Annotated in this window: 54 protein-coding genes and 1 pseudogene (2 of these 55 only partly in view); 37 read left to right on the top strand and 18 right to left on the bottom strand. The window is 66.6% G+C overall.

Going from position 1 to position 55,108, the window contains the following annotated elements; all coding sequences use genetic code 11:
* On the bottom strand, window positions 1-439 hold the 5' portion of the coding sequence (locus tag AvAM_RS23230; RefSeq protein WP_137749274.1) for a TIGR03915 family putative DNA repair protein. 437 nt of this gene lie to the left of the window's left edge; 439 of the gene's 876 nt are visible here — the first part of the coding sequence; it begins with the start codon at window positions 437-439; its stop codon lies off the left edge, out of view.
* A gap of 15 nt (window positions 440-454) precedes the next feature.
* Entirely contained in the window at window positions 455-1,738 is a 1,284-nt protein-coding gene (locus tag AvAM_RS23225; RefSeq protein WP_137749273.1) for a putative DNA modification/repair radical SAM protein, read from the bottom strand.
* A 222-nt stretch (window positions 1,739-1,960) separates the two neighbouring features.
* Between AvAM_RS23225 and AvAM_RS23220 the strand changes: the two genes are divergently transcribed.
* Both AvAM_RS23220 and AvAM_RS23215 read left to right on the top strand, forming a co-directional pair.
* Complete coding sequence (locus AvAM_RS23220) at window positions 1,961-2,830, top strand: AraC family transcriptional regulator (protein ID WP_137749272.1); 870 nt, start codon at window positions 1,961-1,963, stop codon at window positions 2,828-2,830.
* 101 nt (window positions 2,831-2,931) lie between these two features.
* Window positions 2,932-3,276, top strand: coding sequence for a VOC family protein (locus AvAM_RS23215; RefSeq protein WP_137749271.1), 345 nt, complete (start codon window positions 2,932-2,934; stop codon window positions 3,274-3,276).
* 46 nt (window positions 3,277-3,322) lie between these two features.
* Here AvAM_RS23215 and AvAM_RS23210 read toward each other — a convergent pair whose 3' ends face one another.
* The gene (locus AvAM_RS23210; protein ID WP_137749270.1) at window positions 3,323-4,168 is read right to left on the bottom strand and encodes a class III extradiol dioxygenase family protein; all 846 of its coding nucleotides are present in this window, start codon (window positions 4,166-4,168) and stop codon (window positions 3,323-3,325) included.
* A gap of 12 nt (window positions 4,169-4,180) precedes the next feature.
* Window positions 4,181-4,528, bottom strand: coding sequence for a protocatechuate 4,5-dioxygenase subunit alpha (locus AvAM_RS23205; protein ID WP_137749269.1), 348 nt, complete (start codon window positions 4,526-4,528; stop codon window positions 4,181-4,183).
* A gap of 58 nt (window positions 4,529-4,586) precedes the next feature.
* On the opposite strand from AvAM_RS23205, the gene AvAM_RS23200 reads away from it, so the two are divergent.
* On the top strand, window positions 4,587-5,528 hold the full coding sequence (locus tag AvAM_RS23200) for a LysR family transcriptional regulator (RefSeq protein WP_212742300.1): 942 nt from the start codon (window positions 4,587-4,589) through the stop codon (window positions 5,526-5,528).
* 6 nt (window positions 5,529-5,534) lie between these two features.
* Here AvAM_RS23200 and AvAM_RS25770 read toward each other — a convergent pair whose 3' ends face one another.
* A complete protein-coding gene (locus AvAM_RS25770; RefSeq protein ID WP_171012382.1) occupies window positions 5,535-5,699 on the bottom strand; it encodes a hypothetical protein in 165 nt (54 codons plus the stop codon).
* Between the two features lie 59 nt (window positions 5,700-5,758).
* A complete protein-coding gene (locus tag AvAM_RS23195; protein ID WP_137749268.1) occupies window positions 5,759-6,643 on the bottom strand; it encodes a gamma-glutamyl-gamma-aminobutyrate hydrolase family protein in 885 nt (294 codons plus the stop codon).
* 331 nt (window positions 6,644-6,974) lie between these two features.
* Between AvAM_RS23195 and AvAM_RS23190 the strand changes: the two genes are divergently transcribed.
* From AvAM_RS23190 to AvAM_RS23180, 3 genes are all read left to right on the top strand, one after another.
* Complete coding sequence (locus AvAM_RS23190) at window positions 6,975-10,541, top strand: TonB-dependent receptor domain-containing protein (RefSeq protein WP_137749267.1); 3,567 nt, start codon at window positions 6,975-6,977, stop codon at window positions 10,539-10,541.
* Window positions 10,513-12,525: a CHASE2 domain-containing protein gene (locus tag AvAM_RS23185; protein WP_137749266.1), complete on the top strand. Its 2,013-nt coding sequence runs from the start codon at window positions 10,513-10,515 to the stop codon at window positions 12,523-12,525. The genes AvAM_RS23190 and AvAM_RS23185 overlap by 29 nt, the downstream gene beginning before the upstream one ends.
* A gap of 99 nt (window positions 12,526-12,624) precedes the next feature.
* Entirely contained in the window at window positions 12,625-12,975 is a 351-nt protein-coding gene (locus tag AvAM_RS23180) for an HPF/RaiA family ribosome-associated protein (RefSeq protein ID WP_137749265.1), read from the top strand.
* A 119-nt stretch (window positions 12,976-13,094) separates the two neighbouring features.
* Here AvAM_RS23180 and AvAM_RS23175 read toward each other — a convergent pair whose 3' ends face one another.
* Together AvAM_RS23175 and AvAM_RS23170 are read right to left on the bottom strand one after the other, a co-directional pair.
* Window positions 13,095-14,060: a PDR/VanB family oxidoreductase gene (locus AvAM_RS23175; RefSeq protein ID WP_137749264.1), complete on the bottom strand. Its 966-nt coding sequence runs from the start codon at window positions 14,058-14,060 to the stop codon at window positions 13,095-13,097.
* The gene (locus AvAM_RS23170) at window positions 14,057-15,109 is read right to left on the bottom strand and encodes an aromatic ring-hydroxylating dioxygenase subunit alpha (RefSeq protein ID WP_137749263.1); all 1,053 of its coding nucleotides are present in this window, start codon (window positions 15,107-15,109) and stop codon (window positions 14,057-14,059) included. Before AvAM_RS23170 ends, AvAM_RS23175 begins: the two co-directional genes overlap by 4 nt.
* A 267-nt stretch (window positions 15,110-15,376) precedes the next feature.
* Here AvAM_RS23170 and AvAM_RS23165 point away from each other — a divergent pair, with 267 nt between their 5' ends.
* The 8 genes from AvAM_RS23165 to AvAM_RS23125 all read left to right on the top strand — a co-directional run bounded on the left by AvAM_RS23165 (window position 15,377) and on the right by AvAM_RS23125 (window position 23,293).
* A complete protein-coding gene (locus tag AvAM_RS23165) occupies window positions 15,377-16,153 on the top strand; it encodes a GntR family transcriptional regulator (RefSeq protein WP_137749262.1) in 777 nt (258 codons plus the stop codon).
* Between the two features lie 147 nt (window positions 16,154-16,300).
* Window positions 16,301-17,485 (top strand): ABC transporter substrate-binding protein, encoded by a 1,185-nt coding sequence (locus tag AvAM_RS23160; RefSeq protein WP_137749261.1) that lies wholly within the window; start codon window positions 16,301-16,303, stop codon window positions 17,483-17,485.
* 206 nt (window positions 17,486-17,691) lie between these two features.
* On the top strand, window positions 17,692-18,564 hold the full coding sequence (locus AvAM_RS23155; protein ID WP_124512446.1) for a branched-chain amino acid ABC transporter permease: 873 nt from the start codon (window positions 17,692-17,694) through the stop codon (window positions 18,562-18,564).
* 134 nt (window positions 18,565-18,698) lie between these two features.
* Window positions 18,699-19,670, top strand: a complete 972-nt coding sequence (locus AvAM_RS23150) for a branched-chain amino acid ABC transporter permease (RefSeq protein ID WP_137749260.1) — start codon at window positions 18,699-18,701, stop codon at window positions 19,668-19,670.
* Between the two features lie 166 nt (window positions 19,671-19,836).
* Window positions 19,837-20,610, top strand: a complete 774-nt coding sequence (locus tag AvAM_RS23140) for an ABC transporter ATP-binding protein (RefSeq protein ID WP_060984900.1) — start codon at window positions 19,837-19,839, stop codon at window positions 20,608-20,610.
* Window positions 20,603-21,334, top strand: a complete 732-nt coding sequence (locus AvAM_RS23135; protein WP_137749259.1) for an ABC transporter ATP-binding protein — start codon at window positions 20,603-20,605, stop codon at window positions 21,332-21,334. The genes AvAM_RS23140 and AvAM_RS23135 overlap by 8 nt, the downstream gene beginning before the upstream one ends.
* 8 nt (window positions 21,335-21,342) lie before the next feature.
* On the top strand, window positions 21,343-22,323 hold the full coding sequence (locus tag AvAM_RS23130; protein ID WP_137749258.1) for a tripartite tricarboxylate transporter substrate binding protein: 981 nt from the start codon (window positions 21,343-21,345) through the stop codon (window positions 22,321-22,323).
* Between the two features lie 52 nt (window positions 22,324-22,375).
* Complete coding sequence (locus AvAM_RS23125) at window positions 22,376-23,293, top strand: NAD(P)-dependent oxidoreductase (protein WP_137749257.1); 918 nt, start codon at window positions 22,376-22,378, stop codon at window positions 23,291-23,293.
* Window positions 23,294-23,417: 124 nt separating this feature from the next.
* Here AvAM_RS23125 and AvAM_RS23120 read toward each other — a convergent pair whose 3' ends face one another.
* The gene (locus tag AvAM_RS23120) at window positions 23,418-24,383 is read right to left on the bottom strand and encodes a LysR substrate-binding domain-containing protein (RefSeq protein ID WP_137749256.1); all 966 of its coding nucleotides are present in this window, start codon (window positions 24,381-24,383) and stop codon (window positions 23,418-23,420) included.
* 163 nt (window positions 24,384-24,546) lie between these two features.
* On the opposite strand from AvAM_RS23120, the gene AvAM_RS23115 reads away from it, so the two are divergent.
* The 8 genes from AvAM_RS23115 to AvAM_RS23080 all read left to right on the top strand — a co-directional run bounded on the left by AvAM_RS23115 (window position 24,547) and on the right by AvAM_RS23080 (window position 31,484).
* Window positions 24,547-25,239 (top strand): substrate-binding domain-containing protein, encoded by a 693-nt coding sequence (locus AvAM_RS23115; protein WP_137749255.1) that lies wholly within the window; start codon window positions 24,547-24,549, stop codon window positions 25,237-25,239.
* A 35-nt stretch (window positions 25,240-25,274) separates the two neighbouring features.
* Window positions 25,275-26,309: an amidohydrolase family protein gene (locus tag AvAM_RS23110; RefSeq protein ID WP_137749254.1), complete on the top strand. Its 1,035-nt coding sequence runs from the start codon at window positions 25,275-25,277 to the stop codon at window positions 26,307-26,309.
* Between the two features lie 137 nt (window positions 26,310-26,446).
* On the top strand, window positions 26,447-27,130 hold the full coding sequence (ligK, locus tag AvAM_RS23105; RefSeq protein WP_137749253.1) for a 4-carboxy-4-hydroxy-2-oxoadipate aldolase/oxaloacetate decarboxylase: 684 nt from the start codon (window positions 26,447-26,449) through the stop codon (window positions 27,128-27,130).
* Window positions 27,131-27,220: 90 nt separating this feature from the next.
* Window positions 27,221-28,228, top strand: coding sequence for a tripartite tricarboxylate transporter substrate binding protein (locus tag AvAM_RS23100; protein WP_137749252.1), 1,008 nt, complete (start codon window positions 27,221-27,223; stop codon window positions 28,226-28,228).
* 34 nt (window positions 28,229-28,262) lie between these two features.
* Window positions 28,263-29,192: an amidohydrolase family protein gene (locus AvAM_RS23095; RefSeq protein WP_137749251.1), complete on the top strand. Its 930-nt coding sequence runs from the start codon at window positions 28,263-28,265 to the stop codon at window positions 29,190-29,192.
* Between the two features lie 4 nt (window positions 29,193-29,196).
* Window positions 29,197-29,637, top strand: a complete 441-nt coding sequence (gene ligA, locus AvAM_RS23090) for a protocatechuate 4,5-dioxygenase subunit alpha (protein WP_137749250.1) — start codon at window positions 29,197-29,199, stop codon at window positions 29,635-29,637.
* A gap of 2 nt (window positions 29,638-29,639) precedes the next feature.
* Window positions 29,640-30,506 carry a class III extradiol dioxygenase subunit beta gene (locus AvAM_RS23085; RefSeq protein WP_137749249.1) on the top strand — a complete coding sequence of 289 codons (867 nt, stop codon included), beginning with the start codon at window positions 29,640-29,642 and terminating at the stop codon, window positions 30,504-30,506.
* Between the two features lie 24 nt (window positions 30,507-30,530).
* The gene (locus AvAM_RS23080; RefSeq protein ID WP_137749248.1) at window positions 30,531-31,484 is read left to right on the top strand and encodes a Gfo/Idh/MocA family oxidoreductase; all 954 of its coding nucleotides are present in this window, start codon (window positions 30,531-30,533) and stop codon (window positions 31,482-31,484) included.
* Window positions 31,485-31,563: 79 nt separating this feature from the next.
* On the opposite strand, the gene AvAM_RS23075 is transcribed toward AvAM_RS23080, so the two are convergent.
* The 3 genes from AvAM_RS23075 to AvAM_RS23065 all read right to left on the bottom strand — a co-directional run bounded on the left by AvAM_RS23075 (window position 31,564) and on the right by AvAM_RS23065 (window position 34,299).
* Window positions 31,564-32,163, bottom strand: coding sequence for an ATP-dependent Clp protease proteolytic subunit (locus AvAM_RS23075; RefSeq protein WP_137749247.1), 600 nt, complete (start codon window positions 32,161-32,163; stop codon window positions 31,564-31,566).
* Window positions 32,164-32,301: 138 nt separating this feature from the next.
* On the bottom strand, window positions 32,302-33,618 hold the full coding sequence (locus AvAM_RS23070) for a flavin-dependent oxidoreductase (RefSeq protein ID WP_137749246.1): 1,317 nt from the start codon (window positions 33,616-33,618) through the stop codon (window positions 32,302-32,304).
* Window positions 33,619-33,804: 186 nt separating this feature from the next.
* Complete coding sequence (locus AvAM_RS23065; protein ID WP_137749245.1) at window positions 33,805-34,299, bottom strand: ASCH domain-containing protein; 495 nt, start codon at window positions 34,297-34,299, stop codon at window positions 33,805-33,807.
* A gap of 172 nt (window positions 34,300-34,471) precedes the next feature.
* Here AvAM_RS23065 and AvAM_RS23060 point away from each other — a divergent pair, with 172 nt between their 5' ends.
* The 3 genes from AvAM_RS23060 (at window position 34,472) to AvAM_RS23050 (ending at window position 37,048) form a co-directional block, all read left to right on the top strand.
* On the top strand, window positions 34,472-35,290 hold the full coding sequence (locus tag AvAM_RS23060; protein ID WP_137749244.1) for an RNA polymerase sigma factor: 819 nt from the start codon (window positions 34,472-34,474) through the stop codon (window positions 35,288-35,290).
* Window positions 35,291-35,352: 62 nt separating this feature from the next.
* On the top strand, window positions 35,353-35,961 hold the full coding sequence (locus AvAM_RS23055; RefSeq protein ID WP_212742299.1) for a YdeI family protein: 609 nt from the start codon (window positions 35,353-35,355) through the stop codon (window positions 35,959-35,961).
* Between the two features lie 67 nt (window positions 35,962-36,028).
* Window positions 36,029-37,048: an aldo/keto reductase gene (locus AvAM_RS23050; RefSeq protein ID WP_137749243.1), complete on the top strand. Its 1,020-nt coding sequence runs from the start codon at window positions 36,029-36,031 to the stop codon at window positions 37,046-37,048.
* A 68-nt stretch (window positions 37,049-37,116) separates the two neighbouring features.
* Here the strand turns inward: AvAM_RS23050 and AvAM_RS23045 are convergent, their stop codons facing one another.
* Window positions 37,117-38,037, bottom strand: coding sequence for an OmpA family protein (locus tag AvAM_RS23045; RefSeq protein ID WP_137749242.1), 921 nt, complete (start codon window positions 38,035-38,037; stop codon window positions 37,117-37,119).
* A gap of 112 nt (window positions 38,038-38,149) precedes the next feature.
* Window positions 38,150-38,527 (bottom strand): DUF4398 domain-containing protein, encoded by a 378-nt coding sequence (locus tag AvAM_RS23040; RefSeq protein WP_137749241.1) that lies wholly within the window; start codon window positions 38,525-38,527, stop codon window positions 38,150-38,152.
* 374 nt (window positions 38,528-38,901) lie between these two features.
* Here AvAM_RS23040 and AvAM_RS23035 point away from each other — a divergent pair, with 374 nt between their 5' ends.
* Window positions 38,902-40,005, top strand: a complete 1,104-nt coding sequence (locus AvAM_RS23035; RefSeq protein WP_137749240.1) for a mechanosensitive ion channel family protein — start codon at window positions 38,902-38,904, stop codon at window positions 40,003-40,005.
* A 109-nt stretch (window positions 40,006-40,114) separates the two neighbouring features.
* Here AvAM_RS23035 and gap read toward each other — a convergent pair whose 3' ends face one another.
* Together gap and tkt are read right to left on the bottom strand one after the other, a co-directional pair.
* Entirely contained in the window at window positions 40,115-41,113 is a 999-nt protein-coding gene (gene gap, locus AvAM_RS23030) for a type I glyceraldehyde-3-phosphate dehydrogenase (RefSeq protein ID WP_063461695.1), read from the bottom strand.
* 88 nt (window positions 41,114-41,201) lie between these two features.
* Window positions 41,202-43,274: pseudogene (tkt, locus tag AvAM_RS23025) on the bottom strand (transketolase); the annotation flags it as partial.
* Between the two features lie 120 nt (window positions 43,275-43,394).
* On the opposite strand from tkt, the gene speD reads away from it, so the two are divergent.
* From speD to pyk, 5 genes are all read left to right on the top strand, one after another.
* Complete coding sequence (speD, locus tag AvAM_RS23020) at window positions 43,395-43,784, top strand: adenosylmethionine decarboxylase (protein ID WP_137749238.1); 390 nt, start codon at window positions 43,395-43,397, stop codon at window positions 43,782-43,784.
* Complete coding sequence (locus AvAM_RS23015) at window positions 43,781-44,560, top strand: nucleotidyltransferase family protein (protein WP_137749237.1); 780 nt, start codon at window positions 43,781-43,783, stop codon at window positions 44,558-44,560. The genes speD and AvAM_RS23015 overlap by 4 nt, the downstream gene beginning before the upstream one ends.
* Window positions 44,557-45,954: an aminopeptidase P N-terminal domain-containing protein gene (locus AvAM_RS23010; protein WP_137749236.1), complete on the top strand. Its 1,398-nt coding sequence runs from the start codon at window positions 44,557-44,559 to the stop codon at window positions 45,952-45,954. The genes AvAM_RS23015 and AvAM_RS23010 overlap by 4 nt, the downstream gene beginning before the upstream one ends.
* Before the next feature lie 14 nt (window positions 45,955-45,968).
* The gene (locus AvAM_RS23005) at window positions 45,969-46,754 is read left to right on the top strand and encodes a type II CAAX prenyl endopeptidase Rce1 family protein (protein ID WP_137749235.1); all 786 of its coding nucleotides are present in this window, start codon (window positions 45,969-45,971) and stop codon (window positions 46,752-46,754) included.
* 106 nt (window positions 46,755-46,860) lie between these two features.
* Window positions 46,861-48,297, top strand: coding sequence for a pyruvate kinase (pyk, locus tag AvAM_RS23000; RefSeq protein ID WP_137749443.1), 1,437 nt, complete (start codon window positions 46,861-46,863; stop codon window positions 48,295-48,297).
* A 68-nt stretch (window positions 48,298-48,365) separates the two neighbouring features.
* Here the strand turns inward: pyk and AvAM_RS22995 are convergent, their stop codons facing one another.
* Together AvAM_RS22995 and AvAM_RS22990 are read right to left on the bottom strand one after the other, a co-directional pair.
* Complete coding sequence (locus AvAM_RS22995; RefSeq protein ID WP_137749234.1) at window positions 48,366-48,929, bottom strand: phosphatase PAP2 family protein; 564 nt, start codon at window positions 48,927-48,929, stop codon at window positions 48,366-48,368.
* Window positions 48,922-49,683 carry a phosphatase PAP2 family protein gene (locus AvAM_RS22990; protein WP_171012381.1) on the bottom strand — a complete coding sequence of 254 codons (762 nt, stop codon included), beginning with the start codon at window positions 49,681-49,683 and terminating at the stop codon, window positions 48,922-48,924. Before AvAM_RS22990 ends, AvAM_RS22995 begins: the two co-directional genes overlap by 8 nt.
* Window positions 49,684-49,774: 91 nt before the next feature.
* Between AvAM_RS22990 and AvAM_RS22985 the strand changes: the two genes are divergently transcribed.
* From AvAM_RS22985 to AvAM_RS22960, 6 genes are all read left to right on the top strand, one after another.
* A complete protein-coding gene (locus tag AvAM_RS22985; protein WP_137749233.1) occupies window positions 49,775-50,479 on the top strand; it encodes a response regulator transcription factor in 705 nt (234 codons plus the stop codon).
* A complete protein-coding gene (locus tag AvAM_RS22980; protein ID WP_137749232.1) occupies window positions 50,476-51,867 on the top strand; it encodes a histidine kinase dimerization/phospho-acceptor domain-containing protein in 1,392 nt (463 codons plus the stop codon). The genes AvAM_RS22985 and AvAM_RS22980 overlap by 4 nt, the downstream gene beginning before the upstream one ends.
* A 79-nt stretch (window positions 51,868-51,946) precedes the next feature.
* Window positions 51,947-53,011, top strand: a complete 1,065-nt coding sequence (gene fba, locus AvAM_RS22975; protein ID WP_137749231.1) for a class II fructose-bisphosphate aldolase — start codon at window positions 51,947-51,949, stop codon at window positions 53,009-53,011.
* A 294-nt stretch (window positions 53,012-53,305) separates the two neighbouring features.
* Window positions 53,306-54,010, top strand: a complete 705-nt coding sequence (locus AvAM_RS22970; protein WP_137749230.1) for a hypothetical protein — start codon at window positions 53,306-53,308, stop codon at window positions 54,008-54,010.
* Window positions 54,011-54,072: 62 nt separating this feature from the next.
* The gene (locus AvAM_RS22965; RefSeq protein WP_137749229.1) at window positions 54,073-54,612 is read left to right on the top strand and encodes a phenylacetic acid degradation protein; all 540 of its coding nucleotides are present in this window, start codon (window positions 54,073-54,075) and stop codon (window positions 54,610-54,612) included.
* Between the two features lie 62 nt (window positions 54,613-54,674).
* Window positions 54,675-55,108, top strand: partial view of a Re/Si-specific NAD(P)(+) transhydrogenase subunit alpha gene (locus AvAM_RS22960; RefSeq protein ID WP_137749228.1) — the beginning only. The gene runs 1,168 nt beyond the window's last position; only the first 434 of its 1,602 coding nucleotides appear in the window; it begins with the start codon at window positions 54,675-54,677; its stop codon lies beyond the right edge, outside the window.

The raw sequence follows: 55,108 nt of genomic DNA, 5'->3' as shown, positions 1-55,108 counted from the left end.
GCTCCACCACGGGCCGAAAGCGCACAAAGGCGTGCATCTTGTGCATGTCGCGCCCCACGGCGCGGACCATGTGGTGGGCTTGCATGCGGTCGGCGTCCAGCGGGTCGTGCCGTGCGGCTTCGGCCTCCGCGCCGCCTTGGGCCATGCGCCACAGCAGGCGGTACATCAGCGCAAAGCGGACCGGGTCGCGGTGCAGGATGAGCTGCTCGCACAGGTGCACAAAGTCGGGGGGAACGCGCAGCGTGGGCGCATCGGGGGTTGGCGGCGGCAGGGCGTTGTGGCCGTGGGATTCGGGCGCAAACAGGTCTTCAGCGGCATCGGCCTGGCAGCGCCAGTCCACGGCCTGCGGGGGCACGTTGGCTAACACCAGGGCGCGTGCGGCGGTGCGAAAGCCTTGCCAATCGGTGGGGTGCTCCAGCGTGACGGTGTGGCGCTGCATGTGTTCCGCTCCGGCTCAAAACAGGCTGCGTTGCACCGGCGGCTGGGTCAGTTGTGCGGCGAGGTCGGCGGCGTCCAACGCACGGCCGGGGCGGTAGTCGGCCGCCTCCACAAACGGCAGCACCTTCTTGAGCGGCACATGCAGCCGCGCCAGGTCCGCATGCCGCAGGCGGCGCACGCGGCGGGCGGCCAGCAGGCGGTCTACCGTCTGCACGCCAAAGCCGGGCACGCGCAGCAGCAGTTCGCGCGGGGCGGTGTTGAGGTTGACGGGAAAGCGCTCGCGGTGCGCCAGCGCCCAGGCCAGCTTGGGGTCCACGTCCAGCGCCAGCATGCCGACCTGGTTGCCTTGGCTGGGCGGCACGATCTCGTCGTGCGTGAAGCCATAAAAGCGCATCAGCCAGTCGGCCTGGTACAGCCGGTGCTCGCGCACCGTGGGCGGCGCAGCCAGCGGCAGGGCGCGCGCCGCATCGGGAATGGGGCTGAAGGCAGAGTAGTACACCCGCCGCAGTCGGTGCACGCCGTACAGCCGCGCGCTGGTGGCCAGGATGGTGCGGTCGTCCGTCGCATCGGCCCCCACGATCATCTGCGTGCTTTGCCCGCCGGGCGCAAACAGCGGCACGTTGGCCCGCCGCGTGGTGCGCGACTGCGGCATCGACACGATGGCCTGCGCGGCTTGCTCTTTGCGGGCCGCGCGCGATTCGCCAATGTGCACCGCCATGCGGGCCATGGATCGGTCGATGGCGGCGCTGTTTTTCTCCGGCGCCAGGGCCGTGAGGCTCTCCGCCGTGGGCAGCTCGATGTTGATGGAGAGGCGGTCGGCATAGCGGCCCGCGCGCTGCATCAGCTCGGGCGATGCGTCAGGGATGGTCTTGAGGTGGATGTAGCCGCGAAAGTCGTGCTCCTCACGCAGCACGCGGGCCACCTCCACCACCTGCTCCATGGTGTAGTCTGGGCTCTGGATGATGCCGCTGGAGAGGAACAGCCCCTCAATGCAATTGCGGCGGTAAAAGTCCAGAGTGAGCTGCACCACCTCATCGACCGTGAAGCGCGCCCGGGGCACGTTGCTGGTCACGCGGTTCACGCAGTACAGGCAGTCGTACTGGCAGAAGTTGGTGAGCAAAATCTTGAGCAGCGAGATGCACCGCCCGTCTGGCGCGTAGCTGTGGCAGATGCCCATGCCCTCGGTCGAGCCCATGCCGCGCCCGCCCACGGAGTTGCGTGGCGCCGCGCCGCTCGATGCACACGAGGCGTCGTACTTGGCCGCGTCGGCCAGGATGGCGAGTTTGGACTGTAAATTCACTGGATAAATTTACAGTAAATTTCTATCCCCGGCCAGTCTGGTGGGTTTTTGTGCTATTGAAAAAGTAGCTGCCAGCGCTTTTGGATAAAGCGCTGGAGGCCAAAAAGGCTTGAAACTTGTTGACTGCGCCGCCTCCCGCGCCTACACCGCCGTGGCCAGCGCGCGGCCAAGCGGTGTAAGGTGGCCCGTCGGCTCCATCGACGGACCGACAGGAGGAACCCCATGCCATCGCCCATAGCCTCAAGCCGAGCCATACCGGGCCCCGGCTTACCGGGGCAGCCCGCCACAGCGTGCGCGATGTGGGGCTTTGAAGAAGCGTTGCCCCACACCGTGCGCCGCCTGGAGGTCGCGCACGCGGGCATCAAGCTGATCATTGGCTGGCATGCGGCCTACGGCATCAAGCTGCCCGCTGGCGCCATGCAGCCGTACCAAGCCCTGGTGGTGGGGCTGGGTGGCGGGCCGGTCGTCACCGAGCATGTGGGCGCGCAGGCCTGTGTGGAAGTGACGCTGGCGCCCTGGCTGTGTTTTCAGCTGTTCCACGGCAGCCCGGATGTGCTGTCGTGTTCTGTGGTTGCACTGGCCGATGTGTGGGGCCCTGCGGCCACGCAGCTGTCCGAGCAGTTGCACCACGCGCCGGACTGGCCCACACGCTTTGCGCTGGTGCAGCAGTGCCTGCAAGCGATGCTGGCCCGGTCGCGCCGCACGGTGCAGGCGCCCGTGCGGCAGGCCTGGGACTTGCTGAGCGCGCAACGTGGCAACCTGTCTGTGTCGGCCCTGTGCCGCGCCGTGGGCTGGAGCGAGCGGCACCTGGCGCTGCAGTCGTGCAACCAGTTGGGGGACACGCCCAAACGCCTGGCGCGTCGATTGCGGTTTGGCGCTGCCCACCAGGCACTGGAGGGCACCTCCGGCCCCGCTGGGCTGGCGGATCTGGCCGATCTGGCCGCGCGCTGCGGGTATGCCGACCAGAGCCACCTGAGCCGGGAGTTCCGGCACTTTGCCGGTTGCTCGCCAGCGGCTTACCAGCGCGCGGGCTTTGCCGATGTTCCGGGCAAGCCTGCCAGTTTGGTGGAGCTGGCGGAGCGCGGGGACTGAGCATCCCAAGGAGCCGGGCGCTCAGGTCATTTTTCTTCAAGACGGGCGGACGCGAGGCGGCCAGACTGGCGCACTTGCCATGTATCCCAATGGAGATGCCGATGTTTGCCCCTGTCTCGTTTCTTGAAATCGGTGCAGAAAACGCCCCGGTTTCGCAGCTGTTTTTCAGCCAGCTTTTTCAATGGACGTTTGAGCCCACGGAGAAGGTGGGCGAGGGCTGGTTTGTGAATGGAGGCATGAAGGTCGGCCTGCATGGCGCAGACCCAGCGCAGTCCATCACCCCGTTCTTTGAAGTGGCCGACGCGGTGCAGGCGGCCCAGCGTGTGCGGGCGCTGGGCGGGACCGTGCAGCCGCCGGGCCCGGAGGAGCCAGGCTTTGGCGTGTTTTTGATGTGCACCGACCCGGGCGGCGTCCGCTTCGGGCTGCACCAGCCCGCACGGCGCTGAAGGACCACGGCCGTGCCGTTCTGCACCTTGGCCGTGGCCTGCTGCGTTACACCGTCTCCAGCGCCATCACCGCTGTGGCCGTGTTGGAGATGGGGATGTGGTAGTTGCTGTGCACCCGGCGCACGCCCGCACTCGCCGTGGCCAAGGCACCCCGCATGGCCACCCACATCAGCAGCTCCACGCCCTGCGTGCCGGTCTTTTCCACCAGCTCGTGCACGCTGAACTGCGTGGCCCATTCGGGGTTGGTGGTCAGGCTTTCGATGAACTGCAGGTCAAACGCCTTGTTGATGAAGCCTGCGCGCTCGCCGTCGAGCTGGTGGCTGAGGCCGCCCGAGGCAATCACCGCTACCTTCTTGTCGCTGTTCCAGCTCTGGATCGCTTGGCCCACGGCCTTGCCCAGCGCGTAGCAGCGCTTGGCCGACGGCAGCGGAAACTGCACGGTGTTGATGCACACCGGCACCACCGTCACGGGGCAATCGCCCTCGGGCCAGAAGAGCTTGAGCGGCAGCGTGCAGGCGTGGTCCACCAGCATCTCCTGGCAGGTGGTCACGTCAAATTCCTGATCGATCAGCGTGTTGATGAGGTGCCACGACAGGTCCACCTCGCCCGGGAAGGGCGGTAGCGTGGGGATGCCCCAGCCTTCGTCGGCGTTGTTGTATTGGGCGGCAGCACCCACCGCAAAGGTGGGCATCTTGTCGAGGAAGAAGTTCAGGCCGTGGTCGTTGTAGAACATCACCACCACGTCTGGCTTCTTCTCGCCCAGCCACTGGCGGATGGGCGGAAAGCCGTCGAAGAAGGGCTTCCAGTAAGGCTCGTTTTGCAGGCCCTTGTGGATGGCGTTGCCAATGGCTGGGATGTGCGAGGTGCCGAGGCCGCCGATGAGTTGTGCCATGGGTTTGTCTCCTTATTTGCCTGCGGCCACGAGCTTGGCCTTGAATTCATCTTTGGTCATGCCTGTCTGCTGCGCGCCGATGTCCTGCATGTCCAGCTTGAAAATGCCCGCGAACTTGGCCAGGTAGTAGGCGTTGCCGCCCGCAGCAATCAGCTGCAGCACGTTCTTGGCGCGGATGGCGGCGGCCTGCTGCTCGTTCAGGTGGTACTTCTTCATGTACGCCTCTTCGTCGGCCACAAAGGCCTTGCGGTTGGCCTCGTCGTTGAACGAAAAGCACATCTTGTTCAGCGCATAGCCCTTGCGGGCCTGGTCGCCATCGAACGGCGTGGTGCCGGGGATCGGGGGCAGTGGGGAAGGCATGGAAGTCTCCGGGGCTTGATGTAAGTCAGCCCGCAGTGTCGCGATGCCATTGCCAAAGATGAAGCCTGAAAACATCATCGAATGCATGAGCAAATTCGATGGATCGGGCCTGGATGGGCACCTGCTGAAACTGCTGCTGGCGGTGCTGGAGACGGGCAGCATCACGGCGGCGGCCGAGCGCCTGGGCGTGACCCAGTCGGCCGTGAGCCATCTGCTCGACAAGCTGCGCGCCATCACCGGCGACCCGCTGTTTGTGAAGCGCGGGCGCGGGATCGTGCCCACTGCCCGCGCCGAGGCCCTGGCCCAGCCCGCGCGCGACATGCTGCACCAGATGCAGCGGTTTGCCCAAGGGGCCGCGTTTGACCCGTTGCATTGGCAGACCGAGCTGACCATTGCGGCCAACGACTTTCAGCGCGATCTGCTGCTGCCCGCGCTGGCCGCGCGCTTGCGCAGCGCCGCACCGGGCGTCACGCTGCGCATCGTGCCCAGCGGCGCGCCCAGCGCCGAGTTGCTGCGCTCCGATGCGTGCCAGCTCGTCATCAGCCCCCGCCCGCCGGATGGCACCGACATCGTGCAAAAGCGCTTGTTTGAAGACCTGTACCGCGTGTTTTACGACGCCAGCGTGCGCAGCGTCCCGGCCACCGAGGCCGACTACCTGGCCGCAGACCACGCCACCGTGGCCTACGAAGCGCACCGGGGGCTGGACCTGGACCGCCAGCTGTTGGCGCGTGGCGTGCGCCGACGCTTTGCCGTGCGCGTGCCGGGCTTTGCGGCGCTACCGGCGTTTGTGCGCGGCACCGCGCTGCTCACCACCGCGCCTTCTTTGCTGGCCCGCACGGCGCTGGCAGGCCTGGCCAGCGCGCCCGTGCCGGTGGTGTGTCCGGCCATGCCGATGTATCTGATCTGGCATGCGCGGTACCAGCAGGATGCGGCGCACCGGTGGCTGCGGGGGGAGGTGGAAGCGGTGGTGGGGCCTGACCTCACCCATGGCAGGTCATGAAGCCTGCTATCGCTCGGTGTCGTTTCCTTGCTTGCCAGTGATCATGGCGCCGACGATCTCGACGGCAGTGCCGAGTACCAGTGCGAAGCCCGCCGCACCACTGAATCCGGCTACGAACAACGCCAAGGCGGCAACCACGCTAAGAATTGCTACATAGTGAAAAGGCTTCATGAGGTTCTCTGGGAGGGGAGCGGCTCTGCGTAAGGGCTGCCAGAACGCAGTGGGCTGGATCATTTCTCGGCGGCCTTGCGATCGCTGCGCAGCGCACCGCGCAACAACCGCGTCGCCCGGTCACGCAGCCCCGCCGGCTTGCCGGGCCGCACCGGATGCGCCTTGGCCTCGGCGCAGGCCGCCAAAAAGTCATTCAGGATGGCCGTGTCGTCCAGCGTGTCCGACCCGCGCTTGTGGAATTCCGGGTGCCACTGCGTGGCTGCTATGTAGCCGCGCCCCGGTGCAGGCTTGAGGCGGATGGCCTCGGGCACGCCGTCGGGTTCGCTCAGGGCCTCGACCTCGAACTCGGGCGCCAGGCGTTTGATGCCCTGGTGGTGGATGCTGTTCACGCGCGCACGGGGTGCATCGGGGTAGAGCTGGGCGAGGCGCGAGCCGGGCACGATCTGGATGCCGTGGAAGTGCTGGTCGTAGGTGGTGGCGTTGCGGTGCTGCAGCGCGCCGGGGTGCTGGGTTTCGATGTCCTGGTACAGCGCGCCGCCAAAGGCCACGTTGATGAGCTGCAGGCCCCGGCACACGCCAAAGATGGGCTTGCCCACTTCGGCAAAGGCCTTGACCAGGGCCAGGTCGTAGATGTCGCGCACGCGGTCGCCCACCCACTCGTCGCGCAGCGGCTCCTCGCCATAGTTGCCGGGCCACACATCGGCACCGCCGTGCATCACCACGCCATCGAGCCACTCGGCGTAGTGCTGCAGCGTCACGTCGCCGCGTGCTGTCTCGCCGGTGGGGCAGGGCACCATCACGACGATGGCGCCGGACGACATGATCCAGTGCGCGATGGATTGTTCGACGTACTGCAGCGTCTTGTTGGTGAACAGGGGGCGGGTGGGGTCAGCGTGCTGGAAGCAGGCCGACAGGCCGATCTTGAGGCGGGGGGCAGCGGGCATGGAAAAGGGCTCCGGGCGGCACACGCAGGGCGTGGCGGGCAACAAGAAGAAGGGGGTGGAGAGGGCGGGAGAGCCCACGGGTTTGTTTGTATCACTGCCTTCTTTGGCCGTCTGTAGGAAAGGGCCGTGCGGGGCAGGCCTCGCCGGAGCACTGTCTCTGCCTCTGTTACACGGCGCTACGAAATGTGGCTTTCTTCATGAAATGCGCAGCAGAGGCCCCTGCGCCGAGGGGCGGGAACGCAGGGCGCTCGCGATAATTTCTGATCGCCGGATGCCAGGGAGGGAGTCCGGTGATGTTGTCGTGTTTACCGCCTTCCGCGAAAGCCCCTGCATGCCATCAAAGAAAAACCGCCTGCCCGCCCTCACCACCCTCGCGGCACTGGCTGCCATGGCCTGGCCCCAGCTCGCCCAGGCTGTTGTGCCCCCCGGGGCCGCTGCCGAGATCGTGAGCCTGCAAGGCACGGGCGACCAGCGCGCCGCCGCTGCGGCCGACTGGGGCCCTGCGCGCCTGGCGCAGCCGCTGGCCACCGGCGACTTCGTGCGCACGCGCCAGGCGGCCCGCATGGCGCTGCTGTTTGCTGATGACACGCAATTGCGCCTGCACCAGAACACGGTGCTGCAGGTCAAGGGCGTGGCCACCCCGGCCCAGCCAGTGACCACCTTGCTGCTCAACGCCGGCCGGGCCTGGACCCAGACCAAACGCGCCGATGGCAGCCGCCTGAACCTGGAAACCCCCGCCGCCACGGCTGCGATCCGAGGCACGGACTGGGACATCAGCGTGGAGGACGATGGGCGCACGCTGATCACCGTGCTCTCGGGTACGGTGGAGTTTTCCAACGCGCAGGGCGCGGTGTCCGTGGGCGCCAACGAAGCCGCTGTGGCCGAGGTGGGCAAGGCCCCGATCAAGCTGGTGCTGAGCCAGCCGCGCGACCGCATCCAGTGGGTGAACGCGCTGCGTGCCGACCCCCTGCCCCATCTGGCCGCCGAGCCCGTGCCCGACACCCTGGCCCCGGTGCGCGCCGCACTCGCGGCCCGCGACCTGCCTGCCGCACGTGCCGCCCTGGAGCAGGCCCGCAGCAGCGGCGCCCCCGCGCCCTGGCTGGCTGTGATGGACTCGGCCATCGCCCTGCAGGCGGGCGACCTGCTGGCCGCCCGCGAGCAACTGGTCCGCCAGGTGGCGCTGCCCGCTGCGCCACTGCCCACCTGGCTCATGCAGTCCGATGTGCAGCTGGTCGAGGGCGAAGGCGCCGCAGCCGCCAACACCCTGCGCACGGCCCTGCAGCGCTGGCCAGGCCACCCCGCGCTGACGGCCCAGCTGGCCCGTGTGTTGATGCTCAGCGACCGCATGGAAGAGGCCAGTGCCGCGCTGGCCCCCGTGCAGGCCACGGCCCACGCTGAGGTGGCCATGGTGCGGGCCGAGCTGGCCCGGCGGCGGGGCGATGCGCCCGCCACGTTGGCCGCCTACGCCGAGGCCACGCAGCTGGCCGCTGGCGACGCGCGTGCCTGGCAGGGCCTGGGCAGTGCGCATGTGGAGCGCGAAGACCCGCGCCCCGCCCGCGACAACCTGCAGCGCGCGCTGGCGCTGTCGCCGCAGCAGCCCGGCGCCTGGGGGGAGCTGGGCACGCTGGAGACCTTTGTGAACCAGTTCACCGAAGCCGGGGCGGCCTTTGCCACGGCCCTGGGGGACAACCCGGCGGACTATGTGGCGCTCACCGGCCAGGGCCTGCTGCACCTCAAGCAGGGCAACCCACAGGCCGCACTGGATGCGTTCTTGCGCGCGGGCGTGATGGAGCCACGCTACGCCCGGGCCAAGACCTGGACGGCCGTGGCCTACTACCAGCTGGGCCGCCACCAGGATGCGCTGTCCACCCTGCACCAGGCGGTCGTGCTGGACGACAAGGACCCGGTGCCCCACATGCTGCTCGCGCAGATCCACACCGATCTGTTCCAGCCCGGCGAGGCGGTAGACGCCGCCCGCGCCGCCGTGGAGCGCATGCCCTACCTCAAGTCGCTCAATCAGGTGGCCAACGACCAGAAGGGCAGCGCCAACCTGGGGGCGTCGCTGGCCTTTTTTGGCATGGAAGATTGGGCGTTGGAGCTGGCGCAGCAGAGCTTTTACCCGTACTGGGGCGGCAGCCATCTGTTCATGGCGGACCGCTATGCGGGCGAGTTCAACAAGAACTCGGCGCTGTTCCAGGGCTTTCTGACCGACCCCATGGCGTTCGGTGCGAGCCAGCGGTATGCGTCGCTGCTGCAGCAGCCAGGGGCGCATGGGGCGGTGGGGGTGACGCTGGACCGCGACCTGTACCGCATGCGGGCCCCCGCCGTCACGCTCAACGGGATGAACAACACCCATGTGCCCGTGTCGTGGTTCTTCAAGGCCCAGTCGGCCCGCGCGAGCGAGTTTCCGTTTGATCTGCAGGTCAACAACGCGCCCGCCGTGCGCGGGGGCTATGGCGATGTGCGCGCACGTGCTATCACCTTGGGTGCGGGCATGCAGCCTACCGAACGCATCAACCTGTTTGCCTATGTGAACCAGTTCGACATGCGCCTGGCCAGCCAGAACCTGTTCGAGACGGCCATGGACAACAAAAGCACTCAGGGCGCTGTGGGCTTGGCCTACCGCTGGGGGCCCACCGAGCAGACCTGGATCAAGGTGGGTCGCAGCATGGAGCACATCCTGCTGCAGCGTTACCCCACCCTGTACCTGGAGCCTCCGTTCATCAGCCTGATGGGGGTGAGCAGCCTGCCCCAAAAGCAGTTCAATGACCTGCAGCTTCGCCACACCGTGGACACCGCCCCCGGCAGCCGCTGGAGCGTGGCGCTGGAGCATGTGCGTGAGCGCCAGCACAACCTGATTGCGGGCGAGGCCGCCGTGGCGGCCGACATCCCGGGTGTGGGCACCTACCGCGACTCTCTTTTTGTGGGGGGCTACAACAATGTGGACCGCCGCTACACCGGCCTGACCCTGGCCACCACCCAGCGCCTGGACCCGGCCCTGAACCTGGACGCCACCCTGGGCCTGCAGCAGATCCGCCACCGGGTGGACGGCCTGACCCAAAGCTACCTGGTGAACCTGGACCACCTGAGCGAAGAGCAGGCGCGCCGCGCCGAGATGGAGCGTGTGGTCACGCCCCGCGTGGGCCTGGTGTGGCAGCCCGCTGCGGGCACCACGGTGCGCATGGCCTACCAGGACTGGCTGCGGCCACTCAGTGTGTCCACCCTCACCAGCGTGGAGACGGCGGGCATTCCGGTGGAAGACCGCCTGGTCGAAGCCGGTGGCCGCCACAAGCGCGTAGTGGCGCAGCTGGGCATGGAGCTGGGCAAGAGCACCTTTGTGAGCCTGCGGGCCGACCACCTGCGGGTGCGCAACCCGGGCACCTTGGGGGTGGACCTGCGCACGCCCAGCCTGCCGTTCCTCGAAGAAATGCGCAACGTGCAGATGGTCAACCTCTCGACCACCGACCTGCTGGAAGACACGCCCAGCTTTGACTCCGGCACGCTCAAGACCCTGGGCGCGGGCGTCAACCACATGTTCAGCCGCCGCTGGTCGGCCTATGCCAAATACCTGTACCAGGGCAGCGAAAGCCGTAGCTACGACGCCGATGTGGCCGTGGGCCGCATCCCCTACATCCCGCGCCACACCGCCGTGCTGGGTGCTACCTGGGTCAGCCCGCAGCGCTTCTACGTCAGTGGCCGGGCGGTGTATCGGTCCGAGCGCTTTGAAGACGCGGAAAACCTCACGCGCATCGCACCCGGCTGGGGCGTGGACCTGATGGGCTACTGGGAGTCGCAGGACAAACACTGGGTGGTGGGGGTGGCCGCCATGAACCTGTGGGCACCCAAGTCCGACCGCCGCAAGACCCGCTATGTCCTGGACGCCCGCTACCGCTTCTGACCGGGCATCGCCCGCTACCTGGCGCAGCCAGCCGTGGTGGCCCCTGGCGGCCTGCCTGCTCGCGCTGCTGCTGGTGGGCGCCGCCACGTTCACGCGCACCTGGCATGCGCTGGAGTTCAAGACCTTTGACGTGCTTACCGCCCTGGCGGCGCCGCAGCGCAGCACGCTGCCGGTGGTGATCCTGGCGATTGACGAGCCCACCTTCCAGGAGCTGCAGCAGACCTGGCCTTTTCCGCGCAGCGTGCACGCGGCGCTGCTGCAGCGCCTGCATGCCGACGGCGCTGCTGCCGTGGGGTTCGATGTGGTGTTTGCCGAGCCCTCCACCGAGGCCGAAGACGCGGCCCTGGACAGCGCCATTGCCCTGGCGGGCCCGGTGGTGCTGGCCGCCGAGCGTGAAAAGATCGACAGCAGCAACGCCGCGCTCTGGCTCGATGTGCTGCCGCTGCAGCGGTTTCTGGAAGCGGGCGCCGACGCGGGCGATGCCGGGGTGGAGCCGGATGACGACTTCGTGGTGCGCCGGGCCCCGGTGGCGCGCGAGAGTTTTGCGCTGCGGCTGGCCCAGCGTGCGGCCGAGGCGCGCGGCCAGCAGCGGCCCGCGCTGCGCCACTTCGACTGGATTGGCTACCGGGGCGCGCGCGGCACCTTCGACACCCGCTCGTACTACCAGGCGCTGGAGCCGGGGCTGCTGCCCGCGGGCTTTTTCAAGAACAAGATCGTGCTGGTGGGGCGCTCAACGCGCACGGCCACCGAGCTGACGCGGCGGCAGGCTGACTTGTTCAACTCGCCGTTTGGCACGGCGGGCGGCGAGCGCCTGTTCCCGGGTGTGGAACTGCAGGCCACGCTGGTGGACAACTACCTCACGGGCGGGGGGCTGCGCAGCGTGCACGAGGGCTGGACGCTGGCCCTTGTGCTGCTTGTGCTGCCCGTGCTGCTGTGGGGCAACCGCAGGCTGCCCCTGGCCGGTGCGGCGGCGCTGGCGGCCGCGCTGGTGGTGGCCATCGCGCTGGGTTCGTGGTGGCTGTTTGCGCGGTTTCAGCTGTGGTGGCCGCCGCTGTTGCCAGCGGCCGCAGCGGTGGCCATCTACGGTGCGGCGGCGCTGGCGGGCTATGCCGCCGTGCGCCAGCGCGCGCGCCAGACGCGGGCCATGTTTGCGCAGTATGTGCCACCCGCTGTGGTGGAGCGCCTCATTGCGCACCCCGAGCTGATGCGCCTGGGTGGCGAGTCGCGCGAGGTCACGCTCATGTTCACCGACCTGGCCAGCTTCACCACGCTGTCCGAGCAGCTCAGCGCCGACCAGACGGTGGAAGTGCTCACCGCCTACTTCAACGCGATGACGCCCATCGTGCACGCCACAGGCGGCACCCTGGACAAGTTCATCGGCGACGCGGTGATGGCCTTCTGGGGGGCGCCGCTGGACGACCCGCAGCATGCCGAACACGCCGTGGCCGCCGCCGTCGCCATGCAGCAGGCCATGCAGGCGCTGGTGGCCGGCCTGGCTGCGCGCGGGCTGCCGCCCATCCACATGCGCATTGGTCTGCACACGGGGCGCGTGGTGGTGGGCAACGTGGGCTCGGAGCAGCGCTTTTCGTACACCGCGATTGGCGACGCGGTGAACCTGGCTGCACGGCTGGAGGGCGCCAACAAGGCGTTTGGCACCGGCATTTTGCTGTCGGCCGCCACGGCGGCGCAGCTGCCGCCCACGGTGGCGCTGCGTGCGCTGGACGATGTGATCGTCAAGGGCAAGACCGAGCCCGTGCGTGTGTTCACGCCCTGCGACGACGCCACGGTGCGCGAGGCCAGCAGCGCCGCGCTGGCGGCCTTCCATGCGCGCGACTGGCCCGGCGCCGAGGCGCAGCTGGCGCGGGTGCTGGAGCGGCTGCCCGGCGACCTGGCCGCCACCCGGCTGCGCGAGCGTGTGGCCGAGGCCCGGGCGCTCCCCGCCGATGCGCCCTGGTTCCCTGCCGTGGCGCTCGACAAGTTGTAGGGCGAACGAATCCAACATCCTTTGACATGTGTTTACCGGGGGTATGGACGCCGGTGCCATGATGGGGCCTTCGCAACTTCATCAGGAAGGACCCTCGCCATGCAAGTACAAGTCAACACCGACGACCACATCCACGGCGGCGAATCACTGGCCCGCTGGATCACGGACGAATGCAAGAGCCGGCTGTCGCGTTTTCAGGACCATGTGACGCGGCTGGAAGTGTTCCTGAGCGACCTGGACGCGGGCAAGTCGGGCGCCAATGACAAGCGCTGCCGCATCGAGGCGCGCGTCACCGGCCGCCAGCCCGTCACCGTGACCGACGAGGCCGACAAGATGGCCAACGCCTTCATCGGCGCAGCCGACAAACTGGCCCGCGCGCTGGACGCCGACCTGGGCCGCGTGAAGGACCGCAACGGCCGCGAGACCATCCGGGTGGCTGTGGAGGAGTGAAATTTGATTAAAAAAGGGCTTTTGCGCGCGATGGATAAGCGCTGATAGCTATTGATTTAATAGCGTTGAAAGAAAAGGCGCTGCAACCCACGGTTGCAGCGCCTTTTTGCTTGGGCCACTCACAGATCCAGCACCAGCAGCTTGCTGCGCGCGCGCGAGCAGCAGGGCATGAACTGCTCGTTGGCGGCTTTTTCCTCGTCCGTCAGGTACATGTCGCGGTGGTCCACCTCGCCCTCCAGCACGCGCGTGAGGCAGGTGCCACACACGCCTTGCTCGCAGGACGTGAGGATGTCGATGCCCTCTTTGCGCAGCGCCTCCACCACCGACACGTCGGCTGCAATCGGGTAGACCTTGCCGGTGCTGGCAATGCGCACTTCAAAGCCCTGGTCGCCCGAGGTGTCCTGCGCCGGGGCGCCAAAGTATTCGAGGTGGATGTTGTCCGGCGCCCAGCCCATGGCCTTGGCGGTGACCACCACATGGTCGATGAAGCCCGCCGGGCCACACACATACAGGCGCTTGTCCGCCCCGGGTGCGGCCAGCACGGCGGCCAGGTCCAGCTTCTGCTCGGGCGCGCCTGTGTCGAAGTGGAAGTGCACATGGGGGCCCATGGCCGATGCCGCGATCTCGCTGGTAAACGCAGTGCGCTCCACCGAACGGGTGCAGTAGTGCAGCGCAAAGTCGGCGCCTGTGCGGGCCAGCCGGTCGGCCATGCACAAGAGGGGCGTCACACCGATGCCCCCCGCCAGCAACACGGTGCGCTGCGCGGGGTGCAGCGCAAAGTGGTTGCGGGGTGTGCTGATGGTGATCACATCGCCCTCGTGCACGCTGTCGTGCATGGCCACCGAGCCGCCGCGCGATGCCGCGTCGCGCAGCACGGCGATGCGGTAGCGGTGCGACTCGTGCGAGGCACTGCACAGCGAGTATTGCCGGGTCAGCCCGCCGGGCAGGTGCACGTCGATGTGCGAGCCCGCGCTGAACGGGGGCAGCGCGGCGCCATCCACGCGTGCCAGCTCAAAGCTGGCGATGCCTTCGGCCTCGGTCCGCTTCTGGACGACGCGGACCTGCAGGGTTTCCTGTGCGGTCATGCGGCCACCGCCTGGGCTGCAGGGGCCTGTTCGGCCGCCAGGATGCGGTCCAATACCTTGCGCGACTGCACGCCGCCCGCGTCGATGTTGAGCATGAGCAGCTTGCGGTCGGGGTAGCGCAACAGGTTTTGTTGCTGCTGTTCCAGCATGTCCTGGTCCTCGGCAAAAATTTTGCCCTGGCCTTCGCGGATCTGGGTGGTGAGCGATGGGTCCTGCGGCTTGAAGTTGCGCGCCATGCCCCAGAAGTAGTGAATGGATGTTTCCGTCTCGGGCGTGATGAAGTCCACCACGATGCTGGATGCCTTCTTGTCGGCCGAGGCGTTGTAGCCGCCGTGGCCTGCCAGCGCCACGCCCACCTCGATCAGCACATGGCTGGGCGGCGTGAAGTGGCAGATCTGCCAGCGGTCCACCGGCTGGTCGTCGGGCAGGCCGTTCATGCGCAGCGCCATCTGCCAGAAGGGCGGCGGCTGGATGCCTTCCATGAAGCGGCTGGTGATGACCTCGTCGCCCTCCACGCGCGTCTTGCAGGGCACCTCGTCGATTTCCTTTTGCCCGATGCTGGTGGAGTGCACGTAGGTCTCGTGCGTCAGGTCCATCAGGTTGTCGATCATCAGGCGGTAATCGCAGGCAATGTGGTACAGCCCGCCGCCATAAGCCCACTCGGGGTTGTCGGCCCAGGGCAGGTGGTGGATGGTGGCGGGGTCGGCCTTGTCGGCATCGCCCGGCCACACCCAGATGAAGCCGTAGCGTTCCACCACCGGAAAGCTGCGCGCCTTGGGAAAACCCTGCACGCGCTGTCCGGGCATGGAGACGGACTTGCCCGTGCATTCCACCCGCAGGCCGTGGTAGCCGCACTGCAGGTGGCCCTCGCACACCGTGCCCAGCGACAGCGGGGCGCCCCGGTGGGGGCAGAAGTCGTCCAGCGCCGCGACCTGGTCGGGCGCAGGGCGGTAGAACACGATCTTCTCGCCGCAGATGGTGCGGCCCAGGGGCTTCTCGGCGATCTCGTCGGGCGTGCAGGCTACGTACCAGGCGTTCTTGGGATACATGGTTGTCTCTCTCCGTGGGTGGGTGGTGTCGTGGCGGGCTTGGTATACAGCCCGCTCGCAATTTGCTGGCTGGGTGCCGTGATTGTGCGAAAAAGGTGATTTTCTGTATACATAAGAAAGGTGTAAAACAGCTATTTCAATCTTGTATATCTCGTAAGCTGTTGTTTTGTAATGGATCGCTATGCTTTGGGGTGGATGCTGCAATGGTTTATGTATACATTCTGGTGGCTGAACTTCACCCGCTAGCCGCCATAGCCCCTTGCCACCATGAATCTTCCCGACCCCCTGACCATTGCTCCGTCGGCCGATGCCACCGAGGCGGGTGCCTCGCAGGCCGTCAAGGCGCAGCTGCGCCTGCGCGAGATGATCCTGGCGGGCGAGCTGCCCGGCGGTGCCCGCATTGCCGAACTGACCCTCGTCGAGAAGCTGGGGGTGTCGCGCACGCCCATCCGTGCCGCACTCATGCGGCTGGAGCAGGAGGGCCTGCTGCACCGGCTGCCCGGCGGTGGCTACGCCGTGCGCACGTTCTCTGAAACCGATGTGGCCGACGCCATTGAGCTGCGTGGCACCATGGAAGGCTTGGCCGCCCGTCTGGCGGCCGAGCGCGGCGTGGCCCCCGCGCTGCTGGCCGAGGCCCACGCCTGCCTCGACGCCATCGACGACACGCTGAGCCCGCGCACGCTGGATGACGAGGGTTTCTCGCGCTATGTGGAGCTGAATGCGCGGTTCCACCTGCTGCTTAGCCGCATGGTGGGCAGCGACGTGGTGGCGCGCGAGCTGGACCGCGTCAAGGGCCTGCCGTTTGCGTCGCCCTCGGCGTTTGTGGTGGTGCAGACCCATTCGGCCCAGGCACGCGACATGCTGGTGGTGGCACAAGACCAGCACCGCCAGGCGCTGGACGCCATCGAGCGGCGCGAAGGCGCGCGGGCCGAGGCCATCCTGCGCGAGCACTCGCGCATCACCCGGCGCAACCTGCTGGCGGCGGTGCAGGCGTCGCAGGTGCAGGGCTTGCCCGGTGTACAGCTGATCCGCGAGCGGGCATAACGGCGGTCGCGCGCCGGTGCGCATGGGGTTGGGTTATTGCATTTGGTGATACCTGAATGCTTGAATTTGCGCTTGTGAAATAACCGACCCCACGCCAAACTCCCGCCAGCATTTTCTGTATACAACGACTTTCCACAGGAGACAACGATGCAAAAACGCCACCTTCTTCGTGCCTCGGCCGCTGCCGCCATTGCGCTCTCCACCGGCCTGGCCGTGCTGCCCGCCGTGGCGCAGGACAATGTGTTCAAGATCGGCCTGGTCCTGCCCATGACCGGCCAGCAAGCCACCACCGGCCGCCAGATCGAAGCCGCAGCGCGCCTGTACATGGCCCAGAACGGCGACACCGTGGCCGGCAAGAAGGTGCAGCTCATCATCAAGGACGACACCAGCCTGCCCGACGTGACGCGCCGCCTGGCCCAGGAGTTGGTCGTCAACGAAAAAGTCAACGTGCTGGCCGGCATGGGCATCACGCCCTCGGCCATGGCCACAGCCCCCCTGGCTACGCAGTCCAAGACGCCCTTGGTGGTGATGGCCGCCGCCACCTCCAGTATCACCGAGGCCTCGCCCTATGTGGTGCGCACCAGTTTCACGCTGCCGCAGGTGTCGGTGGCCTTGGCCGACTGGGCGCCCAAGAACGGCATCAAGAAGGTCGTGACCTTGGTGAGCGACTACGGCCCCGGCATCGATGCAGAAAAGTATTTCAACCAGCGCCTCACCTTCAACGGCGGCCAGGTGACCGAATCGCTGCGCGTGCCGCTGCGCAATCCCGACTTCGCCCCCTTCCTGCAGAAGGTGCGCGACGCCAAGCCCGATGCGCTGTTCGTCTTTGTGCCTTCGGGTGCGGGCGCTGCGGTGATGAAGCAGTTCCTGGAGCGCGGCATGGACAAGGCCGGCATCAAGCTCATCGGCACCGGCGACGTGACGGATGACGATCAACTGAACGACATGGGCGACGGCGCGCTGGGCGTGGTCACCTCGCACCACTACTCGGCTGCGCACCCCTCGCCCATGAACAAGAAGTTTGTGGAAGCTTTCGAGAAGGCCAACAAGGGCCTGCGCCCCAACTTCATGGCCGTGGGCGGCTACGACGGCATGCGCGTGATTTACGAAGCGCTCAAGACCACCAAGGGTGCCGGCGGCGGTGACGCCCTGCTGGCCGCCATGAAGGGCCAGATCTTCGAAAGCCCACGCGGCAAGGTGTTCATCGATGCACAGACCCGCGACATCGTGCAGGACGTGTACCTGCGCAAGGTGGAGCGTGTGAACGGCCAGCTGTACAACGTGGAATTTGACGTGATCAAGGACGTCAAGGACCCCGGAAAGACGAAATAAGAAGCCCCCCTGCGGCGGGGCGGCCCTTGCACGGCGGCACTGGCCTGGGGCGCGCCAGTGGTTGCGGGTGGGGGCGTTTTTCCACCCGTTCGGGCTGAGCCTGTCGAAGCCAAGGCGAGTTCGTTGATCCAACAGTCTTCTCCGCCCATGGCGCCTATACATTTCGCGATACGGCGGCCCTTTTTTGTCTTCAATGAAGTGATTTCATGCTGACCATTCTTTTCGACGGCGTTGCCTACGGCATGTTGCTGTTCATCCTGGCAGTGGGCCTGGCCGTGACCATGGGGCTGATGAACTTCATCAACCTGGCGCACGGGGCCTTTGCCATGGCGGGGGGCTACATCACGGTGCTGCTGATGCAGCGGCTGGATGTGCCCTTTCTGGTCTGCCTGCCGCTCGCGTTTGTGGGCACGGCGCTGCTGGGGGGCGTGCTGGAGCGCACGCTGTACCGCCCGCTGTACCACAAGGCCCACCTGGACCAGGTGCTGTTCTCCATCGGTTTGGTGTTCATGGCCGTGGCCAGCGTGGACTACTTTGTGGGCTCCACGCAGCAGATCATGCAGCTGCCCGAATGGCTCAAAGGCCGCACTGAGATCGGCAGCGGCGCCCTCATGCTGGGCATGGGCCACTACCGCCTGTTCATCATTGCGGTGTGCGCTGCGCTCACCGTGGGCCTGCAATATGTGCTCACCAAAACCCGCTTCGGCAGCCGCTTGCGTGCCAGTGTGGACGACCAGCGCGTAGCCGCTGGCATGGGCATCAACGTGAACATCGTGTTTTTGTCCACATTCGCTTTCGGCTCCGGCCTTGCGGGCCTGGGCGGCGCGCTGGGCGCTGAAGTGCTGGGGCTGGACCCGAGCTTTCCGCTCAAGTTCATGATCTACTTTTTGATCGTGGTGGCCGTGGGTGGCACCTCGTCCATCACTGGTCCGCTGCTGGCCGCGTTGCTGCTCGGCATTGCCGACGTGGCCGGCAAGTACTACATCCCCAAGCTGGGCGCCTTCATCGTGTACAGCCTCATGATCCTGATCCTCATCTGGCGCCCTCAGGGCCTCTTTGTGCGCAAGGGGGGCAAATAGATGAAGCACCCCCTGAGCCGCTTCGCGTCTTCACCCCTCTCTCGCTGCGCGGGAGGGGGACGCACCCGGTGGCCTGGCAAAGCCAGTTCCACGGGTGCGCTGGCGTATTCGCCCTCTTCGTCGGATTCTGAACAATGAACCCCGCAACCCCATCCTCCACCACAGAGTCTTTGCTGCGCGTGCGCCGCTTCCGCTGGTGGGAGCCCGTGCTGTGGCTGCTGGCCTTTGCCGCGCCGCTCGCGCTGCCCAGCCATGCGCTCATCATCAACGAGATCGCCATCGTGGCGCTGTTTGCGATTTCGCTGGACCTGATCCTGGGCTACACCGGCATCGTATCGCTGGGCCATGCGGCCTTCTTCGGCCTGGGCGGCTACGCGGCCGCGCTGTTTGCTAAGCATGTGATGCCCGACCCACTGGTGGGTCTGGCCGTGGGCATTGCGGCAGCCACGGTGCTGGGCGCGGTGGCCTCGTTCACCATCATGCGCGGCACCGACCTCACGCGCCTCATGGTCACGCTGGGCGTGGGCCTGGTGATGCTGGAGCTGGCCAACAAGCTCGACTGGCTGACTGGCGGTGCTGACGGCCTGCAGGGCGTGATGATGGGCCCGGTGCTCGGTCGGTTCGAATTTGACCTGTATGGCCGCACGGCTGCGTGGTATTCGCTCACCGTGCTGCTGGTGTTCTTCCTGCTGGCCCGCCGCATCGTGCAGTCGCCCTTTGGGGCCACGCTCAAGGCCATCCGCGACAACCGGCTGCGTGCCATGGCCATCGGCATCCCGGTGACGGCCAAGCTAGCACAGGTGTACACGCTGGCCGCTGCGCTGGCCGGGGCTGCGGGCGCGCTGCTGACGCAGACCACGGGCTTTGCCTCGCTCGACCTGTTCGAGTTTCACCGCTCGGCCGATGTGATGCTGATTCTTGTGATCGGCGGCGTGGGCTGGCTGTATGGCGGCATCCTGGGCGCCATCGGTTTCAAGCTGCTGCAGGACGTGATCTCGTCCATCACACCGCAGTACTGGACCTTCTGGGTGGGCTTGTTCCTGGTGGTGCTGGTACTGGTCGGGCGTGACCGTTTGTTCCGCCCCTGGACCTGGTTTAGGAAATGAAACACCCCCTGAGTCGCTTCGCGCCTTCCCCCTCTCTCTACGCGCTGCGCGCTAGGGGAGGGAGACGCAGCCAGCGCGGCGGGGCGGCCCTTGCGCGGCTGCCCGCGCAATGCGCCGCGCCAGTTTCATGGGTTGCGTGCTGTGCGCAGTGCAATGGATCACCGACATGAATATCTCTACCTCCAACACCGTGCTGTCGGCACAGGGCCTGGTCAAGCGTTTTGGCGGCATCACGGCCACCAACAACGTCACGCTGAACCTGCAAAAGGGCGCGCGCCATGCGCTCATTGGCCCCAATGGCGCGGGCAAGACCACGCTCATCAACCTGCTGACTGGCGTGCTGGAGCCCACCGAAGGCTCCATCACCCTCGAAGGCCAGGACATCACGCGCCTGGCGCCGCACCAGCGTGTGCAGCGCGGCATGGTGCGCACCTTCCAGATCAACCAGCTGTTCGACACGCTCACGCCGCTGGAGACACTGGCGCTCACCGTGTCGCAGCACCAGGGCCTGGGCGGCAAGTGGTGGCAACCGCTGGGTGCGCGCAAGGCGGTCACCGAACGTTGCGAGCAATTGCTGGAGCAGTTCCACCTGACCTCCGTCATGGCCGAGGAAACGCGCGTGCTGGCCTACGGCAAGCGCCGCCTGCTGGAGATTGCGATTGCGCTGGCCTGCGAGCCGCGCGTGTTGCTGCTCGACGAACCGGTGGCCGGTGTGCCCGCCGGCGAGCGCGAGGAGCTGCTGCAGACAGTGGCGGCCCTGCCCGCCGATGTCTCGGTGCTGTTGATCGAACACGATATGGACCTGGTTTTCAGCTTTGCCAACCGCATGACGGTGCTGGTCAACGGCACGGTGCTCACCGAGGGCGACCCGGACACGATTGCCAATGACCCGCAGGTGAAGGCGGTGTACCTCGGTCACGGGGAGGATGCGCATGTCTAAGACAGAACTCCTGCGCATCGAGGGCCTGAGCGCAGGCTACGGCGAGGCCGTGGTGCTGCAAGGCATTTCGCTGGCCCTGCCCGAAGGCGACACGCTGGCCCTGCTGGGGCGCAACGGCACGGGCAAGACCACGCTCATCAACACGTTGGCCGGGGCCACGCGCCAGCATGCGGGCACGGTGAGCCTGGGCGGTGTGGCGCTGCACAAGCTGCCCCCGCACGAACGCGCGGCGGCCGGCATCGGCTGGGTGCCGCAAGAGCGCAACATCTTCAAGTCGCTCACGGTGCACGAGAACCTCACGGCCGTGGCGCGCCCGGGCCGCAAAGGCTCCACCGCACGGCCGTGGACGCCCGAGCGTGTGTACGAAATGTTCCCGCGCCTGGCCGAGCGCAAGACCAACCTGGGCACGCAGCTGTCGGGCGGCGAGCAGCAGATGCTGGCCGTGGGCCGTGCGCTGGTGCTCAACCCGCGCCTGCTGCTGCTCGACGAGCCGCTGGAAGGCCTGGCACCCATCATCGTGGAGGAGCTGCTGCGCGCCATCCGCCGCATCACGCGCGAAGAGGGTCTGTCGGCCATCATCGTGGAGCAGCACCCGCAGGCCATCCTGGCCATTTCGGACCATGCCGCCGTGCTGGACCGTGGCACCGTGGTGCACACCGGCAGCGCGGTCGAACTGAGCGCCCAGCCCGAGCTGCTGGACCGCCTGCTGGGCGTGGCACGGTAGCGCGCACCATGGGCAGCGCCGTGCACCGCAGAACCCTCCTGGCATGGCTGGCAGCGTCGTTCGGCGGTGCAGCCAGCGCGCAGGCCGCTTTTCCCTCACGCCCGCTGCGCATCGTGGTGCCCAACGCCGCGGGTGGCGCGGCCGACATCACGGCGCGCACCGTGGGTCAGAAGATCGCGGGCCCGTTGGGGCAAAGCGTGGTCATCGAAAACAAGCCCAGCGCGGGCGGTGTGGTGGCGGGCGAGCAGGTCGCCCGCGCCGAGCCCGACGGCCACACGCTGCTGCTGGTGAGCAGCGGCACGGCGGTGAGTGCGGCGCTGTTCCAGTCGCTGCCGTTCGATACGCTCAAGGACTTTGCGCCCGTCTCCCTGCTGGCCACGTTCGACCTGGCCGTGGTGGTGAAGGAGGGAGGGCGCTTTCGCACACTGGGCGAGCTGCTGACGTATGCCCGCGCCCACCCCGGCCAGCTCAACATCGGCACACCGCAGATCGGCACCACACAGAACCTGGCGGCCGAGCTGTTCAAGGTGACGGCGGGCATCGACGCGCAGGTGGTGCCCTTCAACGGCACGCCGCCGGTCATCACTGCGCTGCGGGGTGGAGAGATCGACGTGATGATCGACATCCTGGGCGGCCTCATGCCGCAGATCGGCTCCAAGGCCCTGCGGCCGCTGGCTGTGATGGGCGCACAGCGGGCGCCGCAGCTGCCCGATGTGCCCAAGGTGCGCGAGAGCGGCGGTCCGCTGGCGGGCTTCAACGTCACATCGTGGAACGGCCTGGCCGTGCCCGCCAAGACGCCTCCGGCCGTTGTGGAGCGCCTCTCGCGCGAGGTGCAGGCCGCGTTGGCCCAGCCCGACGTGAAAAAGCGCCTGCTGGAGCTGAATCTCAATGCCCAGGGCAGTACCCCCGCGCAGCTGGGCGAGCACCTGGCCGCCGATGTGCGCCGCTGGAGCGATGTGATCGCCAAGGCCAAGATCGCGCGTCAGTGAGCGCTGCCGCTGCGGATCGTTGGCGGTGGTGAAAGGCGGAAAGGAACATCGAATGAACATCACACACATCGGCCTCGTGGGCTATGGCGAGGTGGGCAAGATCTTCAGTGCGGGCTTGCGCGTCCAGCCCGGCGTGGCCTCAGTCGCCGCCTGGGACCTGAAGCTGGCCGACCCCGCGCACCGCGACGCCCTGCAGCAGCACGCCGGGCAGGCGGGTGTGGTGGCGGTGGATGCGATGCAGGCGCTGTGCGCGCGCTGCGACTGCATCATCTCGGCCGTCACCGCGTCGAACACGCTGGCCGTGGCGCAGGAGGCGGCGCAGCACATCCGCCCCGGCACCGTGTACCTGGATCTCAACTCCGCATCGCCCGGCACCAAGCAGCAGGCGGCGGCGCTCATCGAGGCGCGTGGCGCGCACTATGTCGAGGCGGGCGTCATGACCTCGGTGCCACCCTACGGCATTCGTGTGCCCATGCTGCTGGGCGGCGCGCAGGCTGCCGCACTGGCGGCTTTGCTGACCGGCTGGGGCATGGATGCCCAACCTGTGAGCGAGCAACTGGGCGTGGCCAGCGCCATCAAGATGTGCCGCAGCATCATGATCAAAGGGCTGGAGGCGTTGGTGATCGAGAGCTACACCACCGCCCGCCACTACGGCGTGGAAGACCATGTGCTGCCCACGCTGGCCGAGACCTTCCCGTCCATCGACTGGCACGAACAAGGCCGCTACTTTTTCAGCCGCGTGGTGCAGCACGGCCAGCGCCGCGCCGAAGAGATGCGCGAATCGGCCCACACCGTGCACGAGGCCGGCATGGAGCCTCTGATGGCCTCGGCCATCGCCGCCAAGCAGCAGTGGGTGGCCGACTTGGCGCGCGAAGGCGTGTTTCAAGGCCTGCCCAAGGACGCGCGCTGGCAAGACTATGCGGACCGTTTGTTGGAAAGTTTGTCACCACCAGCTGCTGCTGGGGGCTGATGCCTCGGTCCCTTTGATTCGTCTCTGCTCCATGCAACTGGCGCGGCCGAATACCAGGGACGCCGGGCAAGGGGCGCCCCGCAGCGAGGGCGTCGTCCCCCTTGGGGGGAAGGCGCGTAGCGCCTCAGGGGGGGCTTCTATACAACGCTTGCAGGGTGCTGCGAATCAACTCCGCCATCGCCTGCTGCGTGAGCGTGGCCGGGCGTTGCGAGCTCACCGCCATGAACAGCTTGCTGCGCAGGCGCGTGTTGCCGCCCGCCTCCGCGTCATCACCCTCGCTGCCCGCACCGTGGATGGGCCGGGTGCTGAACACTTCTGGCTTGCCCGACGTGGTGACCGCATTCATGGGCAGCACCGCACAGCCCGCGCCATCGGCCACCAGGTCCAGGATGGCGGCCACGCCGTCGATCTCCAGGCTGATCTGCGGGCGCTTGCCACGCGCGGCCAGTTCAGATTCCACCAACATGCGGATGGAATTGGGGCGCGTGGGAATCACCAGAGGAAAGCGCGGCAGCTCGTCCAGTGGCAGGGGCGTGCGGGCCAGGGCATCGGCCTCCGCCTCGTTCTGGCCCGGAGTGCGGCGCTGCACCAGAAACAGGTCTTCCTCCAGCAGCGCCGTGCTCTCGATGCCCGGTGCGGGCGTGGTGTTGTAGAGCAGCGCAATGTCGAGCAGCCCGGTGGTCAGCGATTCGCGCATGGCCACCGACAGGCCCTCGCTGATGGCCAGCGCCGCGTCCGGCATCTTCACGCGGAAGGCGCGCGTCAGCGGCACCGTCAGCACCTTGGCAATGCTGGGCGGCAGGCCAATCGCCACGCGACCGGCCAGCGCGCCGCGCACGCGGCCCAGCTCCTCCCGCGCGCGCTCCACCTGGTGCAGGATGCCGCGCCCGTGCTCCAGCAGCAGCTTGCCCGCTTCAGTGGGCGTGGCGCCCCGGCCGTTGCGCACCAGCAGGTTCTGGCGCAGCTCCACCTCCAGCAGGCGCACCTGGCGGCTCAGGGCGGGCTGGGCGATGTCCAGCACCACCGAGGCGCGGGTGAAGCTGCCCAGCTCGGCCACGCGCACAAAGTATTCGATCTGCTTGAGGTCCATGGGCAAGGCTCTCTGCTATAGCTGTAGGTCAACGATCACGGAATGATATATCTGGTAGTGCCGGTGCCGCCTTCATGTTTGGGCCGCCGCTGCCCACAATCGGCGGCATGTATACAACTGCACGCACCGCCTGGGCCACCCGCAGCCCGGCAGGAGACAAGGTATGACGGCGCCAGTGATCCGAGGCATTTCTTCCATGGCCACGCGCCAGGTGCTGGCCGACCTAGTGGCCGGTTTTGCGCAGCAGACGGGCACGCAGGCCGCCATCGAATCGGTGGGCGGTGTCGATGCCGCCAAGCGTGTGGCGGCGGGTGAGGCGTTCGACGTGGTGATCCTCGCGTCCGATCCCATCGACAAGCTCATGGCTGCGGGCCACCTGATGCCTGGCAGCAAGGTGGACTGGGTGCACTCCGGCGTGGCCGTGGCCGTGCCTGCGGGCGCGCCGATGCCCGACCTGTCGAGCGAAGACGCCGTGCGCGCTGCCGTGCTGGCCGCGCCCAGCATCAGCCTGTCCACTGGCCCCAGCGGCGTGGCGCTGAGCAAACTGTTTGAGCGCTGGGGCATTGCCGAGCAGATTGCGCCACGCATGGTGCAAGCGCCCCCCGGCGTGCCCGTGGGCTCGCTGGTGGCCAAGGGCGAAGTGGCGCTGGGCTTTCAGCAACTGAGCGAGCTGCTGCATGTGCAGGGCATCCAGATCGTGGGCCCGTTGCCACCGGCCATCCAGATCACCACCACGTTTTCATCAGGCATCGGCATGCATTCGCAACAGATGGATGCAGCGCGTTCGCTGCTGGCTTACCTGGCCTCTCCCGCAGCCGCCGAAGCCAAGCAAAAGCAAGGCATGACCCCCGCCTGACCGATCACAAGAACACCTTCCAGGAGCACCCAAAAATGAGCCTCATCATCGACTGCCACGGCCACTACACCACGGCCCCCAAGGCGCTGGAGAACTGGCGCAATGCGCAGATCGCCGGCATCAAAGACCCGGCACTCATGCCCAAAGTGGCCGACCTGCATATCAGCGACGACGAGCTGCGCGAGTCCATCGAGACCAACCAGCTCAAGCTGATGAAAGAGCGCGGCAGCGACATCACGCTGTTCAGCCCCCGCGCCAGCTTCATGGCCCACCACATTGGCGATTTCAATGTGTCCAGCACCTGGGCGGCCATCTGCAACGAACTCTGCTATCGCGTCTCCACGCTGTTCCCCGACCACTTCGTGCCCGTGGCCATGCTGCCGCAAAGCCCCGGCGTGGATCCCGCCACCTGCATCCCCGAGCTGGAAAAGTGCGTGCACGAATACGGCGCGGTGGGCATCAACCTGAACCCTGATCCTTCTGGCGGCCACTGGACCAGCCCCCCGCTCACCGACAAGCACTGGTACCCCATCTACGAAAAGATGGTGGAGTACGACCTGCCCGCCATGATCCACGTGAGCACCAGCTGCAACGCGTGCTTTCACACCACGGGCGCGCACTACCTCAATGCCGACACGACGGCCTTCATGCAGCTCATCCAGGGCGATCTGTTCAAGGACTTCCCCACGCTCAAGTTTTTGATCCCGCACGGCGGCGGCGCGGTGCCCTATCACTGGGGCCGCTTCCGTGGGCTGGCGCAAGAGATGAAAAAACCGCTGCTCGACGAGCACCTGATGAACAACGTGTACTTCGACACCTGCGTGTACCACCAGCCGGGCATAGACCTGCTGAACACCGTGATCCCGGTGAAGAACGTACTGTTCGCCAGCGAGATGATCGGCGCCGTGCGCGGCATCGACCCCACCACCGGCAACTACTACGACGACACCAAGCGCTACATCGAGGCCTCCACCATCCTGAGCGCCGATGACAAGCACCAGATCTACGAAGCCAACACGCGCCGCGTGTTCTCGCGCCTCGACACCCGCCTGAAGGCCAAGGGGCTTTGATTCCCCGAAACCGTTCACGTTGAGCCTGTCGAAGCGCCTCGCAAGGCTTCGACAGGCTCAGCCCGAACGGTCGGGGTGCATCGAATGTTGTTCGCTCAAGGCCCTCACATCACCCAATCCACCGAAGAGAAATCACCATGTACGAACTAGGCGTTGTCTACCGCAACATCACCCGCGCCGACCGCGCAGCCGCTGATGGCCTGGCCGCCCTGGGCTCGGCCACCGTGCACGAGGCCATGGGCCGCGTGGGCCTGCTCAAGCCCTACATGCGCCCCATCCAGAGCGGTGTGCAGGTCAGCGGCACGGCCGTCACCGTGCTCCTGCACCCGGGAGACAACTGGATGATGCATGTGGTGGCCGAGCAGATCCAGCCCGGCGACATCGTGGTGGCTGCCATCACGGCCGAGTGCACCGATGGCTACTTTGGCGACCTGCTGGCCACGTCCTTCCAGGCGCGCGGCGCACGGGCGCTCATCATCGACGCCGGGGTGCGCGATGTGAAGACGCTCAACGAGATGAACTTCCCGGTGTGGAGCAAGAGCATCTCCAGCAAGGGCTGCATCAAGGCCACCATCGGCTCGGTCAACATCCCGGTGGTGTGCGCGGGCATGCTCGTCTCGCCCGGCGACGTGATCGTGGCGGACGACGACGGCATCGTGTGCGTGCCCGCCGCCCGCGCCGTGCAAACACTGGAAGCCGCGCAAAAGCGCGAGAGCTTTGAAGGCGAAAAGCGCGCCAAGCTGGCCAGCGGTGTGCTGGGCCTCGATATGTACAAGATGCGCGAGCCGCTGGCGGCTGCGGGGCTCAAGTACATCGACTGAATCCAATTTTCACAAGCTTTTTTGGCCGTTTGCGCGCGTCCATCATGCGCTGACAGCTATCAATTTTGATTTTTCTTTGTTCCTGAAGCGATGATTTCTTCTGCCCGTTCTTCTTTCCGACTCCGCCGCACGCTGACCCTGGCACTGGGCGTGGCCGCCGTGGCAGGCGCGCTGGTGCAACCCGCAGCCGCACAGCAGTTCCCCACCAAGCAAGTGCGCATCATCAGCCCCTTCCCTGTGGGCGGCGGCCCCGATGGCGTGGCCCGCCTGGTGGCTGACAAGCTCTCGCGCGCCTGGGGCACAGGCGTCATCGTGGAGAACCGCCCCGGCGGCAATGGCTTCATCGCCATCGACGCCTGGAAGCGCGGCGCCAAGGACGGCCACGACCTGCTCATCCTGGACAACGTGCACCTGGCGGCCTACCCCAGCCTGTTCAAGAAGCTTCCCTACGACCCCGTCAAGGACTTCGACACCCTGCTGCCGCTGTTCAAGACGCACTTCTTCTTCACCGTGGGCACGGGCAGCAAGTACAAGACGGTGGGCGACATCGTGGCCGACGCAAAAGCGCGCCCCGGCAAGCTCAACTATGGCAGCTGGTCCGTTGGCAACCCGGTGCACCTGGGCTCGGAGCTGTTCGAGTCCGCCACCGGCACGCAGATGGAGCATGTGATCTTCAAGGAGACCACGCAGCTCTACACCTCGGTGTCCACCGGCGAGATCGACTTTGCGCTGGGCAGCGCTGCCACCGCAGGCCCTCTGTACCGGGCGGGCAAACTGCGCCTGGTCGCGTTTGCCGGGCCCCAGCGCTCGGCCGAGTTCCCCGACGTGCCCACCGTGGCCGAATCGGGTGGCCCCAAGGACTTTGCAGTGACCGGCTGGAACGCCATCGCCGTGCCACCTGGCCTGCCCGCCGCCGTGGCCGACAAGATCCGCAAGGACATCGAACAGGCCCTGACCGGCCCCGAAGTGGCCGAGAAGTTCAAGACCTTTGGCTACGAACAGTTCCCCACCACGCGCGCGCAGTTCAACCAGTTCGTCAAGGACGAGAGCCAGCGTTTTGGCGACGTGATCCGCAAGGCCAACGTGTCGCTGGACTGATCTGCGAGCCTGTAAGAAACCAAGGAGTACGCGCATGAGCGAATTCATAAAAACCCCTGGCTGGCTCGACTGGTACGCCGGCCCCAGCCAGCCCCGCTTCCAGGTGCCCGCAGGCGCCGTGGACGCGCACTGCCACGTGTTCGGCCCGGGCGCAGAGTTTCCCTACGCGCCGGAGCGCAAGTACACCCCCTGCGACGCCAGCAAGCACCAGCTGTACGCGCTGCGCGACCACCTGGGCTTTGCGCGCAACGTGGTCGTGCAGGCCACCTGCCACGGTGCGGACAACCGCGCCATGGTCGATGCGCTGGTGCACTCCGGCGGCAAGGCGCGTGGCGTGGCCACCGTCAAGCGCTCGGTCACCGACCAGGAGCTGCAGGCCATGCACGACGCTGGTGTGCGCGGTGTGCGCTTCAACTTCGTCAAGCGCCTGGTGGACTTCACGCCCAAGGACGAGCTGATGGAGATTGCCGCGCGCATCGCCAAGCTGGGCTGGCATGTGGTCATCTACTTTGAGGCGGTAGACCTGCCCGAGCTGTGGGACTTCTTCACCGCCCTGCCCACCACAGTGGTGGTGGACCACATGGGCCGCCCCGATGTGAGCAAGGGTGTGGACAGCGAAGAGTTCGCGCTGTTCCTGAAGTTCATGCGCCAGCACCCCAATGTGTGGAGCAAGGTGAGCTGCCCCGAGCGCCTCTCCGTGACCGGCCCCAAGGCGTTGAATGGCGAACAGAACGCATACCGGGACGTCGTGCCCTTTGCTCGCAAGGTGGTCGCAGAGTTCCCCGACCGCGTGCTGTGGGGCACCGACTGGCCACACCCCAACCTCAAGGACCATATGCCCGATGATGGCCTGCTGGTGGACTTCATCCCGCACATCGCGCCCACGGCCGAGCTGCAGCACAAGCTGCTGGTGGACAACCCCATGCGCCTCTACTGGCCCGAAGAAGTGACAAAGAAAGGCTGATGCCATGCCACTCGACAAACCCTACCTGGACGTGCCCGGCACGACCATCTTCGACGCCGAGCAAAGCCGCAAGGGCTACTGGCTCAACCAGTTCTGCATGAGCCTGATGAAGGCCGAGAACCGCGCACGCTTCAAGGCCGACGAGCGTGCCTACCTGGACGAATGGGCGATGACCGAAGAGCAGAAGCAGGCTGTGCTGGCGCGCGACCTGAACTGGTGCATTCGCCTGGGCGGCAACATCTACTTTCTGGCCAAGATCGGCTCCACCGACGGCAAGAGCTTTCAGCAGATGGCAGGCAGCATGACCGGCATGACCGAAGAGGAATACCGCAACATGATGATCAATGGTGGCCGGTCGGCCAACGGCAACCGCGTGATTGGCGAAGACGGCGACGCGCAGGCGCACCGTCAGCCCCAGGGCAGCGCGGGCAAGAAAGGACTTTGACGATGGCCAGAATCACCGCCTCCGTGTTCACATCGCATGTACCTGCCATTGGCGCGGCCATGGACCTGGGCAAGACCCACGAAGACTATTGGAAGCCCGTGTTCGCGGGCTACGAGTTTGGCAAGCAGTGGGTCAAGGACAACAAGCCCGATGTGATCTTCCTGGTCTACAACGACCACGCGACCGCCTTCAGCCTGGACCTGATCCCCACCTTCGCCATCGGCACCGCCGCCGACTACGAAGTGGCCGACGAAGGCTTTGGCCCGCGCCCCGTGCCCAAGGTCATCGGCCATCCGGACCTGGCCGCGCACATTGCGCAGTCGGTCATCCAGCAGGACTTTGACCTCACCATCGTCAACAAGATGGCCGTGGACCACGGCTTGACTGTGCCCCTTTCGCTGATGTTTGGCGAGCAGGACCCCGTGAAGGGCGCATGGCCCTGCCCGGTGATCCCGTTTGCCGTTAACGTGGTGCAGTACCCCGTGCCCAGCGGCCGCCGCTGCTACAACCTGGGCCAGGCGATCCGCAAGGCGGTGGAGAGCTACGACGAAGACATCAACGTGCACATCTGGGGCACGGGTGGCATGAGCCACCAGCTGCAGGGCCCGCGCGCGGGGCTCATCAACAAGGAGTTCGATAACGCCTTCCTCGACAAGCTCATCAACGACCCCGAGGCCGCCGCCAGCATCCCGCACATTGACTACGTGCGCGAGGCGGGCAGCGAAGGCATCGAGCTGGTGATGTGGCTCATCGCGCGGGGTGCGATGGCGGATGTGGACGGCGGCAAGCCGCCGAAGCTGGCGCACCGCTTCTACCATGTGCCCGCGTCCAACACCGCCGTGGGCCACCTGATTCTTGAGAACACCTAAAAAACACGCCAAAGGACACACACCATGACCATCAAAGTCGCACTCGCAGGCGCTGGCGCCTTCGGCATCAAGCACCTGGACGGCATCAAGAACATCGACGGCGTTGAAGTCGTCTCCCTCATCAGCCGTGACCAGGCCAAGACCCAGGAAGTGGCCGACAAGTACGGCATCAAACACGTCACCACCGACCTGGCCGACAGCCTGGCCATGAAGGAAGTGGACGCCGTGATCCTGTGCACGCCCACGCAGATGCACGCCAGCCAGTCCATCGCCTGCCTGGAAGCGGGCAAGCATGTGCAGGTCGAGATCCCGCTGTGCGACATCCTGGCCGATGGCGAGAAGGTCGTCGCCCTGCAAAAGCAAACCGGCCTGGTGGCGATGTGCGGACACACCCGCCGCTTCAACCCCAGCCACCAGTACGTGCACAAGAAGATCACCGCAGGCGAGTTCAACATCCAGCAGATGGATGTGCAGACCTACTTCTTCCGCCGCACCAACATGAACGCGCTGGGCCAGGCCCGCAGCTGGACGGACCACCTGCTGTGGCACCACGCTGCCCACACGGTGGACCTGTTCGCCTACCAAGCCGGTAGCCCCATCGTCAAAGCCAACGCCATCCAGGGCCCCATCCACAAGGACCTGGGCATTGCCATGGATATGAGCATCCAGCTGCAGGCGGCCAACGGTGCCATCTGCACGCTGAGCCTGAGCTTCAACAACGACGGCCCGCTGGGCACCTTCTTCCGCTACATCGGCGACACCGCCACCTACATCGCCCGCTATGACGATCTGGTGAACGGCAAGGAAGAGAAGATCGACGTGAGCAAGGTGGATGTGTCGATGAACGGCATCGAGCTGCAAGACCGCGAGTTCTTCGCCGCCATCCGCGAAGGCCGCGAGCCCAACGCCAGCGTGGCGCAGGTGCTGCCGTGCTACCAGGTGCTGCACAACCTGGAGCTGCAGCTCAACGCGGGTTGATTCCAAGCAAAAAAAGCCGTTTCCGCGCGACCATCAAGCGCTGATAGCTATCTATTTGATAGTAAATGGCGGCGCAGTCTCATCCCTTGAGTGCCGCTTTGTTCTCGATGACGCGCGAGACCAGGCCGTAGTCCACCGCCTCCTCGGCCGACATCCAGCGGTCCCGCTCGATGTCGGCCAACACCACCTCCAGTGGCTTGCCCGTCTGCCGGGCAATGGTGCCCGCAATTCGCTCACGCGCCTTCACCATCTCGCGCGCCTGGATGGCGATGTCGCTGGCCGGGCCACCGGCACCCCCGCTGGGCTGGTGGATCAAAAAGCGCGTGTTGGGCAGGCAAAACCGCCGCTCGCGTGGCGCCGCCAGGTAGAGGTGCGTGGCCGCGCTGCCCACCCAGCCGGTGCCGATCATGTTCACCGGCGCAGAAATGAAGCGCACTAGGTCGTGGATCGTGTCGCCCGACTCCAGGTGCCCGCCGGGCGAACTCACCAGCATGTCGATGGGCTCGGCGCTCTCTGCATCCAGCGCAATCAGCCGCCGCGCCACATCGGCGGCCAGCGTGTCGGTGATGGTGCCGAAGACGAGCAGAGTGCGGGCCTTGAAAGCCTTTTCTTCCAGGTAAGAGGTGCGTGGCTCGGAGCCTGGGGCAGAGGGTGGGGTGTGGGTGTCTGGCGTGTCCATGGGGCCAAGTCCTTGAAAAGAGTGACAGGACTGCCATGACGAACGAGACACGCCGGGCGTGACATTTCCGTGCGCTGGCGCATTCAGGTGAGCGCTGCAGAACGGACCGAATGGACCGCTCTGTGCCCCTGGGACTGCTCAGCTCACCGCCACGCGCTGCCCTGGCGCAATGGTGGGCGGCGCCGCATTCAGCGTCTCGATCGCAAAGCCCGCCGCCGCCTTGTAGCGGGCCATGAAGCCCTCGCGCTCCTCGCGCGGCAGCACGTCGTCGATGTGGTCGAACACACCGCCGCAGCGCTCGTCCACCAGCCCCAGCAGGCCAAAGGGCCCAGAACCCCGGTTGCGCAGCACCAGCGCCGAGATGTCTTTGCACAGCTTGTCGTCGTAGGCGCGCAGCGCCTGCGGGCCCACGCCATGCGCAATCAGCTGCGCGCCCAGCACGCGCGCATCCACGATGGCCTGGCTGGCCCCGTTGGAGCCCACGGGGTACATCACATGCGCCGCGTCGCCCAGCAGCGCCATGCGGCCGTCCACCCAGGTGGGCACCGGGTCGCGGTCGATCATGGGGTACTCAAAAATGTCCTTGGCGCCACGCAGCATGGTGGGCACGTCGAGCCAGCTGTAGTTCCAGCCGTCAAAGTGGTGAGCGAATTCCTCCAAAGCTACGCGCCGGTTCCAGTCGCCGTGCTGCCAGCCGCCCTGGTTGTCCACCGTGATCTCGGCGATCCAGTTGATGGTGGCCAGGCCCGTGACCGGGTCGGGTGGCGTGATGGGGTAGAACACCACGCGGTGTCGCAGCGAGCCCACGCCCACAAACGACGCGCCCGTGCGCACGGGCACCCCTGGCGTGGTGCCGCGCCACATGATGGCGCCGCCCCACTGGATGGGCGGCTGCGTGGGGTGCATTTGCGCCCGCACGGCCGAGTGCAAACCATCGGCCGCTATCAGCAGCGAGCCCGCCACTTCACGCTGCTCGCCATCGCGCGTTTCGATGAGTGCGGTGACGCCCTCCGCATCCTGCCGGTAGCCCACCACACGCTGCCCCAGCTGCACGGCGTTGTCGCCCAGGCGCTCTTTCACGGCGTTGAACAGCATCATCTGTAGCTGCCCCCGGTGCACCGAATACTGCGGCCAGTGGTAGCCTGCCTCCAGGCCGCGCGGCTCGGCATACACCTCGTTCCCGTTGCGGCCCACCAGCGCCCATTCGCGCGCCTGCAGGCCAATCGTGTCCAGCACCTCGTTGCCAAACCCCAGGTCATGCAATTCGCGCACGGCATTGGGCTGCAGGTTGATGCCCACGCCCAGCGGCTGCAGTTCCGGCACCGTCTCAAAGACGATGCAGGGCACGCCGATCTGGTGCAGGGTGAGGGCAGTGGCCATGCCGCCGATGCCGCCGCCAGCGATCAGGACGGGGCGGGGGGAGGAGGTGCGTGAAGTAGTGGGGGTGCCGGACATGCGGGGATTGTCCATGCAATGGCGGCCGGGGCTTGTCGCGGACAGCGCTGGCGAATGTGGGCGATGAATGGGGACGATGGCGGGAGGCTTTGTGCTGCCGGTTGTGCCAGCTCCGCCAGGCTTGCTACCTCCTACCTGGGCTCCGGTGTCCTGTGCCGTAGCGGGCCCGGTTGAATGAACCAGGGCTTAGGCCGCATTGGCGCGCGGTGGCGGAAAGACGACTTTGAATCTCTCGCAGAGTACGGGCATCCGGCTTGACGGCTCCCGTCCGATCTGACTGCACTCGCGGCCGAAGAACGCCCAGTGCTCCTCGCGCCAGTATCTGAGGGACTTGTCCCCCTCTCCTTCGGTCGCCGCAAACTCTTCGGTGACTTCCTCGAACGGCACAACCTCGGTGTCGGTGGTTTCAATGATGCACAGCGGTGTGCCCGCCCAGTCCGTCACGATGCTGAGGTCTCCAGGCACAGGGGGGCGCTTGGCTTGTGCCTCAAGACCCCAGACGAGCGCACCGGTTGCGCGCTTGACGCCAGCCAAGACCAACTGCGCAAGGCTGTTGGCAACGTCCTCACTGTCGGCGAAGTAGAAGGACTCGTAGAACCGCGCATCGTCGTGGCGGCCAGTGGAGGCCAGGAACTCGTTCCAGAACGGAAGCAGGGGGGGTGAAGGAGACTCTGTTTTCATAGGGCCTAGCGTAATCCAGTCCGCACAATCTGCGGGACAAGCTGGGCCGCGCAGAATATTTTGGACATTGATTCCTTTTGGAAGTGGCCTGCAGCATGGGTTTGCAAGCAGGCATCCGCCCACCCACTTTGGCCCCGGTCTGCGTCTGGTCAGCCTGTGGCACCATGCCCCAATGCAAGAAGACGAACTCACCACGGCACTTGTGAACGCCAGCCGCAGCGCCCTGGTGCGCGCTGCCACCCGCCTGCTGGGGCCGGCCGATGCCGAGGACGCTGTGCAAGATGCCTACGTGCGCGCGCTGGAGGCCAATGCCCCCGCGCTCAATGCCGCCCAGGCCTGGCTGCTGACGGTGGTGCGCAACCTGGCCATTGACCGTTTGCGGCGGCGCCAGTGGATGGCGCAGTGGTTGGCAGAAGCGGCGCAAACTGCGCAGGGTGATGCTGCTGGCTTGGTCGCACCCTCAGCGGAGGCCGATGCGGCCCTTGCGCAGCAGGCCACGCTGGCGCTGCGACGTCTGGCGGCGTGCGTGACGCCCGCCGAAGGTGCTCTGGTGCTGCTGCATGCGGTGTTCGATGCCAGCCATGCCGAGCTGGCCCAGGCCAGTGGTCGGTCTGAAGCGGCCAGCCGCCAGCAATTGCGCCGCGCGTTGAAGCGCCTGCGGCAGGCGGAAGATTGCGCCCGCCATGGCGATGGGCAGAGTGAGCCCAAGGACAACGACCCCGCAGTGCTGCGCCTGTACCTGCAGTCGCTGCAATCGCTGGACCCGCAGACGCTGTGGGCCCTGCTGCGCCAGCCGCCTGTGAGTGCGGTGGCTGTGCAGCGCTCCGTGCAACCCGTGCAATCGCATGCATCGCGCGCACCGGCCACGGTGGGTGGGGTGGTGCAGGTGGGCGGGCAACTGGGGCTGGTGCTCACGCTCGATGGTGTGACGCTGTGTGTGGTGCCCCTGGGGCCATGCGCTGAGCAGGTGCACGAAGGCGTGGTGGCCTAGCCCGCGCACCCGCAGTAGCAGCCACCAGCAAGAAGACTAGACGGAAGCAGGTTCGCTGCAGCATGGCCTCGCAGACCATCTCCATGTTCTTCGCCACGCCGCAGGCGTTTCGCCAGTGGCTGGAGCGCCATGCGGCCAGCGCGCCTGAGTTGCTGGTGGGTTTTCACAAAGTGAGCTCGGGCCGCCCCAGCATGGGCTGGTCGGAGTCGGTGGACGAAGCCCTGTGCTTTGGCTGGATCGATGGCATTCGGCGGCGTATTGACGAGCACACGTACTCGATCCGCTTCACGCCGCGAAAGCCGTCGTCGATCTGGAGTGCGGTCAACATCGCGAAGGTGGAGCAATTGCAGGCGGCGGGCCGCATGACGCCTGCGGGGCTGGCCGCCTTTGCGCACCGCAAGGCCGACAAGTCGGCCATCTACTCGCACGAACAGGCGGGAGTGGCCGAGCTGCCGGTGGCGCTGCAGCGTGCGTTCCAGCGCAAAAAGGCCGCGTGGCGGTACTTTCAGGAATCCACACCGCCCAGCTACCGCAAGGTGATGCTGCACTGGGTCACATCCGCCAAACGCGATGCGACCCGGGAAGCGCGGTTTGCGCAGTTGGTGGCCGCCTGCGCAGCGGGTGAGCGCATTGAGCTGTGGGCGAAGCGGCCGTCCAGTACCAAGACTTAGCCGCTCCCAGCCCAGCCCCAAGCCCGAGCCACCCGGTCGGTTGCCGCGCTTGCCGTAAGCTCGCGGCATGCAACAAAGAACCTTGGGACCTTTCTCCGTCTCGGCCATTGGCCTGGGCTGCATGAACCTCTCGCACGCCTACGGCGCACCGGTGTCTGCCGAGCAGGGCGAGCGCGTGCTGCTGGCCGCGCTGGATGCGGGCGTGACCCTGTTCGACACTGCCACGCTCTATGGCTTTGGCGCCAACGAAACCCTGGTGGGCCGTGTGCTGAAGCAGCACCGCAGCCGTTTCACCCTGGCCAGCAAATGCGGCATGCAGGGCGTGGATGTGAACGGCGACGGCAAGCTGGTGCGCGTGATCGATGGCCGTCCCGCCACGCTGCGTCAGACCTGCGAAGACAGCCTGCGGCGCCTGCAGACCGATGTGATCGACCTGTATTACCTGCACCGCTGGGACAAGAAGGTGCCCATTGAAGACAGCGTGGGCGCACTGGCCGACCTGGTGCGCGTGGGCAAGATCCGCAGCATCGGCTTGTCGGAGGTGTCGGCCGCCACCCTGCGCAAGGCCCACGCGGTGCACCCCATTGCGGCGGTGCAGACCGAGTATTCGCTGTGGACGCGCAACCCCGAGATCGCCGTGCTGGACGCCTGCCGCGAGCTGGGCGTCGCCTTTGTGGCGTTCAGCCCCGTCGCGCGGGGCTTTCTCTGTGGCGAGCTGCGCGATGTGAGCACGCTCGACGCCAAGGACATCCGCCGCGCCATGCCCCGTTTTGCACCCGACGCTTATTCGGCCAACCTGACGTTGCTCGACGGCTACCAGGCCATTGCGCGCGACGTGGGCTGCACGCCCGCCCAGCTGGCGCTGGCATGGCTGCTGCACAAGGCCGAGCACATCATCCCCATCCCAGGCACCACCAGCGTAGCGCATTTGCAGGACGACTTGGGCGCCGTCGATGTGCGGCTGGATGCTGCCATCATGGCGCGACTGGACGCGCTGATCAACGAGCGCACGGTGGTGGGCAGCCGCTACAACGCGCAGAGCGCGAGTGAAGTCGATACCGAGACGTTTGAAGACCGCGCAGCGTGAGCGGCGCGGCCTGGTGGGGCCTTCAGCACCGCAGCTTCACTGCGGCCTGAGAGGGCGTGTGCGAGGCATCAACGCCCGCGCAGGTTCCCCTTGTCATCCGCAATCACGATCTCCACGCGGCGGTTCATGGCGCGGCCTTCGGGCGATGCGTTGTTGGCCACCGGATGGGCCTTGCCATAGCCGCGTGCGGTGATACGGCTGCTGTCCACGCCGCGCTGCACCAGCGCATCGCGCACGGCCTGCGCGCGGCGGTCTGACAGGTCCTGGTTGTAGCTGTCGCCACCCACGCTGTCGGTGTAGCCCTCGATCAGCAGCTTGCGGTCCGGGAACTGCTTGAGGAAGTTGGTCAGCTTGTCCAGACGTGGGGCCGCCTGGGCCGACAGCTCGGCCTTGTTGAAGGCAAACAGCACATCGCCCAAGGTCACCAGCAGGCCGCGCTCGGTTTGCTGGGCTTCCATGTCGCGCAGCTGGGCTTCGAGTGCGCGCACACGGTCCTGCGCGGCGTTGGCCTGCGCCATGGCAGCGGTGGCTTGTGCCTGCTGTTGTGCGGCGCGCTGCTCGGCGCTCATGGCCTGCTGCTGGGCCTGTTGTGCGCGCAGGCGGGCGGCATCGGCCTCTTGCGTGCGGGCCTGCAGGCGGATGCGATCCGCTTCACTGCCGGCCTGCTTGATGTTGGCATCGAGCTGGCGTGCGCGGGCCGTGTTGGTGGCAATCTCGGCGCGCTGGCGGGCGATGTACGCCAGGTGGTTGGTCTCGGAGGTGTCCTTGTCATCGGCCCACACGCTGTCGGCCTTGGCCAGGGCATCGGTGGCCTGCTTGAGTTCGAGCTGGGCGTACTGGTTGACGGCCGGGTCGCCTGCCGCAGTGCTCACGGCAGTGCGGGCTTCTTCCAGGGCGGGCGACGGGGTGGTGCTGGCGCAGGCGGCCAGCAGGCCCACGGCAATCAGGCTGGTGCACAGGGCGGTGGTGCGGTGAAAAAAGCGTGGCATGGTCGGGTGTTCCTTGGGTGTTGGAGTGAAGGCAATCGCGGGGGCCTCAACGCCAGTTGCGAGAGGCTCAGCTGCCAGGCAGGGCGCACGGGGCGCCATACGGGGCACTGGCTTAGCGGGGCGATCGACGGTTGATTTCTTCCTGCAGTGCGCGGATGCTGTCCTGCACCTGGGCCAGGGTGGCGGCATTGCCGGCTGCGTCGGCGCGGGTCTCGGCCACGCGGGCATCGACCTCGGCCTCTGCGGCCAGGCGGCGCGCGGCCACATAGTCCTCTTCTGCCATGGCCTTCTCGGCCTGGATGAGCTTCTCGCGGGCCTGCTGCAGCTGCACAGGGGCGCTGGTGGCCACCGCAGGTGCCGCCGCCACGCGGTTGACGGTGGTGCGGGTGACCGCCATCTGTTCGGTGGGGGCTGGGGTGGACGAGCAGGCGGCCAGTGCGCCCAGTGCGAGTGCCGCTGTGGCGGTGCGGATCAGTGCAGATGAATGCATGGTGTGTGGGACTCCTCTGGAGGTTGTTGGAGACGCCGCACCCGTGTGTGGGGTGGGCAACCAGGGGGTTCTGGTGTTGATGCATTGTTGGGGCCCTCTCGGCGAGCGGGCGTAGGTCCTGCCTCTGTATCTCTGTCGGGCATGTCTTACGAACATTTGCACGCCGGGCGCTGACACTGTGAGTGCGACGGATGTGAAAGCCCGTTGGGGAACTCTCGCTCTGCAGGGGTCTCGATCAAGGGCAACGCGCGCGTTCACCGCGTCGTCCCCAGGCTGCTCGATCTGCTGCCGATGCCTTTGCGCGGGCTGTTTGCGTACACCGTACGCCCGCCTTCCACCTATCTACCTTGCACAACGAAGAGGAGAGTTACTGCATGCCGCCATCCACGTTTTCCACCTGGGTCCAGGAGACCACTTTTGCGGGTGTGCCGCTATGGAGCCTGTGTGTGGCCCTGGCGGCGGCGGTCGCTACCTACGCCGCCATCCTTGTGGTGCTGCGCCTGCTGACCCGTCGCGCCAAGGGGTGGGCCACGCAGTCGCACAGCGGCATGGCACTGACCTTGGTGGACGTGCTGGAAGGCACAAGCCGCACGCTGATGCTGGTGGTGGCGCTGCTGGTGGGCGCAAGTCTGCTGGATCTTCCAGGCCGCTGGGAGAGCCGCCTGAGCCAGCTGTGGTTTGTGGCCGTGGCGCTGCAGATGGGGCTGTGGGGCATGCGTGCGATTGGCATCGGCGTGCGCCGCTATGTGGAACGGCACTCGTCCAGCGGCATGACGCAGGTCAGCGCCTCGGCCACGCTCATGTCGTGGGGGCTGCGCACGCTGCTGTGGAGTGTGGTGCTGCTGGCCATCTTGTCCAACGTGGGGGTGAACATCACGGCCTTCATCGCCAGCCTGGGGGTGGGCGGTATTGCCGTGGCGCTGGCGGTACAGAACATCCTGGGCGACCTGTTCGCGTCGCTGGCGATTGCGGTGGACAAGCCCTTTGAGGTGGGCGACTTCATCGTGGTGGGCAACGTGTCGGGCACGGTGCAGGTGATCGGCCTCAAGACCACGCGCATTCGCAGCCTGCAGGGTGAGCAGATCGTGATGTCCAACACCGACCTGCTCAAGCAGACCATCAGCAACTTCCGCATGCTGGAGCGGCGCCGCATCGTGTTCACCTTTGGCGTGGCCTATGGCACCACCCCCGAGCAGGCGGAGGCGATTCCAGGCGTGGTGCGCAAGCTCATCGAGGCGCACCCAGAGCTGCGTTTTGACCGCGCACATTTCAAGGCGCTGGGCACCAACTCGCTGGACTACGAGGTGGTCTACATCGTCGAAGACCCGGCCTACAACCTCTACATGGACTTGCAGCAGTCCATCAACCTGGGGCTGCTGCGCGAGTTCAAGGCCATGGGGGTGGAGTTTGCATTCCCCACCCGCACGGTGCACATCGCCAGCGCACCGCCGCAGGCACCCGCCGTTGCGGTGGCCTGATTTCGTGGGCCAGTACCGCGCAGCCAAAAAAAAAGCCAGCAGCCTTTGCAGGCCGCCGGCTTGAACAGGGTAGTTGCTTCTAGCGCTTTTTCAACTTCTCAAAGAAAGCTTACTTGGCCACCACGCGTACCATTTCCAGGCACTTGTTCGAGTAGCCCCATTCGTTGTCGTACCAGCTCACGATCTTCACGAAAGTGCCGTCCAGTGCGATGCCGGCGTCCGCGTCAAAGATCGAAGTGCGGGTGTCGCCACGGAAGTCGGTGGCCACCACCTTGTCTTCGGTGTAGCCCAGCACGCCCTTCAGCGCGCCTTCGGACTGGGCCTTCATCTCGGCCTTGATTTCGTCATAGGTAGCAGCCTTGTCCAGCTCCACCGTCAGGTCCACCACCGACACGTCGGAGGTGGGCACGCGGAAGGACATACCCGTCAGCTTCTTGTTCAGCGCAGGAATCACCACGCCCACGGCCTTGGCAGCGCCCGTGCTCGAAGGAATGATGTTTTCCAGAATGCCACGGCCACCGCGCCAGTCTTTGTTCGAAGGGCCGTCCACGGTCTTTTGCGTGGCGGTGGCGGCATGTACGGTGGTCATCAGGCCGCGCTTGATGCCCCACTTGTCATTCAGCACCTTGGCCACAGGGGCCAGGCAGTTGGTGGTGCACGATGCGTTGGAGATGATGGCCTGGCCCGCGTAGGTGTCGTGGTTCACGCCGAACACGAACATGGGGGTGTCGTCCTTGGAGGGGGCCGACAGCACGACCTTCTTGGCGCCTGCGTCGATGTGCTTCTGTGCCGTGACCTTGTCCAGGAACAGGCCGGTGGATTCGATCACGATGTCGGCGCCGACTTCGTTCCACTTCAGGTTGGCGGGGTCGCGCTCTTGCGTCAGGCGGATCTTCTTGCCGTTGACGATCAGGGTGTTGCCTTCCACGGCTACGGTGCCGTCGAAGCGGCCGTGCACCGAGTCGTACTGCAGCATGTAGGCCAGGTAGTCGGGCTCCAGCAGGTCGTTGATGCCCACGACTTCGATGTCGCTGAAGTTCTGGATGGCCGAGCGCAGCACGTTGCGGCCGATGCGGCCGAAGCCGTTGATACCAATCTTGATCGTCATAGGGAGCCTCTTCAAAGTTGCAAAGTCGAAATCGGGAATCTGCCGCTGCGCGCCCGCTGGCAGCGGGGCACAGCGGGCAGAAGAAGTTTTAGCGGGCCTTCTTGGCGGGCTTCAGGCGCGCAGCACCGGTGGCCACCAGCACGGCATCGGCCACGTTCTCTTCGGTGAAGCCGAAGTGCTTGAACAGCACAGGTGCGGGGGCCGATTCACCGTAGGTGTCGATGCCCACCACGGCGGCGCAGCCGTACTTCCACCAGCCGTCGGTCACGCCCATTTCCACGGCCACGCGCGGCACACCGGCGGGCAGCACGCTGCTCTTGTACTTGGCGTCTTCGCGGTCAAAGGTTGTGGTGCTGGGCATGGAGACCACGCGCACCGGCACCTTCTTGTCTGCCAGCAGGCGCTGGGCCTTCAGGGCCAGTTGCACTTCGGAGCCGGTGGCGATGATCACGGCCACGGGCTTCTTCTTGAGGCCCACATCGGCAGGCTCGCTCAGCACGTAGGCGCCGCGCGAGATGTCGCCCAGGTCGCGCTTGGGCGCGTAGGGGAGGTTTTGGCGCGACAGGGCCAGCACGGTGGGCTTGTTGCGGTTGGACAGGGCCACGCTCCAGGCCACGGCGGTTTCGGCCGTATCGGCAGGGCGCCACACATCCAGGTTGGGGATCAGGCGTAGGCTGGCCACGTGCTCGATGGACTGGTGCGTGGGGCCGTCTTCGCCCAGGCCGATGGAGTCGTGGGTGAACACGTGGATCACGCGCTGCTTCATCAGCGCGGCCATGCGGATGGCGTTGCGGCTGTAGTCGCTGAACGTGAGGAAGGTGCCGCCGTAGGGGATGAAGCCGCCGTGCAGCGCCACGCCGTTCATGATGGCGGCCATGCCGAACTCACGCACGCCGTAGTTGATGTGGCGGCCGCCCACGCCAGCCTCGTTCTTCACCACGTGGCCTTGCATGTCAAAGCGCAGGTTGGGCGTGCTCTTGGTGTTGGTGAGGTTGGAGCCGGTCAGGTCAGCGCTGCCGCCCAGCAGTTCGGGCAGGGCGGCGGTGAAGGCTTCCAGCGCCAGCTGGCTGGCCTTGCGGCTGGCCACGGTCTCGCCCTTGGTGTGGGCGGCCACCACCGTATCGACGGCCACTTGCGCAAAGTTGGCGGGCAGGTCGCCGTTCATGCGGCGTGTCAGCTCGGCGGCCAGTTCGGGGAAGGCGGCGGTGTAGGCGGCAAAACGCTCGTTCCAGGCGGCCTCGGCGCTTTGGCCGTTGGCCTTGGCATCCCAGCCTGCGTACACGTCTTCGGGGATCACGAAGGGCTCGCTGGTCCAGCCCAGGGCTTCGCGGGTCAGCGCGATTTCTTCAGCGCCCAGGGGCTCGCCGTGGGCCTTGGCGGTGTTCACGCGGTTGGGGCTGCCCTTGCCGATGTGCGTCTTGCACACGATCAGGGTGGGGCGCTCGGTCTGCTTCTTGGCTTCTTCGATGGCGGCAGCCACCTTGTCGGCGTCATGGCCGTCGATGGGGCCGATCACGTTCCAGCCGCTGGCCACAAAACGCAGGGGGGTGTTGTCGGCAAACCAGGGGGCGACCTGACCGTCGATGCTGATGCCGTTGTCGTCGTACAGGGCGATCAACTTGTTGAGCTTCCAGGCGCCGGCCAGGGACACGGCCTCGTGGCTGATGCCTTCCATCAGGCAGCCGTCGCCCAGGAATGCGTAGGTGTGGTGGTCCACCACGGCATGGCCTTCGCGGTTGAACTCTGCGGCCAGCAGCTTTTCAGCCAGCGCAAAGCCCACGGCGTTGGTGATGCCCTGGCCCAGTGGGCCGGTGGTCGTCTCGACGCCAGCGGTGTAGCCCACTTCGGGGTGGCCTGGGGTCTTGCTGTGCAGCTGGCGGAAATTCTTCAGCTCGCCGATGGGCAGGTCGTAGCCCGTGAGGTGCAGCAGCGCGTACAGCAGCATCGAGCCGTGGCCGTTGGAGAGTACAAAACGGTCGCGGTCAAACCACTGGGGGTTGGTGGGGTTGTGCTTGAGGTGGCGGCTCCACAGCGCCACGGCCATGTCGGCCATGCCCATCGGGGCGCCGGGGTGGCCGGAATTGGCTTGTTGAACGGCGTCCATGGCCAATGCGCGGATTGCATTTGCCATCTGTTGGGATTGCTGGGTGTTGGCCATGGGGAGTGGTTCGGGGTGGGAGGTTCAGGGGAAACCCGGCATTTTACCGGGGCGGCTTTCACCCGCCGGAATTGGCATGCCACGGCCCCCGGAGCACGGCGCCAATGCACTACAGTGCGGCCCATGCAAGGACTGCACCTCACCGCCGATCTTCAGGGCTGCCGCTGCGCCAGTGCCTGGTTGCTGGATGCCGCCGCCCTAGGGGGCGCCTGCACCGATGCTGTGCGTGCCGCCGGGCTGCAGGCCGTGGGGCAGTTGTTTCATGAGTTTCCGGCCACAGCGCACGGCCCCGGCGGGGTGACAGCTACCGTTTTGCTAGCGGAATCCCACCTGTGTGTGCACACCTGGCCCGAGCAGCGCGCGGTGACGCTGGATGTGTATGTGTGCAATTTCGGCGCCGACCATTCTGCCAAGGCGCATGCGTTGATGGATGCTTTGCTGGCCCTGTTCCAGCCCACGGCCGTGGACCGCCATGCGCTGCAGCGGGGTGTGGTGAGCGGGGTGGCCGCATGAGTTCCGTCCACCACCAGGTGCCTGCCCTGCTGCTGGCCGCTGGCCGGGGCGAACGCATGCGCCCGCTGACCGATGCCACCCCCAAGCCCCTGCTGCAGGTGCAGGGCCAGCCGTTGCTGCAATGGCATCTGGCAGCGCTGTGCGAGGCGGGTGTGGACCAGGTGGTGATCAACACCGCCTGGCTGGGCCGCCAGATCAGCGATTATTTTTCAGATGTTTTTGGCCGTTCCCGCGCAACAGGTAAGCCTGAGCAGCTATCAATTTCATACTCGCACGAAGGCGTGGACTTTGGCGGCGCGCTGGAAACCGCCGGGGGCATTGCGCGCGCGCTGCCCCGGCTGGGGCCGGTGTTCTGGCTGGCAGCGGGCGATGTGTTTGCGCCCGACTTCGTGTTCGACAGCGCGGCGGTGGCGGCCTTCGAGGCCAGCAACCACCTGGCCCACCTGTGGCTGGTGCCCAACCCCGCCCACAACCTGCGCGGCGACTTTGGCCTGTCGGCCGATGGTCTGGCGCTGAACCTGCCCGCCGACGACCCTGCGCCGCGCTACACCTACAGCACCATCGCCCTGCTGCGCGCCGAGCTGTTTGCGCTGCCCTGGTGCGACATCCCGCCCGGCAACCCCGGTGGCATCAAAGCCCCGCTCGCGCCGCTGCTGCGCCGCGCGATGGACAATGGCCGCGTCAGCGCACAGCTCTACACCGGCCGCTGGACCGATGTGGGCACGCCCGAGCGGCTGGCCGAACTCAACACCCTTTCTTCTGACCCCCTCCCATGAACACCACCGTGCCTGCTTCCGTCTACGCCCAGCGCCGCGCGCACCTGGCTGCCCAGCTGGGCCCAGGGGGCATCGCCATCATCCCCACGGCGCCCGAGCGCCCGCGCAACCGCGATACGGACTTTCTGTACCGCCACGACAGCTACTTCTATTACCTGACCGGCTTCACCGAGCCCGGCGCCTGCCTGGTGCTGGCGCACGATGGCCGCAGCACGCTGTTCTGCCAGCCCAAGGACCTGGAGCGCGAGATCTGGGACGGCTACCGCCTGGGCCCCGCCGCCGCGCCTGCCGCTCTGGGCGTGGATGCTGCGCATTCGCTGGCCGAGCTGGACAGCAAGCTGCCGCGCCTGCTCGAAAACACGGCCTGCGTCTGGTACCCGTTTGCCACGCACAGCGGCCTGGCCGCGCGCGTGGAGGGCTGGCTCAACGTGGTGCGCGGTCGTGTGCGCTACGGCGCCATCTGCCCTGCCGAGCAGAACGACCTGTGCACCTTGCTCGACGAGATGCGCCTGTTCAAGGACGCCTACGAGCAGGACATCATGCGCCGCGCCAGCAGCATCAGCGCGCAGGCCCATATCCGCGCCATGCAGCGCGCCGCCCGCATGCTGCGCGCCGGGGAGGATGTGCGCGAATACCACCTCGAAGCCGAACTGCTGCACGAGTTCCGCCAGCACGGGTCGCAGTACCCCGCCTACAACTCCATCGTGGCCGCCGGGGCCAACGCCTGCGTGCTGCACTACCGCGCCGACGACGCCCCGGTGCGTGACGGCGAGCTGGTGCTGATCGACGCGGGCTGCGAGCTGCACGGCTACGCCAGCGACATCACGCGCACCTTTCCGGCCAATGGCAAGTTCACTGGCTCCCAGCGCGCGCTGTACGACCTGGTGCTGGCCAGCCAGGATGCGGCCGTGGCCGCCACGAGGGCGGGCGCCCGCTTCAACGACCCGCACGACGCCACTGTGGCCGTGCTCGCGCAGGGCATGCTGGACCTGGGCCTGCTCGACAAGAACAAGGTGGGCACCGCGCAGGACGTGATCGACCAACGCGCCTACTTCCAGTTCTACATGCACCGCACCGGCCACTGGCTGGGCATGGACGTGCACGACTGCGGCAGCTATGTGGAGCCCGGCGAGGTGGGCCAGACCAGCGAACGCAAGGACCCGCTCTCGGGCGAAACCATCACCAACCGCCCCAGCCGTATCCTGCGGCCCGGCATGGTGCTGACCATCGAGCCCGGTATCTATGTGCGCCCGGCCGAAGGGGTGCCCGAGCAGTTCCACCACATCGGCATCCGCATCGAAGACGATGCCATCGTCACCGAGACGGGTTGTGAGCTGATCACGCGTGGTGTGCCGGTGAAGGCCGACGAGATCGAAGCGCTGATGCGCGCCTGAGCGTGGGCAAAACCATGGCCGTGGACAAAGCTGCCGGAGCCGATGCGGCGCATGCTCCGGCTCACCCCGGCAAGTGGCGGCTGGGCGGCGCGCTGTGGCTGCTGGGCATGCCCGGCGTGGTGGCGGTGGTCTGGGCGCTGCTGCCCACCCTGAAGGCCAACGCAGCCCTGCTGCCGCTGCCGCCGGAGGCCGTGCTTTTGCTCAGTGGGTTGCAGACGGCGGCGCTCTTGGCGCTGGCCGTGGCGCTCGGGGTGTGGCTGGCGCCCAGCGTGGGTCTGCAGGCGCCCGCCATGTCTGCCTGGCTGGCCGGTCGGGCTGCGGGGCCTGCACTGCGGGGCCAACTCCTGCCCGGCATCGTGGGTGGTGTGGCGGGCGCTGCGTGGCTGTGGATGCTGTCCCGGCTGGCGCCCACGGCGCTCCAGCCCTCCGATCCTGCCAGTGCCATGCCGCTGGTGGTCAAGCTGCTGTACGGCGGCATCTCCGAAGAACTGCTGGTGCGCTGGGGCGTGATGACCCTGCTGCTGTGGCTGGGCTGGCGCCTGTTGCAGCGTGGCCAGGGGCGGCCAGGCAAGGGGCTGGTGGCTGCGGCGGTGCTGCTCAGCGCCCTGTTGTTTGCCGTGGGGCATCTGCCCGCCGCGCAAGCACTGGCCGGGGTGTTGACCGTGCCGGTGGTGGCGTTTGTGCTGGTGGGCAACACGGCCTTTGGCTTGGTGGCGGGCGGGCTCTTTGCGCGCCACGGTCTGGAGGCCGCGATCATTGCGCATGTGCTGGCGCATCTGTTGTCATACCCGCTGCTCTGAAGCGCTGAGCCGTGTTGCTGCAGCATGGGTAACTCGCATGTAACCGCTTCGTGTGAGAATTGAAACTCGATTACATCCCCAACGACCGAGAGAAAGAGACATGTCCATGCCTACCCGCCGCGCCACCAAGATTGTTGCCACCCTGGGCCCCGCGTCGAGCGACCCGGCGCTGCTGGAGGCGATGATCCGAGCGGGGGTGAACGTGGTGCGGCTGAACTTCAGCCACGGCAAGGCACAGGACCACATCGACCGCGCCGCCACAGTGCGCGCTGCCGCCCAGCGTGCGGGCCGCGAGGTGGCCATCATGGCCGACCTGCAGGGCCCCAAGATCCGCGTGGGCAAGTTTGCCGAGGGCAAGGTGATGCTCGAATCCGGCGCCCAATTTGTGCTCGACGCCTCGCGCACCGAGCTGGGCGACATCCAAGGCGTGGGCCTGGACTACAAGGAGCTGCCACGCGACGTGAAGGCGGGCGATGTGCTGCTGCTCAACGACGGCCTGATCGTGCTCACGGTGGATGCCGTGCGTGGCGAGGCCGTGCACACCACCGTGAAGGTGGGCGGCGAGCTGTCGAACAACAAGGGCATCAACAAGAAGGGCGGCGGCCTCACGGCGCCGGCCCTTACGGCCAAGGACATGGAAGACATCCGCACTGCCATGAGCTTCCAGGCCGACTATGTGGCCGTGAGCTTCCCCAAGAATGCGACCGACATGGAAATGGCCCGCCAGTTGTGCAACGTGGCGGCCTCCGAGTTCCGCCACAAGCCGGGCCTGATCGCCAAGATCGAGCGCGCCGAAGCCATCCCGCACCTCGAAGCCATCCTGCGCGTGAGCGACGGCATCATGGTGGCGCGCGGCGACCTGGCGGTGGAGGTGGGCAATGCCGCCGTGCCTGCGTTGCAAAAGAAGATGATCCGCATGGCGCGCGACATGGACAAGGTCGTCATCACTGCCACTCAGATGATGGAAAGCATGATCACCAACCCGGTGCCCACGCGCGCCGAGGTGAGCGACGTGGCCAACGCCGTGCTGGACGGCACCGACGCCGTGATGCTGAGCGCCGAAACGGCTGCAGGCCGTTACCCGCTTGAAACCGTGGAAGAAATGGCCACCATCTGCGCCGCCGCAGAAGCGGCGGAAGACCACCAGCTCGATGCCGATTTCACCGGCCAGACCTTTGGCCGCATTGACCAGTCCATCGCCATGGGTGCGCTGTTCACGGCCCACCACCTGGGCGCCAAGGCCATCGTGGCCATGACCGACAGTGGCGCCACGGCGCTGTGGATGAGCCGCCACAGCATCCGCATTCCCATCTACGCCCTCACCCCCAAGGTGGCCACGCAGCGCAAGATGGCCATGTACCGCAATGTGCGCCCGCTGCTCATGGACACCAGCGCCGACCGCGACACCGCGCTGGAGCAGGCCGAGCGCCACCTGAAGAACCGCAACATCGTGCAAAAGGGCGACGTGTACGCCATCACCTGCGGCGAACCCATGGGCGCACCCGGCGGTACGAACATGTTGAAGATCTGCGTGGCGAGCTGATGGGTTGAGGGGTTGCCCCTCCTCACTGCTCCGGGGCTGCGCCCTGGGGCAGTTCCGCCGGGTGGCGGTCAGTGCGTGCTGCCTTGTGGCGACTTGTGCAGCAGGGCTGCTTGCCAGAGGGGCGCTCGCGCGGCCAGTGGATGGATGGCTGCGGCCGCCAGGCCACCGGTGAGCAAGCCGGCCAGCACATCGGACGGAAAGTGCACGCCCAGGCACACACGGCTCCACACCATGGCCGCCGTTACTGCGGCGGCCAGCCAGGTCAGCCCCGTGACCGGCCGCAGGGCGAGACTGGCTGCGAGCGCTGCGGCTCCTGCCACATGCATGCTGGGAAAGCCTGCCCGCGCGGCGTGCTCAATCCACTGCACGCCCATGCCCAGTTGCGCCGGGCGCGGCGCAGGGACGGCCAGCCGCAACAGTTGGACACCCACCCACGCCAAAGCCATGGATGCGAGCGCCAGGGCCAGAGCGCGCCGCTGCGCTGCATTGCCCAGCACAAAGCTGCCAAGCAGCAGGCCCCCCATGGCGGTGGGCAGTTGCTGCGACACCCACCGTGCCACCGTCACCACGGCAGGCAACGTAGCGGCGTCGGCGTTGAGGGCCTGAAACAAGGCCAGGTCGATGTCAAGCATGGGAGCCGTCCGGTGGCGTGGTGGTGCTGGCGAAATGCGGGAAGCGGGGGCGCAGTGCGGTGGCCGCCAGGTCGCAGAGCCAGCCGGTGGTCCAGCACAGCCAGCCCGTCCACAGCGTGTGGCTCATGAAATGGGCGCCGCGCACCTGCTGGGCCGCACCCAGCACAAACCCTGCCAACACAGCGCCCGCCAGCCACCGGCGTGCGGCCGACGGCGCCTTGTGGCGCAATGCGAAGTAGCCGCCCAGAAAGGCGAATCCGGCCGATGCATGCCCCGCCGGAAAGCAGCGGCCGCTGCCTCCATCGAGCACGCCCAGCGCCCAGTGCGACACATGGCGTGCCACGCCGCCAAACTGCGCCAGGTCCCAGGGGCAACTGGTGGCGCTGAGGTTTTTGGTGATGCTGACCACAGCCAGCGAGAGCAGGGCGCTCACGGCCATCTGCAGGCGCTCACTGGCGTCCAGCTTGCGCAAAAAGCCGCGCGGCCACCACACGCTCAGCGCTAGCAGGAGCACCAGCAGCCATCCCAGGCGGCGGGCGCCTTCATGCAGCACCTGCACAAAAAACCATTGGTCCCGCATCGGGAACCCGTTGGACGAGCCAAACACCTGGGCAAACGCCAAGTCTTGCCCAGCGGCATCCCAGGCCACCACACAGGCCAGTGCTCCTAATGTCCAGAGAAGCAGCGTGTGGCGGTGGGTCGGTGCGTGGGGCGGGATGGGCGCGGTGGAGGGCCTGGCGGACGAATGCTGCATGGGCCGGAAGATAGGGGGCCGGACTTAACACCGTCTTAAAACAGGCGCTGCCTTGTCACGCCCCTGTCTGATGGGCTGCGACAATGTCCGCATGCGAATACTCGTGGTCGAAGACGATGCGGGCATAGCCAGTGGCCTGCGCAGCAATCTGCAGCAACGCGGCTATGCCGTGGATGTCAGTGACGGCGTTGCCAGCGCCTGGAGTGCCCTGCGCGCCGAGCGTTTTGACGCGGTGCTGCTGGACCTGGGGCTGGTGGATGGTGACGGCAGCGAACTGCTCAGGCGCCTGCGCCTGAGCCCGCCCGCCACCGGGGCTGCGTCGGCCGCCTTGCCGGACCCCGCCACGCCCGTGCTGATCGTCACGGCGCGCGACCAGGTGCACCAGCGCATTGCGGGGCTGGACCAGGGCGCCGACGACTACCTGACCAAGCCGTTTGATGTGGATGAACTGGATGCACGCCTGCGCGCGCTGTTGCGGCGCGCTGCGGGCCGAGCGTCGCCGACCATCCGCCTGGGCGACATCGAACTGGATCCCGCGACCCGCACGGTGCGCCAGCAAGACAAACCGGTGGAAATGTCCCCGCGCGAGTTTTCGGTGCTGCTGGTGCTGCTGGAGGCGCGGGGCCGGGTGCTGTCGCGCCAGCAGATCGAGGAGCGCCTGTACAGCTGGGACGCTGCCGTGGAGAGCAATGCGGTCGAGGTCCATATCCACCACCTGCGCCGCAAGCTGGGCAGTGCCTCGATCCAGACCATGCGCGGAGTGGGCTATTTCATGCCGCAGGAAAAGCCCGCATGAATGCGCTCCATGCTTCTCGTCCCGCGTCGGGGCGCCGCCCCTCGCTCACCCGGCAGCTGTTGCTGTGGTCCTTGGGGGCGCTGGCCATCGTCTGGGGTAGCTTCGTCTTCATTGGCTACCAGACAGGGGTGCATGAGGCCGATGAGCTGACCGACGGGCACCTGGCCAGCGTGGCTGCGCTGCTGCTCAACCTGCGGGCCACCGAAGCCATGGAGGGGCCGCAGCGGACGGAGCGCACCCCCACGCCCTGGCTCAAGTCGCATGATTACCAGCAGAGCATCAGCGTGGTGCAGTGGGATGCGCAGGGGCGGCTGCTCACCCTGACCGGCTCGGTGCCCGAGCCGCCTTTCAGCGGTGCCGAAGGGTTTGCCGACCTGAGACTGGGACCTGACAAGGTGGCCTGGCGCAGCTTCTCGCAATGGGATGCCGGGCGCACCCGCAAGATCATGGTGATGCTGGAGCTGCGCGAGCGGGACGAGCTGGCGGATGACATTGCCGGACAGCTCATCGAGCCCGGTCTGTGGCTGTTGCCTGTGGTGTCATTGGCCTTGGGGCTGGCACTGTGGCGCGGCTTGCGGCCGTTGTACGCGCTGTCGGCCGACGTGGCGGCGCTGGACCCGGCCAGCGCCCAGCGCCTGGCCTCGCGCCATGCCTGGAGCGAGTTCGAGTCGGTGGTGGCGTCAATCAACACATTGCTGGATCGCCAGCAGGTCGCCATGGTGCGCGAGCGCCGCCTGGCCAATGAGGTGGCCCACGAGCTGCGCACACCGCTGTCCTCCATCGCCCTGCAGGCCAGCGCCCTGGCGGGAGAGCTGACGGAAGAGGCCCGGGTCCAGGCGCTGGCGCGCATCGGCCAGGACGCCCTGCGCGCAGGCCATGTGCTCAACCAGTTGCTGGCCCTGGCCCGCGCGAGCCGGGCAGAGCTGCATGAAGCCAAGGCGCCCGTGGACCTGAGCGCTCTGGCGCGGTCGGTGTGCGCCGACTATGCCCAGGCGGCGTGGAAGCGGGGTGACGACCTGGCCCTGTCCGCCCCGCCCGCGCTCACCGTGCCCGGCCACGCGGTGCTGCTGGACATTGCGGTGCGCAATCTGGTGGAAAACGCGCTCAAGCACACGCCCGAAGGCACGCAGATTGCGGTCCAGTTGGGCTCTGCCGACACCGGTGGCGCATGGCTGCAGGTGTGTGACGACGGGGCACGCCAGCGAGCGGGAAGCGTGTCTGGCCGCACGGCAGCGGTACCGGTGGACAGCCTGCATCTGGGGCACGAAATCCTGCGCCGGGTGGCCGACATCCACAGCGGAGCATTCGGTCCGGCGTCCGCCCCTTCGCCCTTTACCACCTGCTATCGGTTGGATTTGCCCCCTTCGGTGGTCACGCCCCCCGGTTAAAATCACGGGTTACCAAGCGGTTACCACCGCCAAGCCCGGCTTACAGCGCCTTCCCCAACCCTCAACGGACCCCACGACCATGCCCCTCGTTTCGATGCGCGAACTGCTCGACCATGCCGCAGCCAACAGCTATGGCATCCCTGCCTTCAACGTCAACAACCTGGAGCAGGTCCAGGCCGTGATGGCGGCCGCCGATGAGGTGGGTGCCCCCGTGATCCTGCAGGCCAGCGCGGGCGCACGCAAGTACGCGGGCGAGCCCTTCATCAAGCACCTGATCCAGGCGGCGGTCGAAGCCTTCCCGCACATCCCGCTGGTGATGCACCAGGACCATGGCACTTCCCCCAAGGTGTGTGCCGGTGCCATCGACCTGGGCTTTGGCTCGGTGATGATGGACGGCTCGCTGATGGAAGACGGCAAGACGCCTTCTTCCTTCGAGTACAACGTGGACGTGACCCGCAAGGTCGTGGACATGGCCCACAAGGTTGGCGTGACAGTGGAAGGTGAATTGGGTTGCCTGGGCAACCTGGAAACCGGCGAAGCGGGCGAAGAAGACGGCATTGGCGCCGAAGGCAAGCTGGATCACAGCCAGATGCTGACCGACCCTGAAGAAGCGGCCGTGTTCGTCAAGGCCACACAGCTCGACGCACTGGCGATCGCCATCGGTACCAGCCACGGCGCCTACAAGTTCAGCCGTAAGCCCACGGGCGACATCCTGGCCATCAGCCGCGTGAAGGAAATCCACAAGCGCATTCCCAACACCCACCTGGTGATGCACGGCTCCTCGTCGGTGCCCGCCGAGCTGCTGGCCATCATCAACCAGTACGGCGGCAAGATGAAGGAAACCTACGGCGTGCCCGTCGAGGAAATCCAGGAAGCCATCAAGCACGGCGTGCGCAAGATCAACATCGACACCGACATCCGCCTGGCCATGACCGGCGCGGTGCGCAAGTTCCTGGCCGAGAACCCCGACAAGTTCGACGCACGCGAGTGGCTCAAGCCCGCCCGCGAAGCTGCCAAGCAGGTCTGCAAGGCCCGTTACCTGGAGTTCGGCTGCGAAGGCCAGGGCGCCAAGATCAAGGGCCACAGCCTGCAGGTGGTGGCCGCCCAGTACGCCTCGGGCGCGCTGGCCCAAGTGGTGAACTGATCCACCCCGGCACAGGCCCCCGCAGGGCCCTGCACAGCCTGGCTGCGTTTTGCAGCCAGGCTTTTTTTTGCCTGTACGGGACGTGGCTGGAGAGTTCCCTCTACATCAGACAAAGGCGACAGCGATAAGAATTTCTTCATGTAAGCTCGCGGTCAGCTTTTCCGGCAGGGGCGGTGTGCAGTGTCTGATACCAGGGCGTGCATCGCTAATACCCCACCGGTTTTGCTCTACCCGAACGGAATGGGGTGGCATTGGATGGGATGATGGAAGGCGAATCCGCATGAACCTTTTTCTATGACTCTGATGATTTTGAAGTTCCGGTATCTGTTGCCCAGCGCCCTGGCTGTCCTGGTGGCTGGATGTGCGCCGTTGACTGTTCCGCCCAAGGCGGAATACCCCGTGGGCCGTGCGCGCCTCGTGCTGCCGCCGGGGGCCTGGCAAGACCTGGGCTCCACCGACGAAGCCCGTGCCACGCTGCAGACACGGGCTGTGGGCCTGAGCGGTGCGCAGGGGGAATGGCTGGCCGTTTTGCGCGTGCAGACCAACCGCACCGGCGACCTGGCCGGGTTTCCGATCGGGCCCGGTGACTGCCCGCACCAGCAGAATGTGACGGTGGTGGATGCAGCGGCTGGCAGCCCGGTGCGTGCAGACTGCCTGCGCCTCAAGAACTGGGGCAGCAGCGCCCAGTGGCTGGAAAAGAACCGCCCCGACCTGGCCCAATGGCTGGGTGGTCGCCAGATCGTGCTGAAGCAGCCGTATTCGTACCTGAGCTACCGCTACGCCACCCCCACCGGCGCCTGGGTGGTGGTGGATGCGCTCGTGGACCAGCGGCTGCTGGGCGCTCGGCCCCGCAACAACGAAGAGTTCCTGGTCGCGGGGCGACCCGCCCAGCAGTGGGGCCAGGACCTGGCCCAGGCTGCACGCCTGAGTGTCAGCATGATGGACGGCTACCTGGCCGTGCCGCCGTTCCCGTTTGCCGAAGCCGCATCCAAGAAATAAGCGGCGCAAACAGACAGCCGAACAACAAGACAGCAAGACAACACGAGAGAGGGAGATCCACTATGGGCGTGATCCTGCAAATCCTGGGGCTCATCATCACCTTCACGATGGCGATGGAGGCCCTGCGCCGCTTTGGCATCGATGTGGGCTGGCTCAATCCGCTGGCCTTTTTCCGCCGCCGTGCCTGGGCCAAGAAAGTTGAAACGCCGCCCTTGTACGCGCTGGAGCACCCGGTGGACGTGGTGGCGGTGATGGCGCTGGCCGTGGTGCAGGCGACAGGCGCCGTGACCCTGGAGCAGAAAGAAGGCGTGCTGGCCCTGCTGCGCCAGCACCTGGGCCTGGGGGATACCGATGCGAACAACCTCTGGGTTGCCAGCTCCCACATGCTGCGCAACCGCGCGCTGGCACCCACCGAAGTGCCTGCTGTGCTGGAGCGCAGCATTGAAAAGTTCACCGATTACCACGTGCAGACCCTGCGCTCCGTGATGCAGGGCGCAGCGCAGATCGTGCCCCCCGCCAGCGCTGTGCAGCAGCAGCTCCTGGAGGCCGTGGACGCCTGCTTTGCCAGAAAGCAGGCCGCTGCGCGCCCCTGGGCGGGCTGACGCAGCGGCAGGCGCGCCGGCCTCTGGCACACAACGATTCCATAACTTCGAGGAGACCTCCCATGCAGACCAGCCCCGTCCCGCAGCCTCAGCGCATAGGCATCCCCAGGGAAACCTTCCCCGGCGAAAAGCGTGTGGCCACCGTGCCCGATGTGGTGGAGAAACTGGTCAAGCTGGGCTTCACGGTCGCCGTGGAGTCGGGGGCCGGGGAGGCCGCCAACTTCAGCGATGACGCCTACCGCGCCGCAGGGGCGGAGGTGGTGGACGGTGCTGCGGCGCTGTGGGCCGGAGCGGACATCGTCTTCAAGGTGCGCCCGCCCAGCAGCGACGAAGTGGCGTTGATGCGCGAGGGCTCCACCCTCATCGACTTCATCTGGCCTGCCCAGAACCCCGATCTGATGCAGCAGCTGGCCGCCAAGAAGGCCACCGTGCTCGCCATCGACTGCCTGCCGCGCACCCTGTCGCGCGCCCAGAAGATGGATGCACTCACATCCAC

Origin of the sequence: Acidovorax sp. NB1 (genome assembly GCF_005405905.1) — a bacterium.
Classification (GTDB): domain Bacteria; phylum Pseudomonadota; class Gammaproteobacteria; order Burkholderiales; family Burkholderiaceae_C; genus Acidovorax.
The sequence above is the reverse complement of the archived record's forward strand: the minus strand, read 5'-3'. Positions and strand labels throughout refer to the sequence as shown.

Coding starts and splice junctions, on each gene's coding strand:
- AvAM_RS23220 (WP_137749272.1), top strand. CDS start 1,961: ATGCCATCGCCCATAGCCTCAAGCCGAGCCATACCGGGCCCCGGCTTA.
- AvAM_RS23215 (WP_137749271.1), top strand. CDS start 2,932: ATGTTTGCCCCTGTCTCGTTTCTTGAAATCGGTGCAGAAAACGCCCCG.
- AvAM_RS23210 (WP_137749270.1), bottom strand. CDS start 4,168: ATGGCACAACTCATCGGCGGCCTCGGCACCTCGCACATCCCAGCCATT.
- AvAM_RS23205 (WP_137749269.1), bottom strand. CDS start 4,528: ATGCCTTCCCCACTGCCCCCGATCCCCGGCACCACGCCGTTCGATGGC.
- AvAM_RS23200 (WP_212742300.1), top strand. CDS start 4,587: ATGAAGCCTGAAAACATCATCGAATGCATGAGCAAATTCGATGGATCG.
- AvAM_RS25770 (WP_171012382.1), bottom strand. CDS start 5,699: ATGAAGCCTTTTCACTATGTAGCAATTCTTAGCGTGGTTGCCGCCTTG.
- AvAM_RS23195 (WP_137749268.1), bottom strand. CDS start 6,643: ATGCCCGCTGCCCCCCGCCTCAAGATCGGCCTGTCGGCCTGCTTCCAG.
- AvAM_RS23190 (WP_137749267.1), top strand. CDS start 6,975: ATGCCATCAAAGAAAAACCGCCTGCCCGCCCTCACCACCCTCGCGGCA.
- AvAM_RS23185 (WP_137749266.1), top strand. CDS start 10,513: ATGTCCTGGACGCCCGCTACCGCTTCTGACCGGGCATCGCCCGCTACC.
- AvAM_RS23180 (WP_137749265.1), top strand. CDS start 12,625: ATGCAAGTACAAGTCAACACCGACGACCACATCCACGGCGGCGAATCA.
- AvAM_RS23175 (WP_137749264.1), bottom strand. CDS start 14,060: ATGACCGCACAGGAAACCCTGCAGGTCCGCGTCGTCCAGAAGCGGACC.
- AvAM_RS23170 (WP_137749263.1), bottom strand. CDS start 15,109: ATGTATCCCAAGAACGCCTGGTACGTAGCCTGCACGCCCGACGAGATC.
- AvAM_RS23165 (WP_137749262.1), top strand. CDS start 15,377: ATGAATCTTCCCGACCCCCTGACCATTGCTCCGTCGGCCGATGCCACC.
- AvAM_RS23160 (WP_137749261.1), top strand. CDS start 16,301: ATGCAAAAACGCCACCTTCTTCGTGCCTCGGCCGCTGCCGCCATTGCG.
- AvAM_RS23155 (WP_124512446.1), top strand. CDS start 17,692: ATGCTGACCATTCTTTTCGACGGCGTTGCCTACGGCATGTTGCTGTTC.
- AvAM_RS23150 (WP_137749260.1), top strand. CDS start 18,699: ATGAACCCCGCAACCCCATCCTCCACCACAGAGTCTTTGCTGCGCGTG.
- AvAM_RS23140 (WP_060984900.1), top strand. CDS start 19,837: ATGAATATCTCTACCTCCAACACCGTGCTGTCGGCACAGGGCCTGGTC.
- AvAM_RS23135 (WP_137749259.1), top strand. CDS start 20,603: ATGTCTAAGACAGAACTCCTGCGCATCGAGGGCCTGAGCGCAGGCTAC.
- AvAM_RS23130 (WP_137749258.1), top strand. CDS start 21,343: ATGGGCAGCGCCGTGCACCGCAGAACCCTCCTGGCATGGCTGGCAGCG.
- AvAM_RS23125 (WP_137749257.1), top strand. CDS start 22,376: ATGAACATCACACACATCGGCCTCGTGGGCTATGGCGAGGTGGGCAAG.
- AvAM_RS23120 (WP_137749256.1), bottom strand. CDS start 24,383: ATGGACCTCAAGCAGATCGAATACTTTGTGCGCGTGGCCGAGCTGGGC.
- AvAM_RS23115 (WP_137749255.1), top strand. CDS start 24,547: ATGACGGCGCCAGTGATCCGAGGCATTTCTTCCATGGCCACGCGCCAG.
- AvAM_RS23110 (WP_137749254.1), top strand. CDS start 25,275: ATGAGCCTCATCATCGACTGCCACGGCCACTACACCACGGCCCCCAAG.
- ligK (WP_137749253.1), top strand. CDS start 26,447: ATGTACGAACTAGGCGTTGTCTACCGCAACATCACCCGCGCCGACCGC.
- AvAM_RS23100 (WP_137749252.1), top strand. CDS start 27,221: ATGATTTCTTCTGCCCGTTCTTCTTTCCGACTCCGCCGCACGCTGACC.
- AvAM_RS23095 (WP_137749251.1), top strand. CDS start 28,263: ATGAGCGAATTCATAAAAACCCCTGGCTGGCTCGACTGGTACGCCGGC.
- ligA (WP_137749250.1), top strand. CDS start 29,197: ATGCCACTCGACAAACCCTACCTGGACGTGCCCGGCACGACCATCTTC.
- AvAM_RS23085 (WP_137749249.1), top strand. CDS start 29,640: ATGGCCAGAATCACCGCCTCCGTGTTCACATCGCATGTACCTGCCATT.
- AvAM_RS23080 (WP_137749248.1), top strand. CDS start 30,531: ATGACCATCAAAGTCGCACTCGCAGGCGCTGGCGCCTTCGGCATCAAG.
- AvAM_RS23075 (WP_137749247.1), bottom strand. CDS start 32,163: ATGGACACGCCAGACACCCACACCCCACCCTCTGCCCCAGGCTCCGAG.
- AvAM_RS23070 (WP_137749246.1), bottom strand. CDS start 33,618: ATGTCCGGCACCCCCACTACTTCACGCACCTCCTCCCCCCGCCCCGTC.
- AvAM_RS23065 (WP_137749245.1), bottom strand. CDS start 34,299: ATGAAAACAGAGTCTCCTTCACCCCCCCTGCTTCCGTTCTGGAACGAG.
- AvAM_RS23060 (WP_137749244.1), top strand. CDS start 34,472: ATGCAAGAAGACGAACTCACCACGGCACTTGTGAACGCCAGCCGCAGC.
- AvAM_RS23055 (WP_212742299.1), top strand. CDS start 35,353: ATGGCCTCGCAGACCATCTCCATGTTCTTCGCCACGCCGCAGGCGTTT.
- AvAM_RS23050 (WP_137749243.1), top strand. CDS start 36,029: ATGCAACAAAGAACCTTGGGACCTTTCTCCGTCTCGGCCATTGGCCTG.
- AvAM_RS23045 (WP_137749242.1), bottom strand. CDS start 38,037: ATGCCACGCTTTTTTCACCGCACCACCGCCCTGTGCACCAGCCTGATT.
- AvAM_RS23040 (WP_137749241.1), bottom strand. CDS start 38,527: ATGCATTCATCTGCACTGATCCGCACCGCCACAGCGGCACTCGCACTG.
- AvAM_RS23035 (WP_137749240.1), top strand. CDS start 38,902: ATGCCGCCATCCACGTTTTCCACCTGGGTCCAGGAGACCACTTTTGCG.
- gap (WP_063461695.1), bottom strand. CDS start 41,113: ATGACGATCAAGATTGGTATCAACGGCTTCGGCCGCATCGGCCGCAAC.
- speD (WP_137749238.1), top strand. CDS start 43,395: ATGCAAGGACTGCACCTCACCGCCGATCTTCAGGGCTGCCGCTGCGCC.
- AvAM_RS23015 (WP_137749237.1), top strand. CDS start 43,781: ATGAGTTCCGTCCACCACCAGGTGCCTGCCCTGCTGCTGGCCGCTGGC.
- AvAM_RS23010 (WP_137749236.1), top strand. CDS start 44,557: ATGAACACCACCGTGCCTGCTTCCGTCTACGCCCAGCGCCGCGCGCAC.
- AvAM_RS23005 (WP_137749235.1), top strand. CDS start 45,969: ATGGCCGTGGACAAAGCTGCCGGAGCCGATGCGGCGCATGCTCCGGCT.
- pyk (WP_137749443.1), top strand. CDS start 46,861: ATGCCTACCCGCCGCGCCACCAAGATTGTTGCCACCCTGGGCCCCGCG.
- AvAM_RS22995 (WP_137749234.1), bottom strand. CDS start 48,929: ATGCTTGACATCGACCTGGCCTTGTTTCAGGCCCTCAACGCCGACGCC.
- AvAM_RS22990 (WP_171012381.1), bottom strand. CDS start 49,683: ATGCAGCATTCGTCCGCCAGGCCCTCCACCGCGCCCATCCCGCCCCAC.
- AvAM_RS22985 (WP_137749233.1), top strand. CDS start 49,775: ATGCGAATACTCGTGGTCGAAGACGATGCGGGCATAGCCAGTGGCCTG.
- AvAM_RS22980 (WP_137749232.1), top strand. CDS start 50,476: ATGAATGCGCTCCATGCTTCTCGTCCCGCGTCGGGGCGCCGCCCCTCG.
- fba (WP_137749231.1), top strand. CDS start 51,947: ATGCCCCTCGTTTCGATGCGCGAACTGCTCGACCATGCCGCAGCCAAC.
- AvAM_RS22970 (WP_137749230.1), top strand. CDS start 53,306: ATGACTCTGATGATTTTGAAGTTCCGGTATCTGTTGCCCAGCGCCCTG.
- AvAM_RS22965 (WP_137749229.1), top strand. CDS start 54,073: ATGGGCGTGATCCTGCAAATCCTGGGGCTCATCATCACCTTCACGATG.